Source organism: Citricoccus sp. CH26A (assembly GCF_000224415.1).
Classification (GTDB): Bacteria; Actinomycetota; Actinomycetes; order Actinomycetales; family Micrococcaceae; genus Citricoccus.
Genome location: NZ_AFXQ01000024.1, coordinates 1 through 42,448 on the forward strand (window position 1 = coordinate 1; position 42,448 = coordinate 42,448).

Below are 42,448 nucleotides of genomic sequence, written 5' to 3' on the forward strand. Positions count from 1 at the left end.
GCACCTGGCGCCAGCGCCTGGCCGGCATGCGCTCCTACCCCTCGAAGCGGCAGGTCGCCCAGTTCATGGAGCGCACCGTCCAGCCCGCCCTGGCGGACGTGCTGCGCGAGTTCACCGCCCAAGGCTACGAAGCAACCCTGGACCTCACCCCGGACCCCGAGACCACGATCTCCGGCCACAAGCTCACGGTCACCATCCCAGAGCATCGAGCCTTCCAGTACCACGCCCAAGTGGTGGAGGCACCGGTGCCGAAGTTCGGCGGACGCGGCTCGATGTCCCGCGCCACGGACGTGTACTACCGCATCGAGGTGTTCGCCCAGACCGGCTCCGAGGGGTACGACCTCTACGGCGTCACCCGGCAGCAGGTCATCGACGACGTCCTGGACCGCTACGAGGCACACCTCGGGTTCCTGACCTACACCCACGAGCACGACTACGCCTCAATGCTCACCCCGGCACCGGCAGTCACCGGCGCCATGCCCGCGGTCACCGCCCCGGAAACGGCCGCCGAGGTGACCGAGGACGCGGTGGAGATCCGGGAGAAACTGGACGGCAGGGACGCCTAGCTGCCACATTCTCTTTGCATCCATCAACGGCGCGAGCTGAATCCACGGATCGCCGGGTCACACCCCAGCCCGGCACTGCCCTCCACGCGCATCTCGATGTAGACGAGGTCCATGCCATGCAGCCATGATTCAACAGTCCCGGTCTCATCGACCCGGTGTGCCACTATGAACCCGTTCGCGCGAGTGCAGACAAGGAGCACCTATCCGGGACTTCCAGGAGGATGGGCATGGACGTGCTGGCAGAAGTTCGTGCAGTGGTGGCGATGATTCCGGCCGGTTGCGTGGCAGCCTATGGCGAGATCGGGCGGGCAGTGGGAATCGGTCCTCGCCAGGCAGGGCGAGCGGTGTCGTTGCTGGGGGACGACGTGCCGTGGTGGCGGGTTGTTTACGCCGACGGTACGCCAGCGACGTGCCACGAAGGACAAGCTCGGGCGCTGCTCGAAGCAGACGGGGTTCCGTTCCGAAACGATCGCGTTGACATGGCCAAGATGCAGACCGCACGTGATTCCCATGACGGGATATAGGCACGACGCGTGAGACCACATTCCTAACGTGCTTTCCAACCCACGGGTGGAGAACCGCCCCGAATCTAACGACTCTCTCTGGTTCCTGAAGCCCCCTCACACGCGGCAAACAAAAATGCCCAAGGAGCCACAGGCAGGGACACCGCTCGAGGAGCAGTACGGCCGAGAACCCCGAGTATGTCAACTAACTGCTCGAAGAAGTCCCATTTGACGATTGTGATGGGCCTCCCCCAAGCTACGTGCCTACGGTAATTGACGCCCAGATCATTCCTAGAGCAATGTCCACAGATTCAGTCGTGGACGGGTTGCGTCTCTTGGTCTCGCACAGCTCGTACTGACCGCCTTGAATGACGCGTCCCGCCGGACTATTTGGAGATCTTGCCGGTACGGGCGGCGATCGGGGTGGTGAACATCGGTTGGGTGAGGAACCACGCGGCGGCGATCACGAGAAGCGAGACCAGGAAGATCACCAGGCCCCACCAGTCCACGACGTCCCGGGAGGTGTACATGTGGTTCAGGTTGGCCAGCGCCCCGGTGAAGAACACCAGGAACACGTGCACGATCGTGAACGCCACGAAGTAGAGCATCACCGGGAAGTGCACCGCCCGGGCCCACTCCACCGGGTAGGCCTTCGTCAGCTTCTCGGCGCGCTCGGGCCACCAGGTCGAGAACCGCAGCCCGGAGATGATCGCCAGCGGGGCGGCGATGAACACGGTGGTGAAGTAGGCGACCACCTGCAGGGCGTTGTAGTGCACCCAGCCGTTCTCGGTGGGCCAGTCCAGGGAGGCGTACTGGATCGCCCCGGAGACCATGTTCGGGAACACGTCCCAACTGGTGGGCACGATCCGCATCCAGTGCCCGGTGGTGAACAACAGCACGATGAACACCACCCCGTTGAGGACCCAGAGCACGTCCAGGCTCTGGTGCAGCCACTGGGACAGGGAGACCTTCTTGGGGGTGTTCCCCTTCGGGGAGAAGAACGAGTCCTTCCTGGCGGTCCAGTACCCGGGGGGCTTGCGCTCGGTGCGCACCTGCAGCCCGGTGCGGATGATCAGCACGATGAGGAACATGTTGAAGAAGTGCTGCCAGCCCAGCCACCAGGGCATGCCCGCCGGCGCGGTGGCCGGCTGGGAGGCATGCCCGTCGTAGGTGGCGATGAACTCCTGCACCGGTTCCAGGGTGCGCAGCCACCGGGCCCCGAGCACCACGGCCAGGGCCACCACCACCAGGGCCGCGGTGATCACCACCGGGCGCACCCACGGGCGCTGCGGGGCCGCCGGGGTGGCCGCCCCCGCCGGACCCGACGTCCCCGCCCGCCCCGACGACGGGGACGGCACCGAGGCCGACGATCCAGAGGAGGGCCCCGGTGCGGTGGGAGCGGCCTGCGCGGAGGCCGGGGCACCTATCCGGGTCCCGGCCGAGGCCTGCACGGTCCCCGCTGCGGGCGCGGTCGGGGCCCCACCCATCCGCCTGCGCGGAGCGGCACCCGCAGATTCGACGGCCGGTGCCGCAGGCACCGCGGGTGCTGATGCCGTGGGGACCGGGGCCACCGGCGCGCTACCCATCCTGGTCTTGGCTCCAGCAGTGCCTCCCATCCGGGTCTTGGCCACCGGAGCCGGCGTCGCCGGCGCGAGGCCGTTCGTCACACCCTCGATGCCAGCATTCTCCGTGTCAGTTGCACCGTCTATACCGGATACTGAGACCCCGGCCGACACGCCCGGAGCCGACATGACAGCACTATCGGTCACGGTGGTGATCAATGGTGCCGGGGCACCGACCATTCTGCGCTTTCGCACCGCAGCAGCGGCCTCCGTCGGCGCCTGCAGATGCGGTGGAGCTCCCCTGTCCGGTTGCCCGGGCACGGCCGCTGACGACTTCTGGTTGGCCACTGCAAGCGGCGGCGAGGCAACGTTGGGCGGGGCTGCCAGGGCCACCGGTTCAGGTGCCGCAGCGGAGCGTGTGGACGTCACGTTAGAAACGAGTCCGGAGCCGGCCGTCTCGGCCGGCGGCATGTAGCCGGCCATACGCCGCCGGGAAGGTCGATCCGGGTTCTGCTCGCTGGTCATGGTGGTTCTCAGTCCTTCATCAGGGCGTCGACAGTATTGAAAGAAGAAGAGCCTCAGGCATCCCGGACAGGTGCGCGTCCTGGACGCTGCAACCGCGGATGATTTTCGTCTGCGGGCGGCTCAATTGCGACGGGCTTTGATCTCTTCGACGAGCTTCGGCACGACCTCGAACACGTCGCCGACCACCCCGAAGTCGGCGACCTCGAAGATCGGGGCGTCCTCGTCCTTGTTGATCGCCACGATGGTCTTGGAAGTCTGCATCCCGGCCCGGTGCTGGATGGCCCCGGAGATGCCCAGCGCCATGTACAGCTGCGGGGTCACGGTCACCCCGGTCTGGCCGACCTGGTAGTGCTGGGGCACGTACCCGGCGTCCACGGCCGCCCGGGAGGCACCCACGGCCGCACCCAGGGCGTCGGCCAGTTCCTCCACGAGGGCGAAGTTCTCCTTCGAGCCGATCCCCCGGCCGCCGGAGACCACGGTCTTGGCCCCGCGCAGCACCGGCCGACCGGACTGCACCGCCGTATCGGTGGCCGACTCGATCCTCGCCCCGGGCCCGGACTGGGTGCTCACCGGTGCGGTGCGCACCTCCGGGGAGGCCACGGCCTCGGCCCGGGCCTCCACCGAGCCCGGGCGCACGGTGATGATCATCAGTCCGCCCTCGACGGTGGACTCGGTGGTGAAGTCCCCGCCGAACACCGCGTGGGTGGCGATGACCTCCTGGCCCTCGGTGTCGTAGCGCACCCCGACGGCATCGGCGGCAACCGAGCCGCCGGCCACGATCGCCAGGCGCCCGGCCGCGGCCTTGGAGTCATTGGTCGCCGGGACCAGCACGATCTGCGCCCCGTAGGCGCCCACCGCATCCGCTAGGGCCCCAACCTGGGCGGTGCCCAGCTCGGTGGTCGCGGTCTCGGACTCGGCCAGGTACACCTGGGCCGCGCCCAGCTCCCCCAACCGCCCGGCGAGTGCCTGCCCGGCTCCCGGGGCGGTCACCGCCACCGCGACCGGTGACCCGATCTGCGCGGCCGCCCCCAGCAGCGACGCGGCGGTGGACTTGGGCTTGCCCTCGCCAGTGGTCTCGATCAGGACCAGGACATTCTCAGTGTTTGCCATGATGTGCTTCCTTTAGGTCAGTGCAGGTTTGCGTGCGTCGCGGGGGCCGGTGGCGGGTCAGGCCAGTCGGTTGGAGACCAGGAACTCCGCGAGCTGGGCAGCCGCCGTGCCGTCGTCGGTCATCTTCGGCCCGGCCTGCTTCGGAGGGCGTGCGTTCGCCGAGACCATCACCGAACGCACCGGGGCCGCCTCCGGCCCGGCGGCGATCCCCAACTCCGCCAGGGACCAGGTGTCCACTGGCTTCTTCTTCGCGGCCATGATCCCTTTGAAGTTCGGGAAACGCGCCTCAGCTGTCTTTTCGGTTACCGACACCACCGCCGGAAGCTCAGAGGACAACTCCAGGGTGCCGCCGTCCACTTGCGCGGAACCGGTGATCTGGTCCGCAGCGACCTGCACCGCGTCTAATCCCGGCAGCACCGGCAGCCCCAGAGCCTGGGCCACCATCGCCGGGATCATCCCGCCCCGGCCGTCCGTTGCCTCGTTGCCGGCCACCACCAGGTCAACCCCGCCGATCTTCTGAATCGCGGCGGCCAACACTTGGGCGGTCTGCACCATGTCCGAACCGGCCAGGGCGGCGTCACTGACCAGCACTGCGGAGTCCGCGCCCATCGACAGCAACTTGCGCAGCGTCTTCGTCGCATCCTGTGGACCCATCGTCAGCACGACCACCTCGGTGTCCTGGTGCGCGTCCTTGTACACCAGTGCATTCTCCAACGCCCGCTCATTGATCTCATCCGGCACCGGTTCCGAGGCCGCACGGTCCAGCATCCCGGTCTCCAGGTCGATCTTCCGATCCGACCAGGTATCCGGAACCTGCTTGGCCAACACGACAATCTTCATTGTTGCTCCTAGTACTGGGCGATTTAGGTGGTTGCGTTCCTTAAAGCCTGGCTCGGGGTATTGAGCCCGGTCCCTGCCTGGCCCCGGCCAGCGTAGGGCTGGCATTCCCAGGCTTGATAACGCTCCTCTCACTGATTGATAGACCGGCTCCCGCACACCGTTGACGCCCGGAAGCCGAGTTATCTATTCTGTACTAACGAACAGACTTCCACTATACAGAATCGGTGTAGCCACGTTGCTCACCGGTACCGAAGGAGAGAACCTATGTCAGTTGCACCAAGCCCAGTAATCGAGACCCTTGTCGCCGGTGGGGGGATCGGTGGCCTCGCCACCGCCCTCGGGCTGGCCCGTAAGGGCAAGAAGGTCCACGTCCTTGAACGGGCTCCCGAGTTCGGCGAAGTCGGCGCCGGCATCCAGCTCGCCCCGAACGCCTTGTCAGCCCTCGACGGGCTCGGCGTGTTGGAGAAGGTCATGGAGGATGCCGTCTTCCCGGAGCGCAAGGTGTACATCGACGCCGTCACGGGCCAGACCATCGCCACGATCTCCCTGGGTCCCGAGTTCGTGGAGCACTACGGATACCCGTACATCGTCACCCACCGGGCCGACCTGCACGCCGCGCTGCTGGATGGCTGCCGCGATTCGGGCCTCGTGACCTTCGAGACCGACACGGAGGTCGTCAGCGCCACGAACCAGCCGGACGGGACCGTCCTGGTGAGGACCGCCGAGGGCGAGGAATACACCGCTGCGGCCGTGATCGGCGCCGACGGCCTGCGCTCGAACCTGCGCAAGGCCATCATCGACGACGAACTGGTCCCCTCCCGGTACGTCGCCTACCGCGGGACCGTACCCACCGACGTCGTGGGGGAGGATGTCACCTCCTCCCCGGCCGTGTTGTGCTGGCTGGGACCCAACATGCACCTCATCCAGTACCCCCTGAGGGGTGGCAAGCTCTACAACAACGTCGCCGTGTTCAAGTCGGACGCCTACTCCCCCGACCACGACGACTGGGGCACGCCTGAGGAACTCGACGCGCGATTCGCCGCGTGCTGCGAGACCGTCCGGAAGGCCGGGCAGTACCTGAGTCGGGACATCCGCTGGCCCATGTACGACCGCGAGCCGGCCCAGCAGTGGGTCGACGGCAATGTGGCCCTGCTGGGCGACGCCGCGCATGCCATGGTGCAGTACCTGGCGCAGGGCGGGGCCCAGTCCTTGGACGACGCGGTGGCCATGGCTGAGGAACTCAATGGCACGGAGGACGTCACCGAGGCCTTCGCGCGGTACCAGGACCGGCGTCTCGAGCACGCCGGGAACATCCAACGGCTGGCCCGCGTAGCCGGCGAACTGTTCCACATCGAGGGAATCGGCCGGCGGATGCGCAATCACACCTTCCAGGACCATGACGCGACGGATTACGCGAACCTCGACTGGATGTTCATGCCACTGGACCGGGCGCCGCGGCAGCGCAGTTACCCCGCCTGAGACCCGGAACCGGGTGGCTCCCGTCAGCGGCGCAGCTCGTCCTCGAGCTGCGCCGCTGACGCCTTCAGGGACCTGACAAGTCGCGGCACCTGCTGCTCGGCGACCCTGCCCGTGGGGAAGGTGACGCCGATGGCGTACTCCACGGTCCCGCTGACGCCACGCACGGGGACGGCCAGGGCGCTCACGCCAGGTTCCATCTCGCCGTGCTGTAACAGGTAACCCTTCTCCTCGACTTCCCGCAGGTGGGCGGCGAGACGGTCAGCGTCCACCTCCTCCGCGGCGATCATCTCCCGGCGTACCGCGTCGTCCAACCCCGAGAGCAGGACTCGGCCCATGCCGCTGCGGACCGCAGGCTGGGCGTGGCCCTCACGATTGCCCACCCGGAGCAGATGGGGGCTCTCCACGGAAACGACCGTCAGGGCTGACGCCCCGTCCAGCACGCTCAGGTGCACCGTCTCGCCGAACTCCTCCACGAGCGACGTGAGGATGGGGCGCGCCAGCTGCCGGACACGCTCCCGCGGGTTGGCGAGGCGTTCCATCGTCTCTCCGGGATGGTAGGCCTTGGTCTCGGGATCCTGCCGGGCGAAGCCGTGGTGCACGAGCATCTGCAGCAGTCGGTGGGCAGTGGAGGGAGCCACCCCCAGGGCTGCGGTGGCGTCCCCGAGCCGCACCCCGGCGGGGTGGCCGGCCACGAGGACCACGAGCCTCAGCGCCTTGTCCACGGAACCGATCGGGTAGGCCGGCTGGTCCTTCTCCGCCTTCTTAGTCATGACTCGACCCTATCTCAGTCCCATCCTGCAGAATGGCGTTTCGTTCGTGCTCTCCTCCGGCGGTTCCTCGCCTGTTCCGGCGTGGACCCGCCCTCAGCGCACCGGGTTCGCGCTGGGCCGGCCCGACGACGTCGGCAGGGTCCGCCGGGTCAGGTCGGCGCTGATGGCCTTGGCTGCCCCCAGGACCTGCGGGACGATCGTGCGCGGGTCCGGGATGCGGGTTTCGGGGAAGGACACCGTCAGGCTGGCCACCACGGCACCGAGCTCGCCGAACACGGGGGCGGCCACCGAGGTGCGCCCCCGTAGCCCGTCGTTCCATGTCGTCCCGTAACCACGGGAGCGGATCGAGGCCAGTTCTCGGCCGAGTGCCTCCAGTGACGCCTCGCGCCGGGTCCGCTCGCTGGCCGATGGACCGGCAAGCGCGTCGTCCCCGAGGCCGTCGGCCCTTGAGGGGTCGTCTTCGTCCTGGGCACGGGAAGATGCAGGCGTACCGCCCCCTGTCTCCGCCGGGAAATCGCGCTCGTCGGCTGCCACGGCATCCGCCTGCAACTGCTGCCACGCGTCCTCGCTGTAGGCCAGCAGCACCCGGCCACCGGCCGTGCTCTGCAAGGGCATCCGGCGTGTCACCATCGAGGAGGCAACCGTGGGCTTGACCCGGGTGATGCGGTCCCCGAATACGGCATCGGGCCCGTCGCGCACGCCCAGGTATACCGTGCCCCGGGTGGCCATGTGCAGGTCCACGAGGTACGGCTGGGCAAGCTCGCGCAGTCGGCGTACTTGGGGGGCGCTGATGCCGAGTCGCCAGATGCGCGCCCCCAACCGGTAGCGGCCCCGGGCCAGGCGTTCCACGCCCTCCCACTCCACGAGGGCGGCGAGCATGCGGTGCACCGTGGCCGGCGGAAGGCCCGTCTCCTCGCAGATACCTGCGACGGTCATTTCCTGGCCACCGGCGAAACAGTCCAGGATCTCGAAGGCCCGTCCCAGGACGGACCGTTTCGATTCCTCGCTCTGCTCCGCGGGCTCACGGCTCCCTGTCATCGATCCTCCGCCCGTCGCCCTCGACCTGTCCTCGGTTCTCGACGAAGTCTAGCCGCCGGTCCGGTGCCGGGTGAGGGGCTCGGCCTCAGCGGGCCGGACGGCCACCCGAGGGCAGGGCGTAGGTCTCGATCGTCGGACGGGCCGTGACCCACTGCGTCTCCGTGAAGGCCTCGAAGTTGGCTTCCGGGCCACCGAAGCGGGACCCGGTCCCCGAGGCCCCCATGCCGCCGAAGGGCGCCATGGACTCGTCCCCCACCGTCTGCTCGTTGAGATGGACCACGCCGCTGTGAACCCGGTCGGCCACGGTCATGCCCGTGCCGACGTCACCGAGCACGGCCACGGACAGGCCGTACTCGCTGGCATTGACGAGGTCCACCGCCTCGTCGAGACTCCGGTAGGTGAGCACGGGGGCCACCGGACCGAAGATCTCGTCGGTCCATACCGCCATCCGAGCCGTCACCCCGCCCAGCACGGTCGGCTGGTAGAAACGCCCCTCAGCCGCACCGCCGGCCAGCACCCGGGCGCCGTCCGCCACCGCCTGGTCCACGAGGGCGGCCACCCCGGCGAGCTGGCGGTCGTCGATGATGGGGCCAACCTGCACACCCTCCTCGCGATACGGGTCCCCGACCCGCAGTGCGGAGGCGATCCGGGCCAGCTCGGCCAGGTAGGCCTCGGCCTGGTCCTCATGCACGAGATGCCGCCCGGCCGCCTGGCAGATTTGCCCCTGGTGCAGGAAGGATCCGAAGGCGCCGGCCGCGGCGGCCGGCGCCACGTCCGCGCCCGGCAGCACGATGATGGCGTTGTTGCCCCCCAGTTCCAGGTGCGCGCGCTTGAGGTGCCGCGCGGCCGTCTCGCCCACTTTCCGGCCAGCCGCCGTCGAACCGGTGAAGGAGATGACGCGCACCTCCGGTGCTCCAACCACCACCTCGCCGATGTCCGCCCCGCCGGGCAGGGTCTGCAGCACGCCGGCTGGGAGGCCGGCCTCCTCGAAGACCCGTTGGATGGCGACGCCGCCGCCCACCGAGGTGCGCGGGTCCGGCTTGAGCAACACGGCGTTACCGACCGCCAGGGCCGGTGCCACGGAGCGGATGCCCAGGGTCAGGGGGTAATTGAACGGCGCGATGACCGAGACGACACCGGCCGGCACCCGGCGCGAGAGAGACCAGCGGTCCCGATTCGTGGCCAGCACGTCACCCTGCGGATGAGTCGGCAGGGCTGAGGCCTCGTGGCACTCACCGACGGCGGCTCGCACCTCGGTCGCGGCCTTGGCCCAGGTCCCCCCGCTCTCCCGCACCAGCCATGGGGTGATCTCGTCCTCATGAGTCTCGAACAGCTCGCCAGCTCGGCGCAACACCCCTGCCCGCGCGGACGGGGACCACTCGGCCCACTCCCGCTGGGCGCGGGCGGCACGGCGAGCCGCCTCGGCGGCCTGCGTGACGGAGGCCGTCCCGAGGGTCCCGATCTGCGCACCGGTGGCGGACTCCCGCACGGCCAGCGGCTCACCTTCCCCGGACACCCATCCCCCGGTGGCGATCCGCCCTTGCCATGTCTCGACGTCCAGCAGGTCCACGGTTCTGCCTACCTGTTCTTCCACTGCGGGGCCCGCTTCTCGATGAAGGCGCGCACACCCTCGGCACGGTCCTCGCTCGTATAGGGGTTCGGTCCCACGTTCAGGCGTAGGGCGGAGGTGACCGGAAGCCCCCAGCTCTTGGTGGCCATCTCTTTGTAGCGGCGCAGTGACACGGGTGAATTGGCCACGATGGTCCGGACGTACGCTTCCACTTCGGACGCGAAGTCCTCGCGCGGAACGACCCGGTTCACCAAGCCGATCTGCTGGGCCTCCTCTACCGGCACCATCCGTGCGGTGTAGAGCAGGTCCATGGCCAGCGCTCGCGGGATCAGCCGGGGCAGGACGACGGAACCGAAGTTGGCCCCCATGCCCCGCCGCGCCTCCGTGAGGCCGATGGTGGCGCCCTCCACGGCGATGCGGATGTCGCTGGCCAGGGCGATCTCGCAGCCGCCGGCGAGCGCGTGGCCGTTGATCGCCGCGATGACCGGCTTGTACGTCTCCAGGATGACCTCCAGCAGCGCGCGGTACATACCTGTCATGGGCGTGTGCACCTGGCGGCCGGCGCGCGCCACGCTGTCCATTTCCTTGAGGTCGCCCCCCGCACAGAAGGCCTTGTCCCCGGCGCCGGTGATGACCACGGCCCATACGTCGGGGTCCTCGCCAGCGTCCACGAAGGCCTGGGTCAGCAGTTGCACGGTGTGCCGGCTCATGGCGTTGCGCCGTTCCGGACGGTTGATGGTGATCCAGGCGACCTGATCCCTGACCTCGTAGAGGACCTCGTCCCTCGTGCCGGTGATGAGGCCATCACCGGTTTCGTCCGCGCGTGGGCCTCGTGGGGTGCCCTGTGTGGTGCCCTGTGTGGTGTCCTGCGTCAACTCGGTCATGATGCCTTTCCTCCGACCATCTCGGTCCGCTGATTGATGTCGGTCCCCGCCTCGTCCGGAGCCTCGGTGGCCCCGGTCTCGATGACCCCGGCGGCCAACAGGTCGTCAACCTCACCGCTGGCCAGCCCGAGCGCCGCCAGTACCTCTGCCGTGTCGGCTCCCAGTTCCGGCGGGGTGCGACGGTGTTCCAGGTATTCGCCGTCGAACGTGATGGGGGTGTTGACCACCGTGGTGGGCCCCAGCCGCGGGTGGGGGATGTCCTCGAGCTGGCCGAGGGCCCGCACCTGGGGATCGGTGATGACGTTGTCCAGGGTGTTCACCGCGGAGTGCGGGACCTTCGCCCGCTCCAGGCGCTCGAGAAGCTCCGCCATGGTGAACCGGGCGGTCGCCTCGCCCAAGCGCTCGTTGACCAGGGCTCGGTTTTGCACCCGTGTCAGGTTGTCCTCGAAGCCAGAGGCGTCCTTGAGGTGGGGTGCTTCGATGGCCTCGAGCAGGCGGTGGAAGCTCTCGTTGTTGCCCACCGAGAGGAACACGTGGCCGTCAGAGGCCGGGAAGGCTCCGTTGGGGACGTTGCCGCGGAATCCCGAGCCGAGCCGCTGGGGCACAGGACCACCGGCAGCCACGCTCATCAGCGGCGTACCGACCCAGGCCAGCGCGGTCTGCAGCAGCGAGACCTCCACGTGCGCACCCTCGCCGGTCTGCTCGCGCCGGCGCAGAGCGTCGAAGACGCCGAGGGCGATCCACATCCCCGTGCCCATGTCCATCATGGACAGTGGCACGCGGGCCGGCGGGCCATCGTCGGCCCCCGTCATCGCGACCACCCCGGAGTAGGCCTGCAGCATGGCATCGTAGGCCGGTTGGTCCCGGCGCGGGCCGGTTCGTCCGTACCCGGTCATCTCCACGTACACCAACCGGGGATTGAGTTGGCGCAGGCGGTCCCGGGAGAAACCGGCCGAGGCGAGCGCCCCAGGGCGCAGGTTCTGCACCAGCACGTCGGCCGAGCCGATCAGGTCCTCGAGGACCTGTGCCCCGCGCTCGTCCTTGTAGTTCAGGACGACTGAGCGCTTGTTGCGGTTGAGCGAGAGGAAGGTGATCGAGACGCCGTCGCTGAGCGGAGCCCACGTGCGGGCGTCGTCCCCGCCGTTGAGGCGCTCGACCTTGATGACCTCGGCGCCGAAGTCCGCCAGGATCTGGCAGCCATAGGGCACCGCCACACTGGTGCCGATCTCGATGATGCGGACGCCCTCCAGGGATCCTCCGATGCTCATCGCACAGTCTCCTTCCCGGCGGCGAACCGCGCGTCTTGTTCATCGCGGGCCGGTGATCTCACCGGCTCGCGCCAGGGCGAGAGTGCGCCCTCGTACACCGAGGGCCCGAGACGGAAGTGCTGGGCCTGCTCGAAGGTCTCGACGAACGGCATGTCCATCGGGTACAGGTCTGCCCCTGTGGGGCGTGGACCGGCGGCGGTCACCTTGGACCAGAGGGGATGGCCCACTACCTCCTCCGCGACCACCCCCGCCTCGACCAGAGCCGTGAGGTCCAGGCCGGTCTCGATCCCCTCGGACTCCAACAGGTGGGCGAAGTCTTCCGTGGGAATCATCCGAGTGGCCCGGCCGTTGCCGCAGTACGGGCAGCCGCCCATTCCGCCGATCGCGGCGTCCACCAGCAGGCAGTGGCGTTCGTCCAATTCCTCGATGGCCACGTAGGCCGAGAGCATGGCCATACCGCGGGCGTCGTGCAGGTGCAGATGATAATCCCGCACCTCGGGCCAGGTGTCCACCAGCCGGCGCATCATCGGGCGCATCGCCGCGGGCGTGTTCCAACTCATGGGGTCCCCGACGTGGATGCGGGTCACGGGGATGCCCGCCGCCGTCCAGGCGTCGTACTGCAACTGCAGCAACCGCATCCGCTCGTCCTCCGTGAATTCACCGAGCCAGTTGGAGCCCCACGCCGCATTGATGGAGATCTCCGCGTGGGTGATCCCGGCCTCCTGGGCAGCGGCCACGGAGCGCTCCAGTGCGTCGATCTCGTCCTGCTGGCTGCGGTTGGTGTTGCGCCGCACGAAGACGTCGCAGAGGTGCACCTTGCTGCGGCCCAGCGTGGGGTCCGGCAAGGTGAGCTTGTGCCCATAGGCGGCCCGGCGCTCCGCGCCACGCTGATTGAGCACGATCGCGGTGTACTCCACGCCCTCCACCGGGGTGAATCCGTCGATCACGGCCTCGACCTCGGCCATCTGCGGAGTCCACTTAGGGCTGACAAAGGCTCCCACGATGATGCGGCGCAGACCGGTTTGGGACAACGCGTCCAGCAGGCGGACCTTGGCCTCGACGGGAATGTCGCGGCTCTCGATCTGCATGCCCTCGCGCATCCCCTCCTCCTGGATGACGACGGTGGGTCGGCCGTGGCTCATGACGGGTTCCTCCTGGAGAGTACGGATGTGACGGCGGGCCCGGGCTCCCGGGTAGCCACCTCGATGATCTGGTCGGCAACTGCCGCTTCGTACCCACCGGCCAGGACGCAGTCCACGGCCTTGGCCCGCAGCTCCGCGTCCGTCAGGGGATCGGCGGACTGGCCGTGGGTGACTTCGACCCGGGCCGCCCGGGTGGAACCGTCCGCGTACATCGCCTCGACCACGGTGAAACCGGTCGTGTAGTCCGCCGGGCCCACGGGCGGGACGCGATTCTCCGCCACGGTGACTGCGCGCATCAGTGCGTGCACCTGTTCGTCGGCGAAGGCCTCCTCGGTGAAGTCCGCCAGTGCCACACGCCCGCGCAGGCAGGCCACCGCGAGGGTGTACTCGAGACTGAACTTTGCCTCGGTGCCGGTGGTGGGCGGCGTGCTGCGCAGGGGCCGGGTGCCACGCCGGTGCAGGGTGGCGCGCACCTCGATAGGACAGTCCTGCCGTCCCGCCTCGGCGTGCTCGCGCCGGATGGCGAGCATCGCGTCGATGCCGCGGTGAGTCCCGTAGCAGCTCGCGTACTGCTTGATCCCCCAATCCTGCACCCAGGCGTCGGTCCAGTACTCCAGCCGCTCCTCGAGCGTCTGCGCCGGCAGACCGACCGGGGCCTCCGCAGGGTCACCGTAGCGCTCCAGAAAACCGTTCGGCGCCTCCAGTTCGGCAGGGTTCGCGGTGAACCCGGCCTCCGACAGCTCCACGGCCATCACCGCATCCCGCGCGGCCGCGCCGGCGTGCAGGGGCTTCGTCATCGAACCGAAGTTCAGACGGGAGCCGGCGGCGAGCGAAGAGGCGATTCCCAGTGCGTTTCGCGCCGTCCCCGCGTCGAGACCCACGAGCCGGACGAGCGCGGCGACGGCGGCCAGCCGGCCGATCGTGGAGGTGCTGTGCCAACCGCGGGCGTAGTGCACGTGTTGGGGAAGGATGTCGGCGAGGGCACGGAAGGCGGCGGCGCCGACGTCGTAGGACTCCGTGAAGGCGGACGAGTCCGTCCCGCGGGCCTCTCCCAAGGCCACCAACGCCGGTATCAGCACGGCGCTGGGGTGCAGGGGCATCGACGGGGAGATGTCGTCGAAGTCCAGGAGGTGGGCGACCGTGCCATTGACGAGTGCGGCGGTGGACGCCGACGTCGGCTCCCCCGAAGTCCAAAGCGTGGCCGGGCCGGACGGGGACTCCGCCCGGGACCAGCCGCGCAGGATCCGCTCTCCCGGGGCCCCAGCCCCGCCGAGGGTCACCGCGACGGTGTCCACCAGGGCACGGGAAACCTCGGCCGAGTGGTCGGCCGCGACCGGGGCCCCGGTGGCGGCGAACTCCGCCAGGACCTCGGTCGTGCCGACCTCGGCCCCATGGTCGACACGGCGGATGGAGGCGTGGTCCGTTCCGCGCTGGGCTACGTGCTCGGCCAAGGCGTCAGAACGACTTCGGGAGGCCCAGCGTGCCGTGGGCGATACCGGCGAGCACGAGGTTGTTGCTGATCGGCGCGGTGCGCGGCAACCGCGCCTCGCGCCACTTGCGCTCGATGCCATACTCCTCCGCCGCGGCATAGCCGCCGAAGGTGTCGAAAGTAGCGTCGGCAGCAGCCCACAGTGCCTCCGAGGCCAGCAGCTTGGCCCCGTTGACCTCGAACCGCGGGTTCTCCCCGGCCGCGTACATCTCAGCAGCCCGCCAGCGCATCAGCGAGGCGGCCTGCAGCTGGGCGTAGGCCCGGGCCAGCGGCACCTGCAGCGCCTGGTTCTGGCCGATCTTGCGGCCGAATACCTCGCGTTCATTGGCATACTGCACCGCGCGATCAAGCAGGTAGAAGCCCGCCCCGATGTACTCGCTCGTGACGATGACCCGTTCGGAGTTCATCCCGGAGAGGATGACCCGGAACCCCTTGCCCTCCTCACCGATGCGGTTGGCGACGGGGACCCGCAGGTCCCGGATCGCAAGCTCGTTGGTCTCATGGTTGACCATGGTCTTGATCGGGGTCGCCACGATCTGGCCGTTGTCGATCGCCGTGCGCAGGTCCACGAGCAGCACGGTGAAGCCATCGGTGGGCTTGGTCGCGTCCTCACGTTTGGTGGTGCGGACGAGCAGCAGCAGCAGGTCGGAGTGCTGCACGCGGGAGATGAAGATCTTGTTGCCGTTGACGACGTAGTCGTCACCGTCGCGAACCGCGAACGTCTTGATGCGGGTCGTGTCACTGCCGGCGTCGGGCTCCGTCACGCCAAAGGACTGCAGCCGCAGCTCCCCTGAGGCGATCTTCGGCAGCCACTCGGCCTTCTGTTCCTCCGAGCCGTGGCGCAGGATGGCACCCATGGTGTACATCCCGGCGCGGGCGGCGCCGGCGTGGCAGCCGTTGCGTTCGAGCTGCTCCAGCACGACCGCCGCGTCGCGGATGTCGGCGCCGCCACCGTCGTACTCCTCCGGGATGAGCATGCCCATCCAGCCGGCGTCGTACAGCGCGTCGACGAACTCCTCGGGGTAGGTGCCCTCTGCGTCGTGCTTGCGCCAGTACTCGTTGTCGAACGGCTCGCAGAGGTCGTCGATCGCATCGCGGATGAATCGCTGGTCCTCGTTCAGACTGAATGCCGAGGACTCGATGGTGGCTGTCATGGGGGTGCTCCTTCTGTGTGGTCCAGATCAGTGAATCCGAGCCACCCGGCAGAGGAAATCGGAAGTCTCACCGAGTGGAATTGCGTTCCCGGGGATCCTGCGCTGGGTCGTCACCTGCCCGGTCCAGCACGGCCGCACCGGCGGCCCCCGGGACCAGGACGGGCACCAGGATCATGACCGTGACGGCCAGCAGGAGGGCGGCTCCGAGCAGGGCGGTGGTCAGGCGCACGCCCCAGACGTCCGTGAGGACACCACCGAGCAGGACGCCCAGGGCGATCGTGGCGGAGAAGACCATGTGCCGGACCGCGAGTACCCGGCCACGCAGGCCGTCCGGAGCCAACAGTTGGATGACCGAGTTGAGGGCCGCGAAGGAGGCCAGGAACGCGGCGCCAACACCGACCGCAGCGAGCACGCCGAGGCCGTAGCCCGGGGCGGCCCCCATGGCCACGAGGGCTAGGCCGAGGGCCGTGATCGCCAGAATGATGCGCCGCGCGAAACTCAGTGGACCCCCGCGGCGCAACAGGCCGGCCAGGGCGAAGAGCACGGCCCCGACGCCGAGTGCGGCCGTGAGCACACCCAGGCCGATCGCGTCGGTGTCGTAGACGGTCTCGGCAAAGACGACGGTGAGGTTGAAGACCGGGTTCCCCAGCAGCCCCACGAGACAGCACAACCCGATCGCCAGCAGCATCGGAGAGCTCCCGGCCATGTATCGCACCGCATCTCGCCACTGCACGAAAAATCCCCTGCCGGTGGAGGTCCGCACCCGGGACCGGTGCTGCCGGACGAACGCGAGGGTGACCACGACGACCACGAAGGACACGGCGTTGAGCAGGAACGCCCAAGACGCCCCCAGAGTGGCCAGTAACACGCCAGCCACGGCGGGCCCCACGGCCCGAGCAAGGTTGAACTGCAGTGAGTTCAGCGTCACCGCTGAGAGTACGTCCTCCCGCGGGACCAGGTCGTTGACAAGGGACTGCCACGCCGGGTTGTTGAGTCCGTTGAGCACGCCGAAGACGGTGACCAGGACGAGGAGTAAGGCAGGCTCGTGCGCACCGACGGACCACTGGATCCACATCGCCACGGCCACCAGACCCAGTCCAGCCTGCGTCCACATCAGCAACACGCGCCGGTCCACGGTGTCTGCCAGGCACCCTCCCAGGGGCGCCAGCACGAAGGCCGGGCCGAACTGTGCGGCGGCGGCCAGGCCCACCCACACGGCACTGTCCGTCTGCTGGTACAGGACATAGGGCACGGTGAGGTTTCCCAGCCACGTGCCGGTGCTGGAGATGAGGGCGCCGATCCAGAACAGCGTGAACCCGCGGTGACGGAAGGCGGCAAGGGACCCGCGGTGCGGGAACCCACCGGCTGGGGTGATCATCGAGACTCTCCTGGGGTGGGTGCGGTGGCGGTGGGTGGCACGGGAGAACCCGGCACGGTGACCGTGCCGGGCTCTCATGGTCCGGGTCCAGTGGGGAGGCCGGTCAGCGCCCGAACGCCTCCCGCCAGACCTGGGCGTCCTCGCTGGCGTACTTGAGCTCGTCCTCGGCCGGCATGAGCCAGACCTTGTCGGAGTCGAGGGCGGGCAGGTCGCGACCGAGGGCCTGGGGCGGGGCGATGTCCGAGCGAGCGGAGTAGTCACCCACCTGGGTGATCACCGACTGGCCGCGCTCGGAGAGCGCGTAATTGAGGAACGCCTCTGCGGCCTCGCTATTCTCGGCGTTCTCGACCTTCCCGGCGAAGAAGCTGAACAGGACGACGCCCTCCTCCGGCACGACGTAGTCGATCGGCGCCCCGTCCTCGGTGACGGCGACGTTGACGGCCGCGGTGCCCGCGGTGGCGACATCGAGCTCGTTGCGCGCCAGGGCCTCTTGGCGCTGGCCACCGCTGTCATAGACCGACGGGTTCAGCTCAGCGAGCTTGGTCCAGAACTCGGGGTCGACCTCCTCCTGGATGAAACGGTTCAGGGCGATGGAAGATCCACCGGCGGTTCCCTGCGTGATCCCGATCCTGCCCTTGTACTCTTCGTCGAGCAGATCGGCCCAGGCCTGAGGGGCCTCCTCGGGCGTGATGCTCTGGGTGTTGTAGGCGAAGGTCACCGGGACGTTGGCCAGTGTCACGAAGGCACCGGCGTTGTGCTGCAGCTCCGGCATCCCCTCGATCGCCGTGGGGACGAAGGGCTCCCAGACGCCAGCCTCGTCGAACTCGTTGGCCACCTTGTAGTCCGAGGTGATGATCACGTCCGCGCCCAGCTGTCCGGCACCATCCTCGGAGAGGATGCGTTCGGAGAGTTTGTTGGTCACGTCCCGGACGTACTCGACCTTGATGCCCGTGTCCTCTGTGAAGGCGTGATTGAGGACCTCCTGGTTCGCCTCCTGATAACCGGTGTAGATGGTGAGGGTCTGGTCTTTGGCCGCTTCGTAGGCCTTTTGATCGAGGATCTGCTGACCGTTGATGACCAGTCCGTCATCGGTGTTCACCTCGGCTTCGCTGGTCACCACGCTGGTCGAGGTGCCCCCAGAGCAGGCGGTAATTGTCAGCATGAGCGCCGCGAGGGATGCGATGCCGCCAGTGCGCAGTTTCATGATGATGCCTTTCGTTGAGTCGAGGCCGAGGACGGGGGTGTCCGACGGCAGGGGTCAGCGGACGGCGGGGTCAACGGACAGCGTCCTTGAACTTCCGCTCGCGCATGCCGATCACTTGGGTCGCGATCGCCACGACCGCGATGAGCAGGACGAACACGAGGCTGAGGGCTGCGGAGTAGCTGATGCTGCCGTTCTCGAAGCTGTGGAACACAAGGATCGAGAGCACTCGGGTGTCAGAGGTGTAGAGGAAGAGGATGGCGCTCATCTCCCGCAGGCCGAGCATGAGCAGCAGCAGCAGGGTCGAGACCAGGCCCGTGCGCATCAGCGGGATGGTGACGTCACGCACCGCCCGTAGACGGTTGGCGCCCAGCATCACGGCGCTGTGCTCCAAGTCGCCGTCCATCTGCAGCATCGAGGAGGAGATGCTCCGGTAGCCCTGCGGCATGTTCACCGCCACCGTGGCGATGACCAGCAGCAGCAGGGTCCCGAAGACCGGGAGGGGCAGCGTGAGCCAGGCCCACAGGATGCCCATGCCCAGCACGACCTGCGGGATGGCGAGCGGCAGCATGGAGACCTGCTCCAGCAACTGACCGGCGCGCGAGGTGGTCCGGTAGCGGACGTATGAGGCCATGAAGGCGATCAGCGTGCCGGCCGCTGCGGCCAGCAGAGCCATGAGGATCGAGTTCCAGGTGGACGTCTGGAAATCCGCCTGGCCCATCGACTCGAGCAGACGGTCGGCCGAGAACCCCGCGAACAGGTCGGAGAAGCGGTTGATGTAGACCTTGTCCCCCATTGCTGTGAACACGAGCGCCGCCACGGGCAGCAGCACGGACAGGGCGAAGTAGGCCAGCGCGAATCCAGTGGCCACCCAGCGCATCCAGCGCAACGGGATGGTCCGCGGGCGGTTGCCCTTGCCGGTGAGGGTGGTGAACCGCTTACGGTTGACCACCCTCTGCTGCAACCAGGTCACGACCACGACTGCCACGGTGAGGGCGATGGCGATGCCGGCCGCGGCGTTGGGCCGGGAGTCTCCGGCCATCAGCCGGTAGATGTACGTCGGCAGGGTCTCGATGCCGGCCGGGTTGCCCAGGATGGCGTTGACCGGGAAGTTCTCCATGGCCAGGGTGAAGCACAGGATCGCCGCCCCGGCCAGCGCCGGGACCGACAGCGGCAGAGTCACGGTCCGGAACAGCCGGCCCAGGCTGGCGCCGTGGACGGAGGCGGCCTCCTCCAGGTCGGCGTTCATCATGGAGAACGAGCTGTAGGTGAGCATGAACGCGTAGGGCGCGTAGTACAGCCCCAGCACGAAGATGATGCCACCGTAGGAATAGATGTTCAGCGCACTGCCGATCCCGATGGCCTCGAGGAAGAGGTTGAGGTGCCCGGCTGTGGGGCTGGCCAGGATGGACCAGGCCAGGGCGCCTACGAGTGCCGGCAGGAACATCGGGGCCATGCCGGTGATATAGATGAAGCGCTTCCAGGGCGCGTCGGTACGGGCCGCGATGAAGGCGAGCAGGGCCCCGACGACCAGCGAGAGCACACCGGCTCCGACACCGATGACCAAAGAGTTGATGATGCTCTGGCGGCCCTCCGGGGTCGCGAGAATGCCGAAGTTGGCCCAGGTGAACTCACCGATCTGGGCATTGCCCGGGCGCGGCACGGCGGTGGACACGGCGGCGATGATGATGAAGATGACCGGCAGGATGACCAGGAAGAACAGCAGGACGGCCAGGATCCCACTGGGCACCTCCCTGCGAAGTGCTGTCAGGGTCAGGCGGCCGGTCCGGCGGCGCGGGGGTCCGGGGCTCACCTCACGGTTGATCGCGGCGACGGCGCGCGTCGAGGGTTCCTCGGTGGTTGGTTTGGCCTCAGCGGACGGGAGGGTGAAGGTCATGCCGCCACCCCCGCACGCTCCTGGATCAGCGGTGCGTCCTGCGGGAGGATCTGCACGGCACCGGCGTCCATGGTCACCCAGACGCTGTCCCCGGGCTGGAAACGTTCCGCGGCGCTGAGCGGCGCCAGGATGTCGAGGTCCGGCATACCGGACGCCACTTCGACGGCGTAGCGGATGGTGCTGCCTTGAAAGCTGCTCACGCGGACGGTCCCGCGCCAGCTGTTGGCACCGGGGGCGCCGGTACTGGAGAGGCGGATGTCCTCACTGCGGAAGCAGGCGTGCAGCTCCCCGGCGCCCACGGGCTCGAGTCCGGCACTCGCCAACGTGAGGTCCGTGTCGGTGACGGTGTACGTCCCAGAGGCCCCGGCGGTCACCGGGTGCACATTCGAGACTCCGAGGAAGTGGGCGATCTGGGCACTGGCCGGCTCGAGGTACATCGCCGAGGGCGAATTCATCTGGACGATGACGCCGTTCTGCATGAGGGCGATGCGGTCGGCCAGTGCGAAGGCCTCCTGCTGGTCGTGCGTGACGTAGACCGTGGTCAAACCCAACTGCAACTGGATCTCGCGCAGCTCGATGCGCAGGCGGTCGCGTAGCCGGGCGTCGAGATTGGACAGCGGCTCGTCCAACAGCAGCACGTCCGGGCGCATCACCAGGCTGCGGGCCAAGGCCACGCGCTGCATCTGGCCACCGGAAAGCAGGCTGGCGCCGCGACTGGCGAAGTCCTCCAGGCCGACGAGCTCGAGCGCCTCGTGGACACGGTTCGCGGTCTCGGCCTTGCCGAGCCCCTGAACCTTGAGAGAGTAGGCCACGTTCTCGAACACGGTCATGTGCGGCCACACCGCGTAGGACTGGAACACCATACCGACGTTGCGCCGGTGGGGTGGGATGTTGATTCCGGCCTCGGCGTCGAACACCACGGTGTCGCCGATGGTGATCCGGCCGGCGGTCGGCTCCTCGAGTCCGGCGATACAGCGCATCGTACTGGTCTTGCCACAGCCCGACTTGCCGAGGAGAACAACAGACTCGTGGTCCCCGATTTCGAGGTTCATGTTGTCGATCGCGGTGAACTTGCCGTACCGCAGCTGGAGGTTCTCGATGGTGATCTTCATGGTTCCTGCCTCAGTCGAAATAGGTGAGCGCCTCGATCAGCACCGGTTCCTGGGCCGCGAAGGCCCGGGTCAGTGCATCTCGAAGCTCGGCCTCGGTGGCCACGGACTCGGCTCGCACGCCATAACCCTGGGCGATCGACACGAAGTCGATGCCGAGGAGGTCGAAGGACGGGGTGCCCGGGGTGTCGAGGCGCCGGCCGAAGTTGACGAGTGCCCCGTAGGTCTCGTTCCGAAGGATGACGAAGACGACCGGCACGCGGTGCCGCGCCGCCGACCACAGCCCGGTGATGCCGAAGTTCGCCGATCCGTCGCCGATCTCGGCGACCACGCGGCGATCCGGCCGCGCCAGCTGGATGCCGACCGCGGCGGGTAGGCCGAAGCCCAGTCCGCCAGCGGCCGCGGAATAGAAGGAGCCCTGCTCTCGCATGCGGATCTGCGACCAGAACGAGGCAGCCGTGGAGGTCGACTCGACGACGTGGATGGCGTCGTCGGGCCCGGTCTCCTGGATCGACCGGAACACCGTGTCCGGGTGCATCCGGTGGGGACGGTCGGTCCCCGCTTCGTGCGGGGATCGCGGCCGGGGCCGGACTTCGCGGACGGCCACGGCCTCGGCAAGCTGTGCGAGGGTGTCGCTCACTGGAGCCAGGTAACCCTCTCCAAAGGGGGCCCGGGCGAGCTCGTCCGGATCCTGGGAAACGTGGAGGAGCCGGGTGGTGCCACCGAGGTAGCGGCCCGGCTTGTCGTGGTGGTACCGGAAGACCGGTGCCCCCACTACCAGGACGAGATCGTGGACCGACAGCAGCTGCGAGATATCCGCGACGTTGGCCGGCAGCACCCCTGCAAAATTCGCGTGGTCCGTGGGGAAGGGGCAACGCGCCGGTGAGGGCGCGATCCAGACCGGGGCACCGAGCCGTTCCGCGAGTCGCACGGCGTCGTCGTTGGCGTGGGTGGCGTCCACCTCGGGGCCGAGGACGAGGGCTGGTGAGAACGAGCCCTCGATCGCCTCGAGCAGCTCGGAGAGTCGGCCCGGGGCCAGTGCGTAGGCGTCCTGGACGTCACGGGCGACGGTCAGCGGGGTGTTGTCATCAGCAGGGTGGTCCCAGTCGTCGTGGGGCACCGAGACGTGTGCAGGCCCCTTGGGATGCATGCCGGCAGTGTGGATGGCCTGTGCGAGTGAACGGACCACGTCGTTGGCGGAGAGCGGTTCGGCGCTGTACTTCGTCAACGGCCGGGGCAACTGGGTCGCCTCGGCACTGGCGACCATGATCTCCTGCCCCACCATGTCTCGGACCTGCTGGCCCGAGAGGACGACGACAGGTGACTTGGAGTGGACCGTGTTCGCCAGTACTCCCATCGAGGTCCCGGTGCCGGCGGCGGAGTGGAGGCTGACCAGAGGCACCCGGCCGGAGGCCTGCGCGTAGCCGTCGGCCATGGCCATCACGGCTCCCTCGTGCAGGCCCAGGATGTACTCGAAGTCGTGGGGGAAGTCCTTGAGGAACTGGAGTTCGTTCGACCCTGGGTTGCCGAAGACCGTGGTCATCTCGTGCCGACGCAACAGGTCGTACGTGGCTTCTCGGATGGTTGCCATGGATTTCCTTCGTCCAGAAATGATTTGTGTCTGGCATCACACTAGACAGCTGCCCCCTAAAGGAAAACAACGAATGATTGATGGCTGCATAGAGGGCGTCTATGTTGGGGTCATGTCCGGATACGACTTGGGGATGCTGCGGGTGTTCGTGCTGGTGTATGAGACCGGCAGCGTCACCGCCGCCTCCCAGCGGCTCTACCTGAGCCAACCTTCAGTCAGTTACACCCTGCGCAAGCTGCGTACCCACTTCGGGGACCAGCTCTTCCAACGGCGCGGCCACCGCCTCGAGCCCACCCCGGTTGCCGAGGAGCTCTACCCCAAGCTGCGGCGACTCCTGGAGTCGCTGGATGATGTCATGGCCGGTGACGCAGGCTTCCACCCTCCGTCCTCCACACGCCGGTTCCGGCTCTTGATGACGGACGTGGGCGTGGGCGGACTACTGCCCCCCATCTTGCACAGCGTCCGGAACCAGGCCCCTGGTGTGACACTTGAAGTGGAGACGCTGAACCTCCGCACGGCCGTGCAGGGCCTGCGCACCGGTGTCGCCGACGCGGCCATCTGCACCACGCGGCTCGAGGGTAGTGACATCCGCCGTGACCTGCTGTTCGAGCAGGCATACGTGGGCCTATGCTCAGTGGACCACCCCCGGATCGGCGAGTCCCCCACGCTCGGCGCCTACGAGGCGGAGGAGCACGTGACCGTCGCCGTCTCCACCGGCCACACCGCCTTGGATCTGCGGGTAAGCGAACTGGGCATCAACCGACGACTCGCCGTCGTGATCCCCACCTTCTCGTCGCTGCCGAACCTCCTTGAGGGGAGCGATCTACTCTCCTACGCCCCCACGGGCCTGGCCAGCCGACTGGTCAGCCGAAACGCGGTCCGCACGTTCCCCCTCCCCTTCGACGTGCCCATCACCCAGATCGCCCTGTACACCCTGAGGCGCGAATTGCCGTCGGCAGAGCTGGACTGGCTCCGGCACACGATCCAGGAAGCCGTACAGTCCGGGCGGACCGCGCCCCAGGCCGGCATCGACTCCGGCGGCCAGGACGCCACCCTGCCCCGCGCCCCGGCCCACCCTTCGCCACGCCTCCTCGACACATAGCGGACCCCTCCCCTTCACCGTCGGCCCCTCGGAAAAGAGCACCCTTGACGCCAAGCCACCACATGCCCGTATTCTAGAAAGCGGAATAACAATCTGTCTTGCAGAACGGAGTGGCCATGACTGAGACAGTCTCCCTGGATGAGGCGTTCTACGCCGAGCTCGCCGAGAACCACTATTCACCGCTATGGCAGTTGATGGGCGGGATCGGCTCTGAAGCGAAGACCAACCTCGTCCCGCACATCTGGCGGTACGAACAGGCTCGTGAGCTGATGATGAAGGCCGGCGAGGTCGTGCCGTTGGAGGACGCCCTGCGGCGAGTACTCGGTTTCCGCAACCCCGGGTCTCGTCCGGACCAGCGCACCGGTGCGACTGACTCGCTCTGGGCCGCCCTGCAGCTGGTGATGCCCGGCGAGATCGCACCACCGCACCGCCACACCCCCTCGGCGCTGCGTTTCATCGTGGAGGGCGACGGCGCCTACACGGTGGTGAACGGACAGCGCGTGCCCATGGAGGTGGGTGACTTCCTGCTGACCCCGGCACTCCACTGGCACGAACACGGCCATGAGGGGGATGGCCCGATGATCTGGCTCGACGGCCTCGACTCCCCGCTGGTCAGCCGCCTGAACCAGTACATCATTGACGAATCGGCCGAGGAACGGCCCGTGGACCGGCCCATGCCGGGTGCTTACGTGCAGGGCATGCTCGCCAAGACGTACGGGCAGCCGCACCCCCTGCAGCAGCCCCTGGTGTACAAGCTCGCTGACGCCTTGGAGGCCCTCGAGTACCTGCGTGACGGTGAGGGTGACCCTTACGACGACATCATCGTCGAGTACAGGAATCCCGCCACCGGTGGACCAGTCATGACCACCATCTCTGCCTACCTGCAGCTCATTCGTCCCGGCGTGGACACACAGAGCCACCGTCACACCCACAGCACCGTTTACCACGTCGTGCGAGGCAGCGGTTACTCGATCGTGGACGGCCAGCGGATTGAGTGGACCCAAGGCGACACCCTGGCCATACCACTGTGGTACGAGCACTCCCACCACAACCCGGCGTCCGAGGACGCCGTGCTCTTCTCCTACACCGACCGCCCGGCGATCACCGCGCTCGGCCTGTGGCGTGAGCGGGGTGAGCACTGATGCGCATCTGCATCTTCGATGACCAGCGGATCGGCGCCCTGGCCCAGGACGGGACCATCGTCGACCTCACCGATCTCGTCCCCCAGAACACCGCTGCGGACGAGCGGATGAACTCCCTCATCTCGCACTGGGAAGAACTCAAGAGCACCGCAGCGGAACGCGTGGCCACGGGTGGCGGCGCCGCCGAGGGATCGGTCCAGCTGCGAGCGCCCCAGCCACGGCCGCGCAACCTGTTCGCCGCGCCGGTGAACTACCACAAGCACCAACAGGAGATGGGCGGTGACGCCGGCGTCTACACCGGGCGCCAGATCATGACCGCAGAGGTCCGCAAGGGCTTCCTGAAGGCCGTCACGTCCATCGTCGGCCCCGACGGGGCGATCGAGCTGCCGTGGGAGGACCGCCGCTTCGACCACGAGGCGGAGATCGGTGTCATCATCGGCCGGACCGCCAGCCGCGTCTCGGCCGAGGACGCGCTCGACTACGTCTTCGGCTACACGCCGTTGCTGGACATCACCCTGCGCGGTGAGGAAGATCGCTCCTTCCGCAAGTCATTCGACACCTTCACTCCCATCGGCCCCTACATTGTCACGGCCGATGAGGTCCCGGATCCAGAGCGGCTGGACTTCTGGCTGACGGTGAACGGTGAAGAGCGGCAGCGGTCGAACACCTCGTATCTCATCTACGGGATCGCCCGGCTGATCGAGGTGTACTCGGAGGTCATGACCCTGCAGCCGGGTGACATCATCGCCACTGGCACCCCCGAGGGCGTAGGACAGATCGTCCCCGGAGACACCGTGGTCCTGACCATCCCCGAGGTGGGCGAACTGGCCATGCCGGTCGTCGCCCGGTCGTAGACAGGGGTATCAGGTCCCCAGAGGCCTGGGACCGACCGGTGGTCGGCCCCAGGCCTCGAGTGCGTCCAGGTGGGCCCCTGAGCGCACGAGGTCGGCATGCATGGCCGTCTGCCGCAGCGCTGAGACCAGGTAGTGGCGGGTGAGCCCCGCCCAGCCGCGGGACCAACTGAGCCGGGAGGCCACCGCCCAGGTCGTCGCCCCCGGATCGACCGCCAGGACCGCCTCGACTTCCACGGTGCGGCGCAGGTGCCGAGCGGCGATCCCTGCGGCCCGCGCGGCGATGCCCCGGTACCGGAACTCATGGCCCGGCAGGCTCTGGCAGTCGTCGTACGCACGCACTGTCAATAGGTTGTCCAGGTAGAGGCGCAGCGGGTTCTCCGCGGAGTGCCCGGCGGCGCCGACGCCGGGCGTGACGACCGGCAGCAGGTGGTCGCCCGTGAAGAGCAGGCGTTGATCCTCCTCGAGCAAGCACAGGTGGCCCGGCGTGTGACCGGGCGTGTGCACTGCCCGCAGCCGGCGGCCTGGCACCGGGAGCAGGTCACCGTCTTCGAGGTGGAGGTCGGCGGGGATCACGACCCGCGGCGTTCCGGTGACATACCCCAGCACCTCCTCGAGGCGTTCGGACGGTACGCCCCAGGCGACGAGGTCGGCGCGGACCCGGCCGGCGTCGGCCAGCCAGTGCGCGGACTCTCGCTGAGCCTCCTCATCCCACCGGTGCAGGACCACGGGGCTGCCGTGGCCAGATCTCAGGCGTTCGGCCAGGCCCATGTGATCCGGGTGCAGGTGGGTGACGATGATCGACGCCGGCCCCCGGCCCCGGCGCCCGGTCCGTGCCAGGGCGGCCCGGATGGCCTCGAGGTTCTCGTCCAGGTCCCAGCCGGGATCTATGACGTGCACGCCCCCCTCGGCGTCCTCGACCAGATAGGAGAAGGTGAAGGACATGTGTCCCGGGTGGTTGCGGAGCGGCAGCGTCCAGACCCCTTCTGCCACGCGTTCCGCAGCAGGGATCCGCCGGTCTCGGTGCGCGCTGTGTTCCTCGGCGCTCATCGGGATGATCATGGCCTGGTTCCTCTCGGCCGGGCGCTCAGTGCGCCGGGCGCAGTCCCGCACGCAGTGCGTAGGGCAGGATTCCCCCGTGGCGGACGTAGTCGGCCTCCGCCGGAGTGTCCACCCGGACCACGGCGTCGAAGGTCACCGCTCGCCCGGACGGGGCCCGGGCCTCGATCCTGACGGTGCGGGGCCAGCTGTCGGTGAACCCCGCCAGCCCGGTCACCGTGTACTCCTCGGTCCCGTCCAGTCCGAGTGACGCCGCAGTGTCCCCGTCCCGGTATTGCAGCGGTATGACACCCATGCCCACGAGGTTCGAGCGGTGAATCCGCTCGTAGGACTCGGCCAGGACCACGCGCACGCCGAGCAGCCGTGTGCCCTTGGCCGCGTAGTCGCGCGCCGAGCCGCTGCCGTAGTCACGGCCGGCGAGCACCAGCAAGGGGGTCCCTTGTTGGGCATACAGCTGGGAGGCGTCGAAGATGCTCAACTCCTCGCCGGTGGGCAGCATGCGGGTATATCCGCCCTCCTGGCCGTCCAGGAGCCGGTTCCGGAGGCGGACATTGGCGAAGGTGCCCCGGACCATGACCTCGTGGTTACCGCGACGCGCCCCATAGGTGTTGAAGTCCCGGCCTGCGACGCCGTGCTCCCGCAGGTATCGTCCGGCGGGGCTGTCCGCCCGGATGGGGCCGACCGGGCTGATGTGGTCGGTGGTCACCGAGTCTCCGAGGCTGACCAGGACGCGGGCACCCTCGAGATCGCGGACGGGTTCGAGTTCGGGTCCCACACCGTCAAGGAAGGGTGACGGGCGCAGGTAGGTGGACTCGCCGAAGTCGTACCCGTCATCCCGCGGCACCTCGAGGCCCTCCCACAATGGTGATCCCGTGAATACGTCCCGGTAGCCGTCCTCGTACAACTCGCTCGTCACCACACGGGACAGCTCCCGCTCGACCTCCGCGGCCGAGGGCCAGAGGTCCGGCAGACGTACCTCCCTGCCCTCCGCATCGCATCCCAGCGGGTCGCGTACCAAGTCGATGTCGACTGTCCCGGCCAGCGCGTAACCGACGACGAGGGGTGGCGATGCCAAGTAATTCATTCGGACATCAGGGCTGACCCGTCCTTCGAAGTTTCGGTTCCCGGACAACACGGACGCCAGCACGAGGCCGTGGTCACGAGCCGCGGCCGTCATCTCCGCGGCGAGCGGCCCGGAATTGCCCATGCACGTGGTGCACCCATAGCCGACGACGTGGAATCCCAGTGCCTCTAGGGACGGGAGCAGTCCGGCGCGTTCCAGATAACTGGTCACCACCTGGGACCCCGGGGCGAGGGACGTCTTCACCCAGGGTGGAACGCGCAGACCGCGAGCCACCGCGTTCCGGGCGAGCAGCGCTGCCGTCATCATCACCTGGGGGTTGGACGTGTTCGTGCAACTGGTGATGGCCGCGATCGCCAAGGTACCGTGTCCCAGCCGGTGAAGGCTGCCCTCCACGTCGACCTCGACCGGGTGTGCGCCCGCCCGATGCTCTTCGGGCGTGAGCGTGGCGACATCGGCCCGGAACCGCCTCCCAGCCTCCTCCAGCGCGATGCGGTCCTGGGGACGGTAGGGTCCGGCGATCGACGGGACGACGGTCGATAGATCCAGCTGGAGCGTCTCGGCGTAGCGGGCCGATGTCCCGGTGCCGTCGCCCCACAGGCCCTGCGCTCTGGCGTAGGCCTCGATCAACTCGACCTGTGACGCGGGGCGCCCGGTCATCCGGTAGTACTCGACGGTGGCGGCATCGACGGGGAACATGGCCGCCGTCGAGCCGAACTCCGGTGACATGTTGGCAATCGTGGCGCGGTCAGCCACGGGGATCCCGCGCAGTCCCGGTCCGTGGAACTCCACGATCTTGCCCACCACACCGTGGGCACGGAGCTGCTCGGTCACTGTGAGGACCAGGTCGGTGGCGGTAGTGCCCACCGGCAACTCCCCGTGGAACTCCACGCCCACGACGGGCGGCACGAGGAGCGAGAGTGGCTGGCCGAGCAGAGCCGAGACCGCCTCGATCCCGCCGACACCCCACCCGAGGATCCCCAGCCCGTTGACCATGGTGGTGTGGCTGTCCGTGCCGATGCACGTGTCGGGATAGGCCAGCGTCTCCCCGTCCACGGCCGTGGTCATCACTCCCCGGGCCAGGTACTCGATGTTGACCTGGTGGATGATCCCCTGGCCGGGAGGTACGACCCGGAGGCCCTCGAAGGCACCTTGAGCCCAGCGCAGGAAGCGGAAGCGTTCCTCGTTGCGCTCGAACTCGCGATCCGTGTTCCGCCTCAGCGCCGCCCGAGTGCCGGAGTTGTCCACGATCACGGAATGGTCCACCACCAGTTCGGCCGGGACGAGCGGAGTGATCCGGGCCGGGTCCGCGCCCAACCGTCCCATCGCCTCCCGAAGCGTAAGCAGGTCATGGACCACGGGCGCACCGGCCATGTCCTGCATCACCACCCGCGCCGGGTTGAACGGGATCTCCGCCGGCTCATGGGCCGTCTGGGAGGTGACCAGCGCGTGGACGGCCTCGGCACCGGCGCCATGGCGCAATAGGTTCTCCAGGAGGATCTTCAGGCTGACCGGCAGCGAGTCCGCACCGTCCACGCGCGTGATGTCCACGTAGCGGAAAGAGCGTCCCCCCACGTCCATCGCGGCGGTTCCAGCCGGTCCTGTGATCGTGCCTGTCATGCCTGGTGCTCCCTGCGTTGACCTCGACCGCAACCGGCCGCGTCGGTCCAATTCCTGAGCCCGGGCCCTCGATCAACCATGTCGCACCCTGTCATCGTTCCGCACCCCACGGCAGGATCACGACACGTCGCGCCGGGCCGGGCCCGCGTAATCGGGCAGGATCGACCGGTGCTCAGGTCCCTTGTTCCGCAGGCCGGAGCGGGATTCCTCCCAGGCATGGGCCAAGGCACCCACGGAGCGAGAAAGGATGAAAAGACCGCGACCCAGGACCGGGTCGAAGCCCAACTCGGCGTAGATGATGGCCGTGGCACCATCGATGTTCATGGGGATGGGGCGCTCCCGCCCCACGTTGATCTGCCGCTCGATCTCCAAGGCGGCGTCGAGGACGCGGCCCTCGACGAGACCCTCCGCCCTCGCCGCTTCCACGGCTGCGACGAGGGGCGCCCGCCTCGGGTCCACCGGGTGGAACCGGTGCCCGAATCCCGGCACGTAACGTCCCTGCTCCCGCAACCACGAAATTCGGGCAGCAACTGCCTCCTCCAGTGGCCGCTCATCGACCAGAATGGCTTGGAAAAGCTCCATGAGCTCCTGCCCGGCGCCGCCGTGGACGTCACCGAGGACGTTGGTGGCGGAGGCCATGGCACTGTTGATGCCCACTCCGCACGTCATGGCCATGCGCGCAATGGCGATCGAAGGGGCCTGGGGCCCATGGTCCACGCCGGCCACAAGGGCGTGCTCGAGCAGTCGGGCCTGCGCCGGGCACGGGAGTTCGCCCCGGGTCATCAGCCAGATCATGGACGCCAGGCCCACCGTGTCCGCGGAGATCAACTGTTCCACGGGGTAGCCATGGAAGCGGATCACCCCCGGGGAAATGTCGGAGATCGAGGTCTTCCACCACGTTGATCGTTCCATCAGATGATCCCCCCGGTCCGCAGCGAGGCAATCTCCTGGGTGGTGTAGCCGAGTCCGGTCAGCACGTCCTCGGTGTGCTGGCCCAGCAGCGGAGGCGGTGCGTCCGGCCCCACGGCGACGCCGTCGACGTGAACGGGAGCACCCAGCAGGCGAATGTCGCCATCGGCGCCCACACCGGGGTCGGACACACCGGCCGCCTCTTCGATCCGGAGGGTGGACACCAGTCCTCGCGCAGTGATGTGAGGAGAGGCGAGGGCGGTGGCTACGTCCATGACTGGCGCACCGGGAATGCCTGCGGCAGCCAAGACCTCATCCCAGTGGGCGCTGGGCCGCTGGGTCAGGACCTCCTCGATCTCCGCCTTCAGCTCGAGTCGGTTCACCTTGCGGGTCTCGCGCTCCGCGAAGCGGGGGTCCGTGGCGAGTTCCGGCCGGCCGATGACCTGGCACAGGGCCTCGAACTGTTCCTGTTTGTTGGCGGCGATGTTGAAGTCACCGTCCGCCGTCGCGAAGGCGCCTGAGGGCGCGGCCGTGCGGTTCTCGTTGCCCATCGGCACCGGTGTGTTCCCACCCACGAGGTAATCGGAGGCGACCCAGCCCATGGCCGTCAGCGTGGCCTCCAGCATGGAGACGTCGAGGAAGGCCCCTTCACCGGACCGTTCCCGGCGAACCAACGCCGAGGAGATGGCGAAGGCCGCGGCGAAACCTCCCACCGTGTCGGCGATGGGGGCGCCGACACGCAGGGGAGCGGACTCGCCATCTCCGGTGACGGACATCAATCCAGACATTCCTTGAATGATCTGGTCGTAGGCCGGGCGATCGCGCAAGGGGCCGTTCTGGCCGAAGCCCGAGATGGCGCAGTAGACGAGGCCGGGGTTGAGCTCACGGAGATGCTCCGAGCCGAAGCCCAGCCGGTCCATCACGCCCGGACGGAAGTTCTCCAGGAGCACGTCATGGGTCTCCACGAGTCGGCGGAAGACTTCCTTGCCCCGCTCAGTCTTCAGGTCCAACGTCAGCGAACGCTTGGCACTGTTCTGGGCGAGGAAGGAGATGCCCAGGTCGCGGAGGCTCAGGTCCGGGGAGGCTCCCAGCCTCCGTGCGAGATCACCTCCGGCCCGGGCCTCCACTTTGAGCACCTCGGCGCCCATGAGGGCGAGCTGGTAGCCCGCGAAGGGGCCGGAAAGGACATTGGTCAGGTCCAGGACCCTGACGCCATCCAATAGGTTCGATCTCATAGCAGTCCTCCTACCGGGCCGATCCCTCGGCCGCTGAGTAAATCGCCGGCCTCGATGAGCCGGGCTTGGGCCCGTCGCCGGGCCTCTTCTGTGAAGCGGGACAAGGGGCCGGACACTGACAGTGCTGCGATCACCTGCCCGGTGCCCCGACGGACGGGCACGGCGACGGAGGCTGCACCAACCTCCCGTTCGCCTTCGGAGTGCGCATACCCCTGTTCGACAACCGCCTGGGCGCGCGCCCGAAGGCTCTCAGTGTCCAGTCCGGGGTCCCGATCCTGCAGCCGTTCAATGATGTGTGGATCACCGGAGAGCAACACCATGGAGGGAGCTCCGACCGTGAGAGGCATCCGGGCCCCGATCTCCACGACATTGCGTACTGCATGCCGTCCGTCCGCCGATGCGATCGGAGTTCGATCCAGGTCCTGCCGCACGTACAACGTGGCCGTCTCACCCAGGTCACGGACCAAGTGCGCCAAGACCTCCTGGGTCTCCTCGTCCACCCTCCACATGCGCTGTGCCAGCCGCGTCCAGCGCAACAGCGCGGCACCGATGGTGTACCGCCCGTGGCTGTCCACCGACAACACGCCGCGGCTGACGAGGTCACCGGCCAACCGCAGCACGGTCGACTTCGGCAGGCCCGACATCGATACCAGTTCGCGGATGTCCAGGGTTGGAGTCCCCACATCAAATAGTTCGAGGAGGTCCACCATGCGGCCGACCGTACGGATCGGTTGACTCATCGCATACTCCTTCTTTGTCACCTCTATCCACCAGGTGGATTATTTGGTCCATACAGTGGATCATAGGGCCGGATCCGCCGTCAATGGTCGTTCAAATTTGGGAAGACTGTCATGACCCGACAGGACCTCGAACGCCAACGCCAGGCCAAGCACCGGCTGACCGCGATCCGTCACGCCCGGGAAGTCAGCGGCAACGTCTCGGCCACCTGCCGCTACTACGGCATCAACCAACCGCTACTACAAGTGGCTGCACCGCCACGAGGACGCGGGCTTGGACGGGTTTCAGGACCGTTTCAGCGTCCCGCACCACATGCCCACCGCCAGCACACCGGTGGTGGTGGCGTCGAGGTTCTGCGGTTGCGCCGGCAGAGCCACTTCGGCCCCGAGAAGATCGCCATGCACCTGCAGCGCTACCGAGCGGCGAGGGGAAGCGCCGTCAGAAGGGCGCCGTACAAACCCCGGCGGACACGGGAAGCACCACCAGTCCCACCCCTGGCGGAGTCGGTGATATCGGTCGTTGAACTATTACAGGTAAGGAGTCATCGAATACCTCACGCTGAGTACGTCACACGTTTCAGGACTACCCCGTTCCTAGGCGATCGGCCATCCCATCAAGCCAGGCTTCGATCTCCCATTCGATGGGACTGGCTGCAAACCCGCTTGCGCTCAAGACACCCCGAAGAAGCCACTGGTACTCCTCGTACGCATCAGAGTCCATTTTGCTCCAGACCACACTCGGCCATTTCAGATCCAGTTGAGATTTAGCCTGCTTCGCAACCACGCTGTCGATGGGTACATGTAAGAACCCAGCGACCTTGTTGGTGCAGTCATCATTGAGGACAAACAGATACTTCGCAGTCATGTTGATCCATTTCTGTGCCTGTCCATGCGACATGGTGACTCCTTCGTCTTCATAGAAGCGCACCAACATTCGGCGCCAATCTCGATGGCGCCTATCGAAATCCTCCTGACTGGTGATTGGTGGCAATACGTCTATGACATCGGCCATTACTTTCTGAACCTGATGCCGCACACGGAGAGCACGGTCGGAGTCGAGGACAGCTCGAAGGCGAAGCGTCCGGCTCATATCGCGGTACGCTCGGCTGCTCGCAGCCATCCGTCTCCCTCGGTCCGACCGAAGGACTTTCGCACCGAAGTAGTAAACTGACAAAGATCTGGTTCTCCAGTCGCCGCTCATCGCAGGCCCTCCTTGTCCGCAGCTTTCCGCTTTTCCCGCTTCTGCCCTCGGCGTGCGCCGTCGTTAGTCAGGCTGTCCTTCAACGGGAACCTGGGGCTCAAATCAATCCGCAGTTTCGCCGCATCCGGACCCAGGTACCGGATCAGGTCCTCCTGCCGGGGCTGGCCCATGACGAACCGGTAGGCACCCAGGGTCGTCCGCAGCTGTGCGTATTGTTTGGCCTCCCGGCTCAGGGGCATCGCCGGCACATACCGCTCGATCGTCGCCCCGTCCGGCAGTGGGAACACCCAGTACGGGTTGATCAGCGAGTCGTTCTCAGGCCGCGCCGCTTCGGCAGCGCAGAACATCGCCTCCCACGGGTCTCTCGCCTCCGGAGTCACCGCGCTCCCCCGGAACACCGCCGCCACGTTCTTGCGCACCGCATGTCCCTTGTATCGGTGGACACGGCCCTCACGCTGCTCCAGGTCCACCGGGTTGCTGGGCAGGTTCCAGTGCACCACCGCATGGCTGTAGGTGTGGAAGTCCAGGCCTTCCTGCCCCACCGAGGTGCTGGCCATGACGAATGGCCAGAACGGGGAGGTGTACCCCTCACGAATGGTCGCCTCGCGTTCGACGGCGGCGTCGTTCGACTGGACACGGCCGAAGCGCGCCGCCACGTGTGAGTTCAGGTGCCGTTCGGTCACCGAGATCTGACCGCCGGACACTCGCACGTCCTGCACCGTATTCAGGGCAGATCGGATGGACGCGGTAGCCGCGATGCGATCGGCCAGTGCCTCCGCACGCTCGGCCCGCGGTGCCGAGCCCAGCCCCTCGGACTCGACGAGCGTGTGCACGAACTCGTCGAGCACCGACTGCAGGTTCCCGTCCACGCAGTACCGCAGCACCTGGTTCCAGTACGAGTCGATGTCCCCACCGGCATCCCCGGTAGCACCACGCACGGCCGAGACGATCTCGGGTTTGTTGAACAGTGACCGCAGGCCCTTCGACGCGATGACCGCCGCGAGCCGCAGCTCACGTTCAGTCACCGACCGCACACCGTCCTCGCCACGAGCCAGCGCGCGCAGGGCACAGACATCGGGCCCGCCGAGCGCCATCTGCGCCAGCACGCGGGCGAGGTCCTCCGGCGGATCCCCCAGTTCGGCGACGTCCGGGTCCATCGCCCACGTCATGTGGTCGACGAGGCGCGATCCCTCTCCGCGCTCGTCCTTGAGCCACTGCTGCAACCGCCCGTCGATGCTTCCGTCACCGGCGTACTCGGCATCGAGCAGGTACGGGGCAACGCCGTACCACCGCCGCCGGGCGCCCTCGTTCCCGGGCTGCGGACGGATGCCGAGGTCCGTCAACCGCCGTGAGATCCGTTCCTCAACGACGGCGAGCGCCCGGTCGGGGTCGATCGGCAGCTCCCAGCCGTGCTCGGCCGCGAGGGCGAGCGGATCGCCGAGCCGGGCGAGCGTCACGCTGGGGTACAGCACGGTGAGATTGGGCAGGTTCCGAGGCAGGTCCTTCTCCGGATCCCAGTTGAAGGACAGGGACACGGCAGTCCGCGGGTCCCCGTAGCGGTGGGTGCGGTCGACGGCGGCCCCGGACTCATCACGCATGCGCCGCTCGGCTTCATAGCTGACGAGCGCGGCCACCGCCTTGGGGACGACGGCCCAGGACGAGAAGATCAGCCGCTTCGTGAACCCCTGCGCCTTCTCCGACGCGAAGACCCCACCGGGTTCGAGGTAGGGCAACGAGGGGGCCACCCACGCCAGTCGCCAGGCCTCATGGTCCATCAGGTCGTCGACCAGCACGCGCATCTTGGCGTTCACGCGGTCGATGGGTCGGTACTCGCGGATGCGCTCCCAGTCCAGGAGAGCATTCCGGTGCTCGCGCAGGACCCCCGCCAGGCCGGCGTCGTGGTGTTCGGCCTGGGTCAGGAACTGTTCCTGGAGCTGGTAGCCGTGTTTGTCCATCAGGTTGGGCGCGTAGGGCGCCGACCGCCAGTACTCGAACGGGTCCTGGCCGCCCACGTGGCGGGCGATCGCATCGGCGGCCAGCCACCCCTGGAGGTCGGCCTCCTCGAGCGTCATGGGCCCGAGGCTCCGTTCCGTGAGCATGCCGTCCCGGTCCGGCGTGGCAGAGAGCCGCTCGGTGCGGGACATGACCTTCCGCAGCGCCGTCTCCACCGCAGAACGCGCTGCCTCCGCCGTGGCCTGCCCGTCGTCGGTCCGCTGCAGGATGCCCTCGCGCAGCAGGCCGAGCTGCCGGGTGACCTCGCGGGCCTGCTCCTGGCCGGTCAGGAACGCGATGGTGTCCGTGAAGTCCCGGTAGTGGTCCTCGCCGTCGGGCTCATCGGGGAGCGTGTACATCTTGTACGGCGTCGCGGACAGCACCAGCACCTTGGCCCGTTCCGTGGTGATGACCCGCTGGGCGAGCCGCTGGGCGTCGGTGAGCCCGTCCGTGCTCGTCTCACCGAGGTTCGGGAACAGCTCCTTGAAGCGCTGGAACTCGTCCATGATGACCAGGTCCGGGTTCAGCCGGTCGACGGACACCGTGGCCATGGCCATCCGCAACGCCCCGACCAGCAGGTTCCGGCGGTATCGGGTCGGCCAGGGCCGGTGCCGTTGCCGGGTCCACGCCGCCTGGTCCTCGAGCAATTCGTCCAGAAGTGATTGACCGGTTTCCAGGGGCCCGGGGGTCGTCTCCAGGTACCCGCGGAAGTCCTCGACCAGCTCCGGGTCCAGATCGGGGCAGTTCGCGGGGTCCTTGGCGGCCTGCCGGAATCTCTCGGTACTCGCCGTGGCCGCCAGGTACGTGAACCACCCGGACTTCGCCATCTCCCTGGTGCCCAGCACGTGGAGCAGCATCCATCGCAGCAGCGCCCGTTCCGAGGCCTTCCCCGTCGACTGCCCGAGATTCAGTGACGTGCCCGGGGTGAAGGCGATCAACTGCATCCGCTGCCGTGCCGTGGCACCCATGGTCGCCGGCAGCATCGTCAGGCGGTCCGCGTTGTCCTGCAGCTCTCCCCCGGTCAGTTCGCGCAGACGGCGGAGGTTCTGCCGGGCGATCTGCCCGTTGGAGCAGATGTAGACGATCGTGATGGCCCGCCCGGTCTCCCACAGGTGGTCGATCGCCCGGGCGGCCACGCCCTTGGCCACCAGCGTCTTGCCCAGGCCCACCTCGTCGGCGACGAGGAAGCGGTCCACGAAGTCCTCGTCCAGCCAGAGCCTCCGGTAGGCGTGCTCCACCGTCGCCCGCTGGAACGGCTTCAGGCCGTCGAGGATCCCCTCGACGTCCGGTCGGGTCTCGGTCATCGCTTCTCCTCCCGGTGGACCACCCGCAGCACCACGTCCCACATCTGCAGGAACTCCGGCGGGATGAGGTCCTCGGCCCCGGGCATCTCGCGGAGCTCGGCCACCTGGCGGGCCACCGACCCGAGCGCCTTCGGGTCCCGGCCCGCGGCCCGCACGAGGGGTTCGAACAGCACGATCGGTGGCGGTTCGTGCCCTACGCCGGCCACACCGGCCCCCTCGAGGTGCTCCGTCACGGCCACCGAGTCGTCCAACCCCGCCGACTCAGACTGCAGCGGATCCATGCCGAGCAGCAGGGCCAGGTACCGCAGGACCGCCGACGAGCTGGAGAGGAGGGTGGCCAGCACGGCTTGCCGACGGTCCAGCACGTCGCCCCGGAGCCGCATCATCAGGATGCAGCGCCGGGTGACCCGCCCGTTCCCTTCTCCTGCCGTGGTCTCGACGGCCAGGTATGGGGTGACGTTCTCCGGTGCGAGCTCCCAGCACTGCTCGGGGGCCAGGTCCCGGACCTGCGCGGGCACCGTGGCGAGCCAGACGCGCGTCCGGCCGGGGGCGTCGTCGGGGATCTGAAGGCTCAGGCGAGCCTCCACCCGCTCCTCGCCCACCTCGGCGACCGCCAGCTCGGGACGCTGCCGGGCCAGGTCCCGGTGGAACTCTTCGAGCCGGTAACTGGTGTCGATCGCGGGGTCGGACGTTCCGTCATCATGCTGCGGGGTGTACGGCTGGAGGATGGCGCCCAGGCCCAGGCTCTCCCGCCCCTCCCCGAGCACCGCGTGGACGCCGCACGTGGCGGTGGGGCCGGTGAGCACGGCGTTCATCTCCACCCCGCCGCTCCACGCCTGCTGCGTGAGATTGGCACTGCCGGTGACGACCATGGACTGCCCGCCCGGCAGGTCGAGGACGACAGTCTTGGCGTGCAGCCCATCCAGCCGAATGGCCGACCCAGGATCCTGATCCTGCCCGTCCGGGGCGTCGACGACGGCGGTGAACTCGTCCACGGTGCGCACGCTGGACTGGTCGTCGTCGCCCTCCTCGACGCCGCGGTGCAGCACGGTGGTCGACCATCCCCCGAGCTGACGCCGGCCCAGCAGGTCCATGGCCTCGGCCCGGGAGACGAGGGTGGCCTCGGTGGCCGTGCCCCGGATCCGCGTCAGCGTCGAGGAGGACACGAAGGGGCTGATGGCCAACACGCGCTGCGGATCTTCGGGGAACGGCCAGGGCCTCTCACCGTCCAGGCCGAGCGGCAGCAGGCTGCCGCCGGCGAACGGCTCGGGCGCGGCCAGGTTGACCCCGCGCAGGGTGCTGGCCAGGTCGGCGACGGCGGCCGCGCGGGCCTCGGGCAGCGGGTCCAGCGTCATGGTGGGCAGGGCGGCGACGACGTCGGCGGCCGGCCCCGCGGCGATCGTCCCGTTCGGGTCCTCGTCCAGGACCAGGACAGTGTCCCAGGAGTTGTCGAGGGTGAGGTTGCGGCTGGCGATGACGACGCGGTGGTGGAGGGCACCGTCGTCGGCGGTGAAGCGCACGGCCCACAGCTTGGGATGGAAGAGGTGTCCCTCGTTCGGGGGCATGACCTCGTGGATGCTGTCTTCGAGGAAGGTGTGGATGCGGCTGTGGCTGGCCGGGACGTGGATGCCGCCGGCCTGGACGAAGACGGTGGTGTGTTCGACGTGGCGCTGGACGGCATCGAGGAGGCGGACGGGGTCTCCGGAGGCGAGGACGTCGGCGTCGTCCACGTCACCGAGGGAGAATGTCATCGGGGCGATGAGCATGGCCGTGAGGTTGAGGGTGTAGGTGGTGGCCACGGCGTGGTCCACGCGGTAGCCGGCGGGCGGGCGCAGTGCGTCGGTGAGCAGGACGGTGGTCTCGGGGTGCAGCATCAGGCGGCTGCCTCGGCGTCGTAGAGGTCCTGGAGGTGGCGGCGGGCGTTGGTCCACAGGTAGTCGAAGCGGCTCGTGCCGCTCGCGCCGCTCCAGGCGTCGAGGGCGCGCTGGTTGCCGGGGGTGAGCCGGGCGCGCGGGCCCTTCTTCTCGCGCTCGCGGGCGACGATCATGTCCCGGAGTTCACCGCTGGTGGTGAGGTCTTCTGCCGCGTCCGCCGAGTCGACAGCATCGGCCCAGGTGGCGATGAAGTCCTTGGTCGTGTGCGACAGCCGACGTCCTGTCTCCATGACGGTCTGCCAGATCAGCTCGCGGTCCTGGACCTGGAGGGGTTCAACCGTTTGGACCTCGTCGAACCACTCCCCCACCCGATCGGTGTAGAACGCCGTCAGCGGCGTTCCCTGCTGGTCCTCCTTGTTCGTGGCCTCCGCCAGTAACAGGTTGTAGAGCAGGCTGGCGCCCTGCGCGTACAGGGCGAACCGGTCGGCACGGTCCACGAGTGCGGCCAGCTCGGGTGGCAGTTCCTGCCGGATCGCGGGGTCGGCGACGCCGGCCGGCTGGGTCGAGGCGTCCGTCCAGCCCTCCGGCCGGTGGGTCACGAGGTGGGCCAGCAGGGAGCCGGCCGCGGTGCGCGTGATGGTTTCCTGCAGGTAGTGGGCGTCCTCGGGGCGGAGGGCGAAGGAGGCCTCTCGCAGCAGATTTTCCGGCGAAACCGGCAGGCGAGGATCCAGGCCGGTCGGCGTCAACCGGGCCGGCTCGTCGGAATCGTCCACACGCGGGACGGTCTTCAACTCCTCGCGGCGCAGCAGCTCTCGTTCGAAGTACCGGCGGGTCGTGAAGCCGGGTTCGACGATGCGCCAGCGCCCGATCGCGCCCCAGTAGATCTCGCTCGGCAGACGTTGCAGCGTGCGGCCCGCGTCGCGGCCGATGACGCCCAGGGATTCCCCACCCCGCTTCAGGGCCTCGATGAGCTGGAACTCGTGCTCGCGGAACTGTGTCTGCATCCTGCCCACGGTGTCCCGGTAGCGTGCCTCCTGCAGCAGCCATGGCAGGAACAGCACATAGCGCAGCCGGGTCTGGATGGACGAGACCCCGGGGAACAGGGTGTACGAGAACGCATCCCGGATCGCGCCGAACCCCAGGTCGTCGAGAGTCGTCTCATCGCGGAACTGGTCGACGGCCTCCATCATGCGCCGCCTCTGCTCCGGGTCAATGGCGAGCCAGCCGAAGGAGGAGGTCATGAAGATCGTTGTATCACCAATGCCGCGATGTTTGATTAGAGCGCGCCCCCACCGACTTCTGCGTCGCAAACTTTTGTTTGAGTAAATTGCGAATTCATCTCATACTATGAGACGTATGAGCAGCCTTTCGCTTGAAAACCTCAATTTCACGGCAATAGATTTCGAAACGGCAAACTCTAACCGCGCTTCTGTTTGCTCGGTCGGCCTTGTGAAGGTACGCGCGGGCCAGATCGTTGAATCAATGCACCAACTTGTGTGTCCGCCGGAGCACTTCAGCGACTTCTCACCACGCAATGTGGAAATCCACGGGATAACTCCCGAACTGGTGGCCAATACTCCAACATGGGACCGCGTCTACGGACTCGTTAGAGCCTTCGCGGGAGAAGATGACTGGGTCGCTCACAACGCACCCTTTGACCGATCAGTTATGCAAGAGTCCTCGAGTATTTACGACTTGGATTGGCCCGAAGGGTACTGGTTCGACACTCTTCGGGCGTCTCGAGAGTTGCTTACTCTCTCGACATATTCGTTGCCATTTGTCGCCTCCCACCTTGGCATCGAGGAGGCCCATCACCACCATGCCGAGCAAGATGCCCTGCAGGCAGCACGTATCGCCATAGAACTTGCTCGGCGAGCTGGAGCACCGACCCTCGAGAGCCTCAGAGAAGCATTGGCTTCCTCTACCCTTCCTGGGCGGCAGGAGCGCACCGCACCCGGTGATTTCTCGTCATTGGAAGGCATCTCACCTTTGCAAGGAGAGGTAGTTGTATTCACGGGGAAACTACAGACAGTGACTCGCAAGGAAGCACAATCTCTGGTTGTAAGCTTGGGTGGTTCAGCCAAGGGATCGATAACCAAAGACACCACATTGGTTGTTACCGGGGATTTTGACCCTAGAACTTTTCGTCCCGGTGCCAAGTTGACCGACAAACTTGAGAAGGCTCAGCGGATGGCTGAAGCCGGAATCCCGATTGAGATTCTGACCGAGGTTGACTTCTTAGAACGCATTCAAGTCACCAGAGATGCCCTTGAAGCGGCAACGCGCGCCCAACGTGCATCAACTCGTCAGAACTGGCTTCCCCAGTATGTTTCCGAACAGGCTAAAAACTCCATCGCCCCAGAGGGCGACTACTGGTCATGGCTCAGGAACGCGTTGAGGCATCCGAACGGCACTTCGGCCGGGGGCGATCTATGTGTTCGATGCGGTTCGTCCATCGACCCCAAGTCCCCATGGCAGTACAGGGAAAGGCACGTCTGCTCCGGAGACTGCAATGAGGCTCTCAAGCGAGCTGCTAAGAAGGCGTGGAAGAGCCAAGGCGTCAGCATGCCACCTTCTCCCACCTACGACCCTCGATGGAACGTGAGGTAATCCTTGTCCTCATGTCTGGTACGCCGCTGCCCCCGCGTCTATCGGATAGCGTCGCCATATGGACCCCCACACTCAGGAACTGATCCGGAACATGGTCGCCGAGCGGGAGTGGGGCCAGTTCCACACACCGGAGAACCTCGCCAAGAGCATCGCGGTTGAAGCCGGTGAACTCCTCGAGTGTTTCCAGTGGAATGGCACCCCCGACGACGCAGCAGTTCAGTCAGAGCTGGCGGACGTGCTGACGTATTGCTTCCTACTGGCCGACGCCCTTGACCTCGACGTCGACCAGATTGTCCAGGACAAGACGAATGTCACCCGGGCCAAGTACCCCGTGGAGAAAGCACAGGGACGGAGCACAAAGTATGACCGACTTTGAGGTCCGGGACTTCTCGCTGACCGCTGATGCCGTGGGTCAGGCAGCACGGCACGATCAACGCCTCACTGATTGGCCAGCGGTGTACATCCTCCATCAAGGACGGTCCTCGAGTACCCACCGTGTACGACAGAAGGTCTACGTGGGCGAGACACTCAAGGCAGACCGGCGGCTCGCGCAACACATGCAGAGCGAGGCGAAGAAGGACCTGACAGAAACACGGGTCGTCCTCCACGAGAAGTACAACAAGTCAGCGGCCCTCGGCTTGGAGTCCTTCCTCAT

At 67.5% G+C, this 42,448-nt stretch carries 32 protein-coding genes and 2 pseudogenes; 9 read left to right on the forward strand and 25 right to left on the reverse strand.

Annotation, left to right across the window (positions count from 1 at the left end; translation table 11 throughout):
• Both CITRI_RS17675 and CITRI_RS19040 read left to right on the forward strand, forming a co-directional pair.
• Positions 1-566, forward strand: a pseudogene (locus CITRI_RS17675) (high-affinity choline transporter BetT); the annotation flags it as partial.
• Positions 567-793: 227 nt separating this feature from the next.
• Entirely contained in the window at positions 794-1,090 is a 297-nt protein-coding gene (locus CITRI_RS19040) for an MGMT family protein (protein WP_010145239.1), read from the forward strand.
• A 365-nt stretch (positions 1,091-1,455) separates the two neighbouring features.
• Here the strand turns inward: CITRI_RS19040 and CITRI_RS0112730 are convergent, their stop codons facing one another.
• From CITRI_RS0112730 to CITRI_RS0112740, 3 genes are all read right to left on the reverse strand, one after another.
• Entirely contained in the window at positions 1,456-2,337 is an 882-nt protein-coding gene (locus tag CITRI_RS0112730; protein WP_010145240.1) for a cytochrome b/b6 domain-containing protein, read from the reverse strand.
• 939 nt (positions 2,338-3,276) lie between these two features.
• Positions 3,277-4,266: an electron transfer flavoprotein subunit alpha/FixB family protein gene (locus CITRI_RS0112735; protein ID WP_010145241.1), complete on the reverse strand. Its 990-nt coding sequence runs from the start codon at positions 4,264-4,266 to the stop codon at positions 3,277-3,279.
• Positions 4,267-4,323: 57 nt separating this feature from the next.
• Complete coding sequence (locus tag CITRI_RS0112740) at positions 4,324-5,106, reverse strand: electron transfer flavoprotein subunit beta/FixA family protein (RefSeq protein ID WP_029139302.1); 783 nt, start codon at positions 5,104-5,106, stop codon at positions 4,324-4,326.
• A gap of 264 nt (positions 5,107-5,370) precedes the next feature.
• On the opposite strand from CITRI_RS0112740, the gene CITRI_RS0112745 reads away from it, so the two are divergent.
• Positions 5,371-6,585 (forward strand): FAD-dependent monooxygenase, encoded by a 1,215-nt coding sequence (locus CITRI_RS0112745; protein ID WP_010145243.1) that lies wholly within the window; start codon positions 5,371-5,373, stop codon positions 6,583-6,585.
• A 23-nt stretch (positions 6,586-6,608) separates the two neighbouring features.
• Here the strand turns inward: CITRI_RS0112745 and CITRI_RS0112750 are convergent, their stop codons facing one another.
• The 13 genes from CITRI_RS0112750 to mdlC form a co-directional block, all read right to left on the reverse strand.
• A complete protein-coding gene (locus tag CITRI_RS0112750) occupies positions 6,609-7,355 on the reverse strand; it encodes an IclR family transcriptional regulator (protein WP_010145244.1) in 747 nt (248 codons plus the stop codon).
• 93 nt (positions 7,356-7,448) lie between these two features.
• Positions 7,449-8,393 carry an IclR family transcriptional regulator gene (locus tag CITRI_RS18525; protein WP_010145245.1) on the reverse strand — a complete coding sequence of 315 codons (945 nt, stop codon included), beginning with the start codon at positions 8,391-8,393 and terminating at the stop codon, positions 7,449-7,451.
• 85 nt (positions 8,394-8,478) lie between these two features.
• Entirely contained in the window at positions 8,479-9,963 is a 1,485-nt protein-coding gene (locus tag CITRI_RS0112760; RefSeq protein ID WP_010145246.1) for an aldehyde dehydrogenase family protein, read from the reverse strand.
• An 8-nt stretch (positions 9,964-9,971) separates the two neighbouring features.
• Positions 9,972-10,847, reverse strand: coding sequence for an enoyl-CoA hydratase/isomerase family protein (locus CITRI_RS0112765; RefSeq protein ID WP_010145248.1), 876 nt, complete (start codon positions 10,845-10,847; stop codon positions 9,972-9,974).
• On the reverse strand, positions 10,844-12,115 hold the full coding sequence (locus tag CITRI_RS0112770) for a CaiB/BaiF CoA-transferase family protein (protein WP_010145250.1): 1,272 nt from the start codon (positions 12,113-12,115) through the stop codon (positions 10,844-10,846). Before CITRI_RS0112770 ends, CITRI_RS0112765 begins: the two co-directional genes overlap by 4 nt.
• Complete coding sequence (locus CITRI_RS0112775) at positions 12,112-13,257, reverse strand: hypothetical protein (RefSeq protein ID WP_010145251.1); 1,146 nt, start codon at positions 13,255-13,257, stop codon at positions 12,112-12,114. Before CITRI_RS0112775 ends, CITRI_RS0112770 begins: the two co-directional genes overlap by 4 nt.
• Positions 13,254-14,708, reverse strand: coding sequence for an MmgE/PrpD family protein (locus CITRI_RS0112780; RefSeq protein WP_010145252.1), 1,455 nt, complete (start codon positions 14,706-14,708; stop codon positions 13,254-13,256). The genes CITRI_RS0112775 and CITRI_RS0112780 overlap by 4 nt, the downstream gene beginning before the upstream one ends.
• Before the next feature lie 4 nt (positions 14,709-14,712).
• A complete protein-coding gene (locus tag CITRI_RS0112785; protein WP_010145253.1) occupies positions 14,713-15,900 on the reverse strand; it encodes an acyl-CoA dehydrogenase family protein in 1,188 nt (395 codons plus the stop codon).
• A 67-nt stretch (positions 15,901-15,967) separates the two neighbouring features.
• Complete coding sequence (locus CITRI_RS0112790) at positions 15,968-17,278, reverse strand: MFS transporter (protein WP_010145254.1); 1,311 nt, start codon at positions 17,276-17,278, stop codon at positions 15,968-15,970.
• 103 nt (positions 17,279-17,381) lie between these two features.
• Positions 17,382-18,482, reverse strand: coding sequence for an ABC transporter substrate-binding protein (locus tag CITRI_RS0112795; RefSeq protein ID WP_029139304.1), 1,101 nt, complete (start codon positions 18,480-18,482; stop codon positions 17,382-17,384).
• 70 nt (positions 18,483-18,552) lie between these two features.
• Positions 18,553-20,376, reverse strand: a complete 1,824-nt coding sequence (locus CITRI_RS0112800) for an iron ABC transporter permease (protein WP_010145256.1) — start codon at positions 20,374-20,376, stop codon at positions 18,553-18,555.
• Entirely contained in the window at positions 20,373-21,488 is a 1,116-nt protein-coding gene (locus CITRI_RS0112805; RefSeq protein WP_010145257.1) for an ABC transporter ATP-binding protein, read from the reverse strand. Before CITRI_RS0112805 ends, CITRI_RS0112800 begins: the two co-directional genes overlap by 4 nt.
• Positions 21,489-21,498: 10 nt before the next feature.
• The gene (gene mdlC / locus CITRI_RS0112810) at positions 21,499-23,076 is read right to left on the reverse strand and encodes a benzoylformate decarboxylase (RefSeq protein ID WP_010145259.1); all 1,578 of its coding nucleotides are present in this window, start codon (positions 23,074-23,076) and stop codon (positions 21,499-21,501) included.
• 112 nt (positions 23,077-23,188) lie between these two features.
• Here mdlC and CITRI_RS17685 point away from each other — a divergent pair, with 112 nt between their 5' ends.
• The 3 genes from CITRI_RS17685 to CITRI_RS0112825 all read left to right on the forward strand — a co-directional run bounded on the left by CITRI_RS17685 (position 23,189) and on the right by CITRI_RS0112825 (position 26,174).
• Positions 23,189-24,178 carry a LysR family transcriptional regulator gene (locus tag CITRI_RS17685; RefSeq protein ID WP_157998930.1) on the forward strand — a complete coding sequence of 330 codons (990 nt, stop codon included), beginning with the start codon at positions 23,189-23,191 and terminating at the stop codon, positions 24,176-24,178.
• A 116-nt stretch (positions 24,179-24,294) separates the two neighbouring features.
• A complete protein-coding gene (locus tag CITRI_RS0112820; protein ID WP_010145261.1) occupies positions 24,295-25,320 on the forward strand; it encodes a cupin domain-containing protein in 1,026 nt (341 codons plus the stop codon).
• Positions 25,320-26,174 carry a fumarylacetoacetate hydrolase family protein gene (locus tag CITRI_RS0112825; protein ID WP_010145262.1) on the forward strand — a complete coding sequence of 285 codons (855 nt, stop codon included), beginning with the start codon at positions 25,320-25,322 and terminating at the stop codon, positions 26,172-26,174. Before CITRI_RS0112820 ends, CITRI_RS0112825 begins: the two co-directional genes overlap by 1 nt.
• A 9-nt stretch (positions 26,175-26,183) precedes the next feature.
• Here CITRI_RS0112825 and CITRI_RS17690 read toward each other — a convergent pair whose 3' ends face one another.
• From CITRI_RS17690 to CITRI_RS17695, 5 genes are all read right to left on the reverse strand, one after another.
• Complete coding sequence (locus CITRI_RS17690; protein WP_010145263.1) at positions 26,184-27,233, reverse strand: MBL fold metallo-hydrolase; 1,050 nt, start codon at positions 27,231-27,233, stop codon at positions 26,184-26,186.
• Between the two features lie 25 nt (positions 27,234-27,258).
• On the reverse strand, positions 27,259-29,931 hold the full coding sequence (gene acnA / locus CITRI_RS0112835; RefSeq protein WP_029139305.1) for an aconitate hydratase AcnA: 2,673 nt from the start codon (positions 29,929-29,931) through the stop codon (positions 27,259-27,261).
• A gap of 117 nt (positions 29,932-30,048) precedes the next feature.
• Positions 30,049-30,843, reverse strand: a complete 795-nt coding sequence (locus CITRI_RS0112840) for a citryl-CoA lyase (RefSeq protein WP_010145265.1) — start codon at positions 30,841-30,843, stop codon at positions 30,049-30,051.
• A complete protein-coding gene (locus tag CITRI_RS0112845) occupies positions 30,843-32,075 on the reverse strand; it encodes a CaiB/BaiF CoA-transferase family protein (protein ID WP_029139306.1) in 1,233 nt (410 codons plus the stop codon). The genes CITRI_RS0112840 and CITRI_RS0112845 overlap by 1 nt, the downstream gene beginning before the upstream one ends.
• Positions 32,072-32,836, reverse strand: coding sequence for an IclR family transcriptional regulator (locus CITRI_RS17695; protein ID WP_141566110.1), 765 nt, complete (start codon positions 32,834-32,836; stop codon positions 32,072-32,074). The genes CITRI_RS0112845 and CITRI_RS17695 overlap by 4 nt, the downstream gene beginning before the upstream one ends.
• Before the next feature lie 208 nt (positions 32,837-33,044).
• Between CITRI_RS17695 and CITRI_RS20645 the strand changes: the two are divergent.
• Positions 33,045-33,323: pseudogene (locus CITRI_RS20645) on the forward strand (leucine zipper domain-containing protein); the annotation flags it as partial.
• Positions 33,324-33,395: 72 nt separating this feature from the next.
• Here CITRI_RS20645 and CITRI_RS18530 read toward each other — a convergent pair.
• The 4 genes from CITRI_RS18530 to CITRI_RS0112870 form a co-directional block, all read right to left on the reverse strand.
• Positions 33,396-33,932, reverse strand: coding sequence for a hypothetical protein (locus CITRI_RS18530; RefSeq protein ID WP_141566111.1), 537 nt, complete (start codon positions 33,930-33,932; stop codon positions 33,396-33,398).
• Positions 33,933-34,009: 77 nt separating this feature from the next.
• The gene (locus CITRI_RS0112860; RefSeq protein WP_010145269.1) at positions 34,010-37,309 is read right to left on the reverse strand and encodes a helicase-related protein; all 3,300 of its coding nucleotides are present in this window, start codon (positions 37,307-37,309) and stop codon (positions 34,010-34,012) included.
• Positions 37,306-39,183, reverse strand: a complete 1,878-nt coding sequence (locus CITRI_RS0112865) for a phospholipase D-like domain-containing protein (protein ID WP_010145270.1) — start codon at positions 39,181-39,183, stop codon at positions 37,306-37,308. Before CITRI_RS0112865 ends, CITRI_RS0112860 begins: the two co-directional genes overlap by 4 nt.
• Positions 39,183-40,424: a DUF6361 family protein gene (locus CITRI_RS0112870; protein WP_010145271.1), complete on the reverse strand. Its 1,242-nt coding sequence runs from the start codon at positions 40,422-40,424 to the stop codon at positions 39,183-39,185. The genes CITRI_RS0112865 and CITRI_RS0112870 overlap by 1 nt, the downstream gene beginning before the upstream one ends.
• Before the next feature lie 115 nt (positions 40,425-40,539).
• Between CITRI_RS0112870 and CITRI_RS19050 the strand changes: the two genes are divergently transcribed.
• The gene (locus CITRI_RS19050) at positions 40,540-41,793 is read left to right on the forward strand and encodes an exonuclease domain-containing protein (protein ID WP_010145272.1); all 1,254 of its coding nucleotides are present in this window, start codon (positions 40,540-40,542) and stop codon (positions 41,791-41,793) included.
• 58 nt (positions 41,794-41,851) lie between these two features.
• Positions 41,852-42,169 (forward strand): nucleotide pyrophosphohydrolase, encoded by a 318-nt coding sequence (locus CITRI_RS0112875; protein ID WP_029139307.1) that lies wholly within the window; start codon positions 41,852-41,854, stop codon positions 42,167-42,169.
• Positions 42,170-42,448 lie beyond the last annotated feature (279 nt).

Bases quoted from the DNA above. Each gene is read 5' to 3' on its own strand.
- CITRI_RS19040 (WP_010145239.1), top strand. From the start codon at position 794: ATGGACGTGCTGGCAGAAGTTCGTGCAGTGGTGGCGATGATTCCGGCC.
- CITRI_RS0112735 (WP_010145241.1), bottom strand. From the start codon at position 4,266: ATGGCAAACACTGAGAATGTCCTGGTCCTGATCGAGACCACTGGCGAG.
- CITRI_RS0112740 (WP_029139302.1), bottom strand. From the start codon at position 5,106: ATGAAGATTGTCGTGTTGGCCAAGCAGGTTCCGGATACCTGGTCGGAT.
- CITRI_RS0112745 (WP_010145243.1), top strand. From the start codon at position 5,371: ATGTCAGTTGCACCAAGCCCAGTAATCGAGACCCTTGTCGCCGGTGGG.
- CITRI_RS0112750 (WP_010145244.1), bottom strand. From the start codon at position 7,355: ATGACTAAGAAGGCGGAGAAGGACCAGCCGGCCTACCCGATCGGTTCC.
- CITRI_RS18525 (WP_010145245.1), bottom strand. From the start codon at position 8,393: ATGACAGGGAGCCGTGAGCCCGCGGAGCAGAGCGAGGAATCGAAACGG.
- CITRI_RS0112765 (WP_010145248.1), bottom strand. From the start codon at position 10,847: ATGACCGAGTTGACGCAGGACACCACACAGGGCACCACACAGGGCACC.
- CITRI_RS0112770 (WP_010145250.1), bottom strand. From the start codon at position 12,115: ATGAGCATCGGAGGATCCCTGGAGGGCGTCCGCATCATCGAGATCGGC.
- CITRI_RS0112775 (WP_010145251.1), bottom strand. From the start codon at position 13,257: ATGAGCCACGGCCGACCCACCGTCGTCATCCAGGAGGAGGGGATGCGC.
- CITRI_RS0112785 (WP_010145253.1), bottom strand. From the start codon at position 15,900: ATGACAGCCACCATCGAGTCCTCGGCATTCAGTCTGAACGAGGACCAG.
- CITRI_RS0112790 (WP_010145254.1), bottom strand. From the start codon at position 17,278: ATGATCACCCCAGCCGGTGGGTTCCCGCACCGCGGGTCCCTTGCCGCC.
- CITRI_RS0112795 (WP_029139304.1), bottom strand. From the start codon at position 18,482: ATGAAACTGCGCACTGGCGGCATCGCATCCCTCGCGGCGCTCATGCTG.
- CITRI_RS0112800 (WP_010145256.1), bottom strand. From the start codon at position 20,376: ATGACCTTCACCCTCCCGTCCGCTGAGGCCAAACCAACCACCGAGGAA.
- CITRI_RS0112805 (WP_010145257.1), bottom strand. From the start codon at position 21,488: ATGAAGATCACCATCGAGAACCTCCAGCTGCGGTACGGCAAGTTCACC.
- mdlC (WP_010145259.1), bottom strand. From the start codon at position 23,076: ATGGCAACCATCCGAGAAGCCACGTACGACCTGTTGCGTCGGCACGAG.
- CITRI_RS17685 (WP_157998930.1), top strand. From the start codon at position 23,189: ATGTCCGGATACGACTTGGGGATGCTGCGGGTGTTCGTGCTGGTGTAT.
- CITRI_RS0112820 (WP_010145261.1), top strand. From the start codon at position 24,295: ATGACTGAGACAGTCTCCCTGGATGAGGCGTTCTACGCCGAGCTCGCC.
- CITRI_RS0112825 (WP_010145262.1), top strand. From the start codon at position 25,320: ATGCGCATCTGCATCTTCGATGACCAGCGGATCGGCGCCCTGGCCCAG.
- CITRI_RS17690 (WP_010145263.1), bottom strand. From the start codon at position 27,233: ATGATCATCCCGATGAGCGCCGAGGAACACAGCGCGCACCGAGACCGG.
- acnA (WP_029139305.1), bottom strand. From the start codon at position 29,931: ATGACAGGCACGATCACAGGACCGGCTGGAACCGCCGCGATGGACGTG.
- CITRI_RS0112840 (WP_010145265.1), bottom strand. From the start codon at position 30,843: ATGGAACGATCAACGTGGTGGAAGACCTCGATCTCCGACATTTCCCCG.
- CITRI_RS0112845 (WP_029139306.1), bottom strand. From the start codon at position 32,075: ATGAGATCGAACCTATTGGATGGCGTCAGGGTCCTGGACCTGACCAAT.
- CITRI_RS18530 (WP_141566111.1), bottom strand. From the start codon at position 33,932: ATGGCTGCGAGCAGCCGAGCGTACCGCGATATGAGCCGGACGCTTCGC.
- CITRI_RS0112860 (WP_010145269.1), bottom strand. From the start codon at position 37,309: ATGACCGAGACCCGACCGGACGTCGAGGGGATCCTCGACGGCCTGAAG.
- CITRI_RS0112865 (WP_010145270.1), bottom strand. From the start codon at position 39,183: ATGCTGCACCCCGAGACCACCGTCCTGCTCACCGACGCACTGCGCCCG.
- CITRI_RS0112870 (WP_010145271.1), bottom strand. From the start codon at position 40,424: ATGACCTCCTCCTTCGGCTGGCTCGCCATTGACCCGGAGCAGAGGCGG.
- CITRI_RS19050 (WP_010145272.1), top strand. From the start codon at position 40,540: ATGAGCAGCCTTTCGCTTGAAAACCTCAATTTCACGGCAATAGATTTC.
- CITRI_RS0112875 (WP_029139307.1), top strand. From the start codon at position 41,852: ATGGACCCCCACACTCAGGAACTGATCCGGAACATGGTCGCCGAGCGG.